The following is a 57,671-nucleotide window of genomic DNA, read 5'->3' as shown; positions in this document are numbered from 1 at the left end:
CGAAGGCGATCTTGTCGCACTTCTCTCGGCGACGGGCGCCCAGACTGAGACAATCCCGCCTAGCATCGTCTTGATTACAGTGGGATCCGCAACCGGGGTATCGATCGCCGCGCTGTTCACCGGCGGTCTTCTCCCCGGCCTTATTCTGGCGGTAACCCTTTGCTTCTTGGTGCGCTGGCGCTGCCGCAACGATGACCCGAGTCACGTCAAGAGGGCAAGTCGACGGCAGATCGGCAAGCTGCTCCTCGCTGCACTGCCTGCCCTTGCGCTTCCGTTCGTTATCCGTTCAGCCGTCATCGAAGGTGTCGCCACGGCGACAGAAGTTTCGACGATCGGCATTGCATACTCGGTTGTCGCGGGTCTGGTGTTCTATCGTCAGTTCGACTGGCGCCGGCTCAAGCCAATGCTTGTCGAGACGGCGAGCCTGTCCGGGTCTATCCTTTTGATTATCGGCGCGGCCACGGCGATGGCTTGGGGCCTGACGCAATCAGGCTTCTCGACAGCGCTGGCTCAAAACCTTTCAACGCTCCCGGGCGGTGCGGTGACGTTCATGATCGTCTCGATCGTCATATTCATCATCCTCGGCAGTGTGCTCGAGGGGATACCCGCAATCGTACTGTTCGCACCGTTGCTGTTCCCGGTTGCTCAGCAGTTGGGCATCCATCAGGTGCATTACGCCATGGTTGTCGTGTTGGCGATGGGTATCGGCCTCTTCGCTCCACCCTTCGGTGTTGGCTACTACGCTGCCTGTGCAATCAGCCGAGTCAGCCCCGACGCCGGCATGAAACCGATCGTCGGCTACATCGTCGCCATGGCCATTGGTCTTGCCGTGGTTGCTGCGGTTCCGTGGCTCTCGATCGGCTTCCTGTAGTCCGACCTCGACCAACCAAAATTACAGAGCTTATTTGGAGGAGAACGAAATGGTAAATCTGACAAGACGCGCATTCACGATGACGACGACGCTTGGTCTCAGCGCCACGGCGCTCGGGTTTTCGATGAAGCGAGCGGCCGCAGCCGAGTATTCCCTGAAGTTCGCGTTCAATCTGGCCGAGACCCATCCGATCACCACGCGCGCAAGGGAGGCGGCAGCACGCATCCAACACGAGACAAACGGGCGGGTGGAACTGCAGGTCTACCCGAACAACCAGCTTGGTAGCGACACTGATATGCTGTCGCAGGTGAGAGCAGGCGGCATCGATCTGTTCCTGAACTCTGGTATCAATGTACTGTCCACGATGGTCCCGGCGGCCTCGATCTACGGTCTCGGCTTCATTTTCCCGGACTATGATACGGTTTGGAAGACGATGGATGGTGAACTCGGTGTCGCTCTGCATAAGCTCATCGAAAAGGTGAATCTCCTCCCGATGGAAAAGATGTGGGACAACGGGTTCCGGCACATCACCACCAGCACGCACTCAGTCAACTCGCCCGCAGATCTCGCCGGTATGAAAATCCGCGTTCCAGTCGGAGCGCTGTGGACCTCCATGTTCCAGACGTTTGGGGCAGCTCCGGCGTCTATCAATTTCAACGAACTCTATTCTGCACTTCAGACGAAGGTCGTCGATGGACAGGAAAATTCGCTGGCCAACATCAAGACCGCAAATATTGTCGAGGTCCAAAAATACTGCGCATTAACCCGGCACATGTGGGACGCGTTTTTCTGCGTTGCCAACAAGCGCAACTGGGCAAGCCTGCCGGCGGATGTGCAGGAGGTCGTGAGCCGCAACATCAACCAAGCCGCGCTTGATGAGCGCCAAGATATGGCCAAGTTGTCGGAGTCCCTCAAAGACGTCCTGGCCAAACAGGGCCTTGTATTTAATCAGCCCGACACTGAGGCGTTCAGGCAGAAACTTCGCGACGGCGGCTTCTACACCGGCTGGCGCGAAAAATATGGCGAGGAATTGTGGGCAATTCTCGAGAAGACGGTAGGGAAACTCACGTAGGCCCCTAGAAGGTATATGTTCTCCCAGAGGCCGGCTGTCCGGCCGACTTCCGGGTCTCGTGAGAACATCACGAGACCCGGCTTTTTTCGTGACTTTGTGGCAATCGCGTGCAGCGGGTGGCGCCGGCGGATCACACTCGGGCGCCTTGAAGAGATCGGAACCAACAACCCCGCGATTTCAACAACCCGTCGAGCAGCCAATCTAATGAAAATTCCGGCTCTTGATCTTCAGCGTATCGATATGAAGATCCGGCGTGAACATGTCCCTCGCCCGAAGCCGCGGAGGTGCTTTTTCGCGTGAATCGGGACTGCCCGGCGAACCATGGGCGAACTCGTCACCGCGCCCGGTGGTGGCACGAAACGTGCCGTCACGCCCGGCAAGCCCTGACAGATCTGCCGAAAGATCGAACAGCTGCTGCGCGACCAGGTGAACCACCTCACCTTCGCGCTGGATCCTGCCATTGATCGCCATCATGCTGGCGCCGAGCACCACGCGGCGCGAGCGCTCGAACAGCTTCGGCCAGACGACGACATTGGCAATGCCCGTCTCGTCCTCGATGGTGATGAACATCACGCCCTTGGCCGAACCCGGACGCTGGCGCACCAGCACCAGCCCGGCCGCCATCAGCCACTGGCCGTCGCGCGCCGTCATCGCCTCGGCACAGGTGACGATCCGGCGCTTGGCGAGATCGGCCCGCAGGAACCTCAAGGGGTGCTCACGGAGCGTCAGCCCGACGTGACTGTAATCCTCGACGACGTTATGACCGTCGGTCATCTGCCTAAGCTCGACGTCCGGCTCCTGCTGCTCGGCGATCGCCCGCGCCTCGCGTTCGGCCGCGGCTGTGAACAGAGGCAGCGGCTCGTCGCGCAGCGCCTTGATCGCCCAGAGCGCATCGCGTCGTTCAAGCCGTAATGACGGCAGGAAGGCGTCGGCTTCGGCGAGCTCGACGAGCGAGGCAACTGGCACGCCCGACCGTCGCCACATGTCGTCCACCGATGCGAAGGGCTCGTCGGCGCGCGCGGCGACGATGCGCGCGGCGTCGGCGGTTGCCAATCCGCGCACCAGCCGCATGCCGAGCCGCACCGCATGCCGGTCAGTGCCCTCCACCTCCTCGAGCGTGCAGTCCCAACGTGAGCGGTTAGCGCAGACCGGCCGAACTTCAACGCCGTGTTTCCTCGCATCGATGACGATCTGGGCCGGGGCATAAAAACCCATCGGCTGCGAGTTCAGGAGCGCAGCGCAGAAGACATCCGGGCAATGGCATTTGATGTAGCTGCTGGCATAGGCGATCAACGCGAAACTGGCAGCATGACTTTCGGGGAAACCATAGGATCCGAAGCCTTCCAATTGGCCGAAGGTGCGTTTGGCAAACTCCGGTGAATAGCCGTTGCGGATCATGCCGGAAACGAGCTTGTCCTCGAACCGGCTGACGCCGCCGGTGAACTTAAACGTCGCCATGGATTTCCGAAGCTGGTCGGCTTCGCCGCCGGTGAAACCGGCACAGACCATCGCGATCTTCATCGCCGACTCCTGAAACAGAGGCACGCCCAGTGTCCTGTGCAAGACCGCTTCCAGTTCGGGCGTCGGATACTCGACCTTTTCCTTGCCCTCGCGGCGGCGCAGATACGGATGGACCATGTCACCCTGGATCGGTCCGGGCCGGACGATCGCCACCTGGATGACGAGGTCATAGAAGGTCTGCGGCTTCATCCGTGGGAGCATCGACATCTGCGCCCGGCTCTCGATCTGGAAAGTGCCGAGGGTGTCGGCCTTGCAGATCATCGCATAGGTGGCCGGGTCTTCCTGGGGGATGGTGGCGAGGTCGAGATCCTGGTGCTTGTGCTCGCCGATGAGGGCGAAGGCCTTCGCCATGCAGGTCAACATGCCGAGCGCCAACACGTCGACCTTCATCATTTTCAGCGCCTCGACGTCATCCTTGTCCCATTCGATCACCTGGCGGTCGACCATCGCCGCCGGCTCGATCGGCACAAGATGATCGAGCCTGTCGTGGGTCAGGACAAATCCGCCCGGGTGCTGGCCGAGATGGCGCGGTGCTCCCATCAGCTGCTGGGCAAGCCGCAGCGTCAAGGCGAGACGCCGATCCTCCGGATTGAGGCCGAGGGCCCGCACTTGGCTCTCGCCGACGGTTTCCGACCAAGACCAGATGCTGGCGGAAAGCGCCTTGATCAGGTCCTCGGGCAGGCCCAGCGCCTTGCCGACATCGCGAATGGCGCCCTTGGCGCGATAGCGGGTTACCGTGGAGCACAGGGCCGCCTTGTCGTGGCCGTAGGTCTTGTAGATCCATTGGATCACCTCCTCCCGCCGCTCATGCTCGAAATCGACGTCGATGTCGGGCGGCTCGTCGCGCTCCTGGCTGACGAAGCGTTCGAAGAGGAGGTCGTTTGTCTCCGGGTCGATCGAGGTGACGCCGAGCACATAGCAGACGGCGGAATTCGCCGCCGACCCCCTGCCCTGACAGAGAATGCCCCGAGATCGGGCATAGCGGACGATCGAGAAGACCGTCAGGAAATACGGGGCATATTTCATCGTCTCGATCAGGGACAGCTCATGCCGGATCGTCTTCTCGACATGCGTTGGCAGCCCTTCGGGATAACGCGTCTTCACGCCTTCCCAGGTATAGTGTTCCAGCGACTGCTGCGCCGTCATGCCCGGGATCAACGCCTCCTCGGGGTATTGATAGACGAGCTCTTCCAATGAAAACCTGCAACGTTCGACGATTTCCACCGTGCGTGCCAAGGCTTCCGGATAACGGGGAAACAGTCGCGCCATTTCTTCCGGCGGCTTCAGGTAGCGGTCGGCGTGCCGCTCGCGCTCGAAGCCGACGTCATCGATGGTCGTGCCAGTGCGAATGCAAGTGACGACATCCTGCAGCTGCCGCCGGCCGGGCTCATGAAACAGCACGTCATTGGTGACGACCGTCTTCACCCGGTGCTGCGCCGCCAGGTTCGACAGCTCGTGCAGCCGCAGCTGATCGTTCGGACGCCGGCGCAGGCAGAGCGAGACGTAGGCGCGGTCGCCGAAAATCTCGGCCATCTTCCTCAGCTGCACGGCGCAGCCATCGTCCGCCATATCCGGGACGAGGACGCCGATCAGGCCTTTGCAATAGTGCGCCACATCATCGAGATGCAGGATGCAGTTGGCTTTGCCGCCGCGGCCCTTGCCCAAGGTCAAAAGCCGCGTCAGCCGCGAATAGGCGGCGCGATCGGTGGGATAGACGAGGATCGACATGCGGTCCTGGAGATCGAGCCGGCAACCCACGACGAGCCGCAGGCCGGTGGCGCGCGAGGCTTCGAGCGCCCGAACAATGCCGGCCAGGCTGTTGCGGTCGACAATGCCGAGCGCTTCGATGCCCATGAGCTTGGCGGTCGCAAACAGTTCTTCCGCCGAGCTTGCGCCGCGGAGGAAAGAAAAATGCGTGGTGACCTGCAGTTCGGCGTAGCGCATCAGGCAAACACCCCATGCAGGAACCATTTGCGCGATCCGGTGTCGGCATCCACGCCATCGCCGGAACGGAAAATCCAGAAGCGCTCGCCGGCTTCATCCTCGACAACGAAATAGTCGCGAACCGCGACCCATTCGGCGCTGCGCTGCCACCATTCTCCGAAGATCCGCTCCGGGCCGTCGGCGCGCTTTACCCGGCGGCGCTTGCCGCGCCAGGTAAAGGAAACCGGCGGATGATCGGGCAAGAGCGCAATCACCTCGATAGCTTCCGGGTGCGGCAAAAGCCGGGATGGCCGCTGCCAATGCAGCGGCCAGGTGGCGCCGACCTCGTCCGCCGTCGGTGCGATCCGTTGAACGCTGCGCTCCGGCACGTCGCTCGCCACCGGCGCGACACGGAAAATCCGCTGGCCGCCACGATTGCCGAGCACGTCGATCAGCGGCGTCACATCGGTGATCTGCTCTTCGATCAGCGAGGAAGCCGACTGCGCCTCGACGAGCGGTTCGGCGACGATGGCAGCGAGGCCCAGCTTCTCGATGCCGAAGCCCGGCTCGATCTTCTCGATCCGGTCGCGGAAGAGTTTCGTCAGCCAGCCGATGTCACGAACCGGCTTGGCCGTGCCGGCCCGAAGCGACTGGATTGTGTTGTCGACGCGGTGGACGATCAGATCGGCGCGCCGCACGCCAAGTCCTCGTTTCTCCAGCTCCAGACAGAGCTGCCGCACCAGGCGGCCCACGTATTTCTCGATGGTCTCCGCAGCCCCGATCGGTTCGGCAAAGGATTTTTGGACCTCGACGAGATCCGCCGGCCGGATCGGATCGATGGGCTCGGCGAGCCGGCCGAACATCTGGTGGAGGCGGCGCCCGACCTCCGGCCCGAACCGCAGCGTCAGCGGCGCCCGCGGCGCGACTGCCAGATCACCGACGGTGGCGAAGCCGAGGGTTCTGAGGCTCCCGACGATCTCGGCCGGCAGCCGCAACGAGGACAGCGGCAACCGGCTTACCGCTTTGGCGGTCTCGCCGCGCGAGATGATAACCGTCTCGCGATCCGTGGACCGGGCGAGCGCATGTGCCGCACCCCAGGTGTCGGCGATCGCCGCTCGTGCCGCAAGACCCCGGCCGCGGAAGCGGTTGACAAGACCGGAGAGCATCAGGTCCTCGCCGCCCTGCAGGTGATCGGCGCCGTCGGTATCCATGACGATACCATCAGGGGGATCCATGGCGACAACGGGAGAATATTGCGACAAGGCCCAAAGCGTCAGCCGTTCAAGTGTCGCGAGGTCGGCCGCCGGATCGGCATCCACCATCGTCAATCCCTGAACCAGCGCCTGCGCCTTGGCGGCCGGCATGCCGACGCGCAAGCCCAGTTTGGCAGCTGCCCGGTCGACCGCCGCCACCCATCGCTTCGACCCTCTCCTGGCGATCACCACCAGCGGTGCGTCAGGATTGAGCGAAGGATCGGCGCGCCTGATCCGGTCCGTCGGCAGTGTCGGAAGAAAGACAGATACGACCCTGGCCATCACATGCTCCGATAATGAATTGTCCTCCCTCGCCTGACCTGACCCGCATGAGCTCGGCCAGCCACCGTGCGCGGCCGACGCCCGGCACGGGAAGCGGCTCGGACGGCAGCACCGAGATCCGCCAGCGGGTCACAGCTGCCGTCGGCATCCCGAAATCGGAGGCTTCCGTCTGGCGCCGCCATCGGCGGATCACCAGGCCTAACGTGCCCGACTTTTCCGCCGCAAGCTGCAGCCGGCGCGAGGCCGTCATCGGCAGGCGCACCAGCTCGGCGACGACGGCGCCGAGGCCGCCATAGCGCAAGGCTTCTTCGAAGCTCGCGAGCACCGTCTCTTCCTTGTCGCTTTCGACGAAGATGACGCGGTCGGGGTGAAGTCCGGCCTGGGCAAGTGCTGGAAAGAACAGATCGAAGCGGGTGAGGCACCAGACCACCTTGCCGGTGGTCCGCGCCGCGATGCCGCCGATGAAGAGTGCGGCGGCCGCGCCGTCGATCGCACCGTTCCCGCCGCCGGCCACTTCATGCAGGGCACCAAAGGCCAGGCCACCTCCCGGCAGCTGCGCGTCGATCTCGCTCACCCCGAATGGCAGGACGCTGCGACGGCGCATACCCGCACCTTCGAGGCTGGCGATTTTCTCGCGCAACTCGTCGAGGACGGTATTCGAAGTGGCGATGGCTGTGGTCATGATCTCCTTAACGGCACCGTTTTTGACTTGAGAAAACGCGGTATGTTCTTTATTTGTTCTCAAAGCGAAAACGAGTCAATGCGCACTCGACGCGTTCAAGTTGAGCGCGGGTGCGGGCCTGACGGATTCCATAAAGGGATTCAACTCGATGGCCGTATTGGGAATTTTTTCACATGGCCCGCCCAGACCGGCTGAGTGATCTGAGACTGAAGGATTATCGTGACCCGGTTATTGAATTCAGCTGCCCGCGATGTGACCGCCATGGCGCGATCGAGCGAAAGCTGTTGGTGAAAGCTTTTGGCGCCGATGTGAGCTTCGCGGTACTCCGTCGGCGGATGGCCATGGGCTGCGAGCGCATGCAAACGCCGGAGGGTGACAAATGCGGCGCGCACTTCCCATGTCTGGCGGACGTAGATGGTCCTGATGGAAGCCAGTCATGACAAAAGATGAAGGCCACGAGCGGCCGCGCAAGATCGTCCATGTCGACATGGACGCCTTTTATGCGTCGGTCGAGCAGCGCGATAATCCGGAATTGCGCGGCAAACCAATTGCCGTCGGCGGATCGGCCTCTCGCGGCGTGGTGGCGGCGGCGAGCTACGAGGCGCGCGCCTATGGTGTCCACTCCGCGATGCCGTCTGTGACCGCCAAGCGGAAATGCCCGGACCTCATCTTCGTGCCGCCGCGCTTCGACGTCTACAAGGCGGTGTCGCAGCAGATCCGTGAGATCTTCGCCGAATACACGGCCGTCATCGAGCCGCTTTCTCTCGATGAAGCCTATCTCGACGTTACCCATAATCTCAAGGGCATGGAAATCGCCACGGAGATCGCACTGGAGATCCGTGCCAAAATCAAGCAGGCCACTGGGCTCAATGCATCGGCGGGGATTTCCTACAACAAGTTCCTCGCCAAGATGGCGAGCGACCTCAACAAGCCGAATGGCCAGGCCGTCATCACCCCGAAGAACGGTCCGGCCTTCGTCGAGGCCCTCCCTGTCAAAAAATTTCATGGCGTCGGCCCGGCAACGGCCGACAAGATGCACCGGCTGGGGATTGAAACCGGTGCCGATCTGAAGGGGAAGACGCTGGAATTCCTGGTGGATCATTTCGCTAAGTCCGGTCCTTATTTTTACGGCATTGCCCGCGGCATCGACGAGCGCCAGGTCAAGCCGAACCGGGTGCGCAAATCCGTCGGCGCCGAAGATACATTTTCGCATGATCTACACGCCTATGGACCGGCCCGCGAAGGGCTTCAGCCGCTGATCGAAAAGGTGTGGGGCTACTGCGAGGCCAATGGGATCAGCGCCAAGACGGTGACGCTCAAGGCCAAATATGCCGATTTCAACCAGATCACCCGCAGCAAGACGCTTCCGGCACCTCTGCCAGCGATCACAGATCTGGAGGACATCGTCGGCCTGCTGCTGGCGCCGATCTTTCCGCCCCGAAAAGGCATCCGCCTACTCGGCGTCACCTTGTCATCCCTGGAGCCACGCGCGGTTATCACGGAACCGCAGTTGCGCCTGGCGCTTTAGATCGCCAGCGTTGGCTGGGCAGAGGCACCCACGTGTCGCTTGACCCGGAATGTCCCCGCCGGCAATGGCCGCAGTATTTCCTCTTCGGGAACAAGATCGTCAAGCCAGACCATGCGTTGGTCTCGTGTCAGCACCGCCATCTGCCGGTCGTGGTAGGGCACGATATCAGCATTCGCTTCGATGGTCAGGATGGCATAGGCCTCCGGCCAATCCTCAGCCGCCGGCCGCCAGATCCCCGCGAAATAGAACCAGTCGCCGTTGGCCAGCGAGAAGCTGAAGCTCTTGTGGCGAAACTCCGAAGCCGGCACCAGACAGCGGTAGCTCGGGAATGTCCGCCCTTCCGATCGGACGACGTTAACGGCGCGCGGGCCGCCGTCGCGTGGTCGCAGCCCCCATGGCAGCTCCACCATCTCCACATCGCCATCATGGCGCCTGACGATGACACGGCGCTCGTCCAGCGGGGCATCGGACTGGAAAGCGGTCGCGTTCATAATGGACGGAACATATCAGGAACACGCACATTAGACAAGGCCGATGGATAATCCTGTGCGGTTCGCTGAAAACTGCTAAACTCCGGGGATGCGCGCCGGTGAGACCGAACTTCAGATGGTCATGCGACACGTACGAGATGGCGCCGCCATCGTCGCGCGGCAAACTTTACTTATCAAAAGACTGGTCGCGCTCCGCCTGCCGACGAAGGATGCCGAGGAACTCCTCATCCTGCTGGAACGCGTACAATCCGAGCATATATTGCACCTGCAGCGCCTCGGTGGTGCGGTAATGGGACCACCCTCGAAGGGAAGAGCAATGTGCAATGACTATCGGCTGATGGTGGATGTTGCCTCGGTTGTCGAGGATTTCGCTGACCTCAAGATCAAGATCCGTTTTGGTGAAGGCACTCCGAACCTCGAAGCGCGCGAGGACATCAAGATTACCGATATCGGCCCGATCGTCAGAACGATCGACGGAACCCGTGACGAGGGAGAGCTCGTGCAGCGGCGCTGGAGCTGGCCGGGACCGAACAAGCGGCCGGTCTATAATTTCCGCTCGGAGGGACGGGAGTTCACCTCCAATCGCTGTCTGATCATTTCCGATGGCTTTTACGAGTTCACCGATCCGAAGGACCCGAAAAAGAAGCGCAAGGACAAGTGGCTGTTCACCAAAAAGGACGAGCCGATCTTCTGCATTGCCGGCATCTGGCGCGACACGCCGGACGTCGGTCAGGCCTTCACCATGCTGACGATGGAACCGGGTCCGGACATCGCGCCCTACCACGACCGGCAGATCGTGATCCTGGAACGCGACGCCTGGGCCGACTGGCTCGATCCATCTGTTTCCGCGAAGTCGCTGATCAGGCCGCTTTCCGCGGGCACCCTCGCTGTAGAACAGGTCGGGTAATCCCGGCGCGGCAGCAATATTGCCTCGCTCCATCTCGCAGCAAAACGGTTTGCTTGCCGTTTTCACAACGTCCCTAGAGAGACCAAGTCCTGGCACCATCGAGATGAGTCGTCGCACCGGCATCGCTGAGTAATCCCTGCGATCACTCGACTGAAGGACTCGACTCTTCAGATCCACTCTGATGCACTGCCAGCATGACCAGGCCACCAGGAAAGAAGACGCAACCGCTGTTGGGCACCGCCGAAGCGGCGCTTCGAAGCCGCGCACGAAAACCGCGGGACCCAAAGCAGCCGGTATTGCCGTTCGATCCGATGCCAGCTCGTGTCGAGCCATGCCTGGCGCTCCTCGTTTCGAAACCACCCAAAGGCCCGCAATGGATCTACGAGGTGAAATGGGATGGGTATCGTCTCGCGATCCACGTCGAGCCAACGCGAGTCCGTGTCATCACTCGGGGTGGCCACGATTGGACACATCGCTTCCCCTTCATCGCACAGGCAGCGTCCTGGCTTGGCGGAACGATGATCCTCGATGGCGAGGCCGTCGTGCTTGATGAACAGGGCCGCTCCGATTTCGGCGCCTTGCAACAGGCGCTTGGCGGCCGCGGCGGCAAACGAAGTGCCGATGAAGCGATATTCTTCGCCTTCGACATCATGTACCTCGACGGGCATGATCTCCGGCGAATGGCGTTCTTCGAGCGTCGACAGATGCTCGAGCGCATCGTCCCGGCGGACAGTTTCGGCGCCGTCCGGCTTTCCGAAGCGATCGAGGCCGATGGTGACGAGCTGTTCGAGTCAGCCTGTGAGCACGGGCTTGAGGGGGTTATTGCCAAGAAGCTCGATGCGCCCTATCGGTCGGGCCGCCTCGGTGACTGGCTCAAGATCAAATGCGTCCACAGCGACAGCTTTTTTATCATCGGCTATGAACCTTCCGCGGCGGCGCTGGGCGGTATTGGCCGATTGCTGCTCGCCGCTTATCGCGACCACGATCTCGTCTATGTCGGCGGCGTGGGCACCGGTTTCAAAGAACGAGAGACAATCCGTCTCCGGCAGGATCTCGATAGGATCAAGACGGCGAAGCCGCCTGTGGAGATCAAGCGAAAAGGCGCGATCTGGGTTCAGCCGACCCTAATCGCTGAAATCGAGTATCGGGCCTGGACGCAGGACGGAAAGCTCCGGCATCCCTCATACAAAGGCCTGCGTGAAAGACAGGATAATGCGGCAGTCTATCGGATTGGCAGGGATTCGACATGAAGGGCATTTTCGAAAACAGCAGTGATCCGGATAGCGCCGAAGAAGCTGCGGTCGCGTTGTTTGGCGCCGAAGCCGCGACCGCTGTCGCCTATTGCTCCCTTCCCCTAAGGCGGCCAATTTGAGGTTGTCCGCGATCGAAACGACACCTACCGCTCGATCGTCAGCTGCCGGCGGAGAATGCCCGCGACCCAGCTAGCTAGATCTTCGGTATTCCTTAATATGGTCGATGAACGCTCGTAGTTTCGGATGAACCTGGGAACGTTGAGGGTAGTAGAGATACACGCCGGTACTGGTGGCCGCGTACCAGTCCAACACGATCTCAAGCTCGCCATTTCCAACTTTGTCGATGATAGCATTCTCATGGGCGTAAAGCAGTCCCATGCCGCCCAGTGCCGCATCCAGCGCGAGGGTCGCGTCATTGGTGATGAGCGAGCTTTTCACCTGCACTGCGAACTCCCTGCCCTCGCTTGCAAACTCCCAGCGGTCGTAGACGCGCTCTCCTGAGCCGACACAGACGCAGTTGTGGGCCAGCAGATCCTTGGGATGCTCAGGGCGGCCGACCCTATCAAGGTAGTCGGGCGCACCCGCGACCACCCAGCGCACCGGACTCATCAGCATCAGGGCCACCATGTCCTGGGCCAGGATATCGGAGACCCGGATCCCGGCATCGAACCCGCGCTCGAAGATGTTGGTAGCGGCGTTCTCGAAATATAGCTCGACCGTGACCTCCGGGTACTTCTCGATAAAGCTCGCCACCACCGGCTTGAGGAAATTCGGGTAGATCATCTGCGGCACGTTGAGCCGCAGCCGACCCACCGGCTTGTCAGCCGCCGTCCCCGCTTCCTGCATCGCCCCCACGATCGCCTCAAGCGCCGGCCCGACCTGCGCCAGGAACTTCTCCCCTGCCTCCGTCAAGCTTGTGGCGCGGGTGGTTCTCGTGAGCAGTGTGACGCCCAGGCGCACCTCCAGCTGCCGGATCATTTTGCTGATCGCTGGCGGCGAGACGCGCAGCGTGTCGGCCGCTGCGCTGAAATTCCGCTTCTCGGCGACGAGGGCGAAGGCCACCAGCCCATCCAGCTGATCCTTGTCCATTATGAACCTCAAGTTAATGACACATCAACGAGAATGCCATTTTTGGAAATGATCGGCCAGGGTAATCTCCTCGCAGTCAGACAAGTTGATGGGTTACCCCTTCAGCGGACCGGCCGACCCCTGGCGATCGATGACGACCGGACACGGTGCCTGCCATCCTCGCCGACCCGTTCGCTGAGCCCCTGCCCCTGACGCTCAACCAAAGGAGATTATCCCATGAAGAAGCTATTTGCCGCCGCCGTGACCGTGCTTGCGCTTACCGCCGGCCCGGCCGCATTCGCCGAGGATGCCACGACCCCCGCCTACATGATCGGCAGCTATGACATCCGCGACGAGGCGGGGTTCCAGAAGTACATTGAGGCCGCCTCCCCGCTGGTCAAGCAGTATGGCGGGCGGGTGATCGTCTAAAATCCGGGTCCGAAGCCAGTCGTCGAAGGCCAGCCGCGCTCCGTGATCGCCGTGGCTGAGTTCCCGAGCCTGGCGGACGCGGAGCGCTACTACAACTCGCCGGAATACACCGCCGCCCGCAAGTTCTTTACGGACTCGACCGAAGGCTGGCGCCTGATCACCGAAGGCGCGGGCCTTCCCACGAAGTAACGCCGCCGGTTCGGCATCGTGGCGCGGATGTTCCGCGATGCCGCCCACCACCAATCAATGAGGAGGATACACCCATGACCCCCACCAACCGCGTTGCCGTGATTACCGGCGCCTCCTCCGGCATCGGCGAGGCCCTGACCCGAGAACTGGTGTCGGAAGGATACCGGGTCGCCCTGCTGGCGCGCCGGCTTGAGCGGATTGCCGCACTCGCCGAGGACCTTGGCGAGGCCGCCCTGGCGATCCAGGCGGACGTAATGGACCGCGCGTCCATCGTCGCGGCTGCCGAGCGCGTCCAGCAGGACCTGGGCGCAGCCGACGTCGTCATCAACAATGCCGGCGTCATGCTGACGGCGCCGTTTGGCTCTGACCAGCGCGCTGAGCACCGGCAGATGGTCGAAACCAACCTCCTCGGCGCTATGACCGTGACCGAGGTGTTCCTGGATCAGCTGCGCGCCAGGAAAGGCGACCTGGTGAACATTTCATCGGTCGCCGGGCGTGTCGCTCCGGCCGGATTCGCCGCCTATTCCGCCACCAAATGGACGATCAACGGCTGGTCGGAAGCGCTCCGGGTCGAGCTGCAGCCGGACATTCGCGTGATCGTCATCGAACCGGGTGCGGTAGCGACCGAGCTTTCCAATCACATCACTCACGAGGAAAGCCAGCAGGCCGCGCTGGACTACCGCGACAACGTCGCCATGCCGGCCAAGGATATCGCCGAGGTGATCGCGTTCGCGCTGAGCCGTCCCAAGCGGATCACGCTGAACGAGATCCTCGTGCGCCCCACCGTCCAGGCGATGTGAGGACCCTCCTCCGCTTGCGCGTGCGGCGCCGAACAAGTCACAGAAACAAGAAAGGAAACTGAAAATGAGCAACAAAGTGTGGTTTATCACCGGCGCCGGCCGGGGTATGGGCCTCGACATCACCAAAGCGGCCTTGGCCGCAGGCTACAAGGTGGTCGCGACCGGCCGTGATCCCGAGAAGGTCGCCAAAGCCATCGGCGCTTCCGAGAATCTGCTCGTCGTCAAGCTCGATGTCACCAGCGCCGCGGACGCCGAAGAGGCCGCCAAGGCCACTTTGGAGCGCTTCGGACGCATCGACGTGCTGGTCAACAACGCAGCCAGCTTCTACGCCGGGTATTTCGAGGAGCTGTCGCCCGAGCAGATGCAGTTGCAGTTGAGTACCAGCCTGAATGGCCCGATGACCGTGACCCGCGCCCTCCTTCCGGCGATGCGTCGGCAGCGATCCGGCCGCATCATTTCGATATCCTCGACCGCAGGGCTGATAGGATTTGAGTTCTGCACAGCCTACTCGGCTTCGAAGTTTGGCATCGACGGTTGGATGGAGGCGCTGCAGACTGAAGTCGGTCCGTTCGGCATCGAAACGATGATCGTCAACCCCGGCTTTTTCCGCACGGAGCTGCTGACCCAGGATTCCACGCAATTTGCCGACCTGAAAATCGATGACTACAGTGAGCGGAGGGCGGCGCAGGAAGCGTTCTGGATAGGGGCCAATGGCACGCAGCCCGGCGATCCCGCCAAGCTCGCACAGGCGCTGATCACGCTTACGAACCTCGATGAGCTGCCACGTCGCTTCCTGGCCGGCGCTGACGCGATCCAGGCCGCCGAGCAGAAGATTGCACTCCTGCAACAGCAGATCGCAGCTCATCGCGACCTGTCGAGTTCTCTGGCAATCGACTAACCCGCGAGAACGTCGCCAGCATCTCCGGAACACGTGCGTAGCGCCTTGATGGGATCCGAACCAACGACCCTGTTGTTAACAGACGCCGTTCATCTCACATGCTCCATTGGCTGACGTCACCCCCGCCGAGGAGGAATGATCGATCTGGGGCCGATTGACGACGGGCAGGTTTCAGCGAGAAGCTTAGGATAACTATCGTTGTGATCGCAGCGCGTTATGTGGTGTTGACATTTTCGATGGCCTGCACCGAGCTTCTCTTCTAGTCTTCTGAAGCGGGGAGGAATCATGGCCGTTTCACTGTCGGAGGCAACAAACAGACTGCTCTCAGGTGAGCCCCTCAGCTGGAAGAGCTTCGGGGAGATCAAGGCCGGCCAGATTCAGCTGTCCACGCCTGCAGCAAGGCGCCTTTTTCATTTTCTCCTGTCTTCCGACAAAACCAAGGTTGCGACGGGCAGCGAAGATTTGTTTGAGGGCCTTATTGCTGCTTGGAATAACTCATCGTTCGACCCTGCTTCTCAGCAGTCTTCCGCCACACCGGCTGAGGGCAGAGCATGCTGGCGACTTACAAGGGTGGAGGCCGTAGGCTTCGGGGGCCTGAACCTTCTGGATGGCCCTCCGTTCATGCTGTCGGCAAACAGGGAAAACTGGTGCCTCGAAGGCCAGAACGGTTCCGGCAAAACGTCGATCGCCAGTGCGATAATCTGGGCGCTGACGGGCTATCGCTGTCGCGACCAGGACGGTCTTGTGAAGGATGACGGGCGGCGTATGCCCGTTTTCAACGACTCGGGCGTGCAGATCGGCGACTGGCCGCCGACGGTCGCCTTTCCTCCCAACGCGCTGAAACTGGCCGGTACAGCAGAGGCGTGGGTCCGACTTTCATTTCAGGATGATGACGGCAACACAGTTGAAGCGTTCCGGCGGCTAACTGCGGCACCGGTGGGCGAACCACAGTTTGAAAGCAGGATCGACCCCGCCCTCAGAACAGCGCCACATCTCATCGAAACCGGATTGCTGATGCCGGCGCGTCTTGCGAGGATAGGTTTCGGCGAGAAGAGTCATTCGATTTATGAGGCCGTCAAGCTACTCACGGGCCTAGACCAGCTCGCCGATATCGGTGAAGGCGCGGCCGCTTTTTCTCACAAAGCCAAGCGGTTTCTAAAATACGGTTCCGACAAAGGTATCCAGGGTATCGAAATGAAACTGGAAACGGCGCTCGACCGAGCGACCGAGGAAGCGCGCAAGGCCGGTTTCGCACTGACGATTGCCGATGACCGTGAGAACAGGACTTATACGCAGGGCCTTCGCGATCTCGCGGATGGTGCTGCCGCCCTCGCGGCAACACACTCGCGCGCGCTCCAGGCGGAGGTCGCTTCGGACATAGACACGGCGAACCCTGATCATCGCGCCCGGATTAGGAGCGCGGTCAGCGGCGCGCGCGGCGTCCTGCAACAGAATGTAAAAGGCATCCCGCTCTTCGAAGCTTGGGCCGCCCTGAAGGCCGCGCATTCCGATTCCCTCTTCGACGCGCTCTCGCCGATATTGACGACGGCCCGCTCGCAAATCGGGCAGGCTATCGCATGGGACAAACGACAAGGTGAAGATTCGCGTCTTCGCCTGAAAGCATTGGCGGCCCAGTACTTCACACCCGCAGGCCACGAGCATGAAGACGCCGATTGCCCATTGTGCAAAGGCAAGCTCTCGCTTCCCGATCAAAAGGCCTTGGCGGCCGAACTTGATGACCTGAAAGTTGCAGCCGACGCGGCGCAGCGCAAACTCGTTGACGCATGCGCGGCAATAGAAAAAGATGTCCGGGACGCGATCCCGGCGGCGCTTGTACCGCACTTCGCATCGCTCGCGGACATGCAGCCCCGCACTGCCTTTGTCAGCGCCGTGAGGGAAAGGTTTGTGGAGGAAGCGCCCTTCTCCACGGTCCTGACGGGGATGGCGGAGTTCGCTGCAAACACTGCCGCCGGGCTCTCGGAAAAATTGCCCGCTTTCAACTACGTCAGCCGCGCCGTTTCCGGCGACGTCCCTAACGCAGCACAGAGTCTCCTCGCATATCTGTCCCGGGCTGAGCGCGTGTCGGCTCTGGTCGAATGGTGGGCTGTGGAACGGCCGTCGTTCGTGGATGCGTGGAGCGCGCTCAAAGGCATTGCCGACGAAAACAGCCTGTTTCCGGCGTCCAGTCTGGAAGGTCGGCTCGCTTCACTCGAAGAAGCCCTTGAGAAGGTTGCCCCACTTGACGATCTGGCAAAGGCGCTCCGCGACGCGGCGAAGCACGCCGAGGACTGGCTAATAATCCAGACCGGTCAGCGCACCCGGGAAGCGATCGCTGAGGCCCTTGAACCTCTTAAAGACCTGCGCGGCCTCGTCACGGCGGAAACCGCCAGTTCCATCTCGGCGTTGTCAGGCCGCATGAAGTCGGTGCTTGACCGTATTCAATTCAGAGAGCGCCTTTCGTTCGAGGATGCTGCGCTTGGCAAGAAATCGGTTCAGGTTTTAGGGAGCTTTGACCATGGCATCCGAATCGATGCCTCCACCGTTGCCAATAGTTCCTGGCTTCGTGCCATTCTCTGGGCTTTCACATTGGCGATGCGCGAGCAGACCATTGAAGCACTCGGCAAAAATCCATTTCCCCTGATGCTTCTCGACGATCCCCAGGTGACGTTCGATCCGCGTAACAAAAGGAAATGGGCTCAGGAGCTGGCGCGAATTGCGAATGCGGATGCAGCTACGATCGAAGCGGCGCAGCTGGTTCTCATCACCCATGAGCGGCAGTTCTTCCAGCTTCTTGTCAACATCGAGAATCTTTCCGGACAGCAAGGTTTGCTTGCCCGCCTGAATGCTAGCAGCAAGGTCGCAACGGTCGTCAATGGTCATGCCCTAGCGGCCGCATATGCGGAAGCACAAAAGTCCTCGGACGACAGGCTCGCTTACGAATATATCGCTGATGTCCGTAGGTACTGCGAAGACCTGCTGAAGATCATGTTACGCGCGGAAGAACCTACGGTATGCGACATGACGATCGGTGATCTCGCGAAGCTGCTTAAAGAACGGCGCGATGCCAGCGTAGCGCCGTTCAGCCATGTCGCGTTCGACAAGCTCTACAAGACGCTATCGGGCGGCGGCGGCAAGCAGATGAAGATCATCAATGAATCGCACCATGTTTTCGATGGCACGATCGGTCTGGCCGAAGCGGGCGACGTAAAGATATTCTGGGAGACGACTCTTCAGAACCAGATTCATACGGGCTTCAAGGTGTACGCCGAGTATGAAGCTTACGCGGGGGAACCGCGCCTATTTCCCTGGATGGACAATGTCGTTTCCTTCCCCAACGGAAATGCAGCAGATCTCAGGAAACTGAAACTTGTGCATACGGGCATAGCCGCCGCCGCGCGCACAGACGGCCGCGCGGGCGATGGACTGATCGCGATGGAAGACCTCGCTCAAACCGTCGACATCACGCTCCACAATCATGATGCTTATCAGCTGGCGGCGGGCACGCTCGATCCGGTCGCGGGGGTTGGCGACGTGATCATCACGAGCAACTACGCGAAGATCAATGAGCGCAATCTGGTTACGGCTGCATTCGGTGACAAGCTTCTTGCCCGGCGTTACAATGAAACAGATGCTCACCCTAATATCGCGGTCCTTACCGGCCAGAGCGTCGACCCTTACGTGCTGGCGCAGCCCATCATCGCGCCGCGCGAGAGGCTTTCCTGCCGCAAGATTGTAGGGACGCTGTTTGCAGGACGAGAGCTCCCTGTGCCGCCTGTTAACGCGAATGCCGAATTTATCGCCCTTTCCGACTTTGGCGTCATCGCGAAGCTGCTGGAGAAAGCCAGGCTTTTCGCAGTGAGCGGCCGCAGCGCAGAGCCGATTGCTCTTGACGGACAGTACTTGATAGCCCGCGACGCGCTGACGACGCCTGAAGCTTTTAGCCGTCTCGACGGACGTCTCGTGGTCGCCGTTGATGAATCGGGGGCGCGCTATTTCAAGCGCATGCGGCAGCTAGGCATGATTATTGTGCTGGAAAGCCTTAACCCAGATGGCATATCGCCAAGCGTGCTGTTGAGCCTATCCGGCGGCGGCGGATTGCCACGTCTGACGCAAATCCTAGAAGTTGTCGGCGTACTTTTCGATGAGCCTGCTTAGATTTTTGCAGCGATCGAGGTCCAGCATCTCTCCCTAGCTTTGATGTGCCTTCGATTATCTCGGCTGCGAGAGGAGGTCCGCCCGGCGGCTTTGGCCGCCGGGCGGACATTATGAGATCAACCTTTGGAACGCAACGCTAAACCCTTCGATTATAGGGCCGATCGTCGGGTCGCGGAGCTAGTTCGGAAGGAACCGAAGCCCACTCATATGCCACCGCTTTGACACGTCGCACCTCAGAACGGTCCCCAACGAATCCAAACTTCTCCGGGTAGAAGACGCAGATATTGCTACCCGTCGACACTGAGCTGCGGTAACGAACTCCATCGAAGCCGTGTCGGAGAAGGACCTCTGCCAGAAGCTGGGTCAGCAGATAAGGCGTTCGTTCATCGGGCGTGACCGGCATGCTCATCAGACGATCGAATGCCTGAACCTTGGCGTATAACGATAGACGTTCATCGCTAGTCGCGAAAATCCCGATGTCGGGGCTGAAGTCAGCTAAGCGAATTGGCTGTAGGCTATTGAAGCCGCCGATGGAAATATGATGGCCCGGATGGGGTCTTATCTCCGCCACCGCCGTGTATGGATCGGAGGCGAGATACATCACCGAGACGCCAGCACGATTCAAGCGGCCGAAACCTGCCTTCGGCGGGGGCGGAGCCCCGATGGCTTCGTTCTGCCAAGGAATCCGGATTATCTTTGATTCCCATCCTGCTAGAGGAAACCGCCGATATATTGCGGCTTCTCCTAACCGGGCCCTAAACCAGACCTCGCCTTGCGGAAGTTGGATTTCAATGTCGTTCAGAAATGGGGCGATGAACGCTTCTAGGTCGGGTTCGACTTGAAAAAAGTTTTCCGTCAGCAAGCGGCTCTGTAAATCGACGAACTCGCCCGGATTGGTGCGCGATATTGCGAAATTCATACCTCGCCCACCTTCGTCGTGCCCCGCAAAAACCGCGATGCCCTTATCCCAGTCCGGATACGGCGGCCAATTCAACCACTCATCGAAATCGTCGACGTACAGGTTGGATTTCGGTGGTTCGAGGATCGGATTGTCCGCTTTATAGAATAGCGACATGACGCTGTCGCCACCCCAGTGCGGGTTGTACTCGTGCTCGTCGTAGTGAAAACGGATCAGGGCTCTGATAACCATCACCAGCGGTTCGAGGTTATCGGGGTTTCGCACGTCCACATCGTCGCGGGCGCAGACCGCACACCGGCCCTTCGTGCAGTCTTGAACGATAATCTTTTTTACACTGGTGTGGCGAGCGCAATCGAGGCAGAGGCTCGTCCTGATTTCTTCGTCCGAGTCGATTTCGACCATGATCTCCCCACGCTTACCCTGACTCACTCAAGGTGATTTCTGTGTTGCCGTAGAACAGTAGCTTCAGTTATTCAAGCACAACCGGTAGTAATAGAGGTGGCTCGAAAACGTCGGGGAGAACGGCCCGCTGAGGTGATTATGACGACCGAAAAGCTAATCCGCGAGACAACCAGGAAGCTTCAAGAAAGGCTGATTTCTCGGATTGCTGAGGAAAAGGCCTATGATGTGCCCGCCTTCTGTGTCGCTATCGGGTTGATGAACGGTACGAAGCCGAAAAGGCAATCGATGCGGCCATGAAATTGCGTGCGGCGGCAAACCAGCTTGTCCTGGAGCCTGCGCAGGTCGCGGGTTTGAATACGGCGATGGCGACGATTGTCGCGAACTATGTATCGCACTGGAACACAGGCCAGGCTCAGCCCTTTATGGCCAGATCACTTCTGGGGGTGATTGCAGCAATAGACAGCTTTGCTGATTGTTTCGGGTCGCCCCCACCCCGGTGCCTCTCTGCAATAATACGCCGCCTCAAACTGAAAGACGTGAAGCTGTCCCGTGCGTCCGGTTACCGGATTGCGAGTTGCGCGATTACCCCGCCGGGCAGCTTGAATACCGGCGACGACCACGCTTTGCGCCATTTTGATCCCAGCGACAGCTGATGGGCGTGAAAGGGACCCTGCAGATTGAGCGTCCGCCAACGCTTGGATTTACGGGAATAGCCGCCTGCAGACTGCTCTTCGCCACCTTCGCTGTACCAGGACGTGGATTCGACATGGATCAGGTGGTCGGTGAATGAACCTCGCCAAAGAGTCTTGTCGTCCGGATCGAGATACCACAGTTCCTTGAAGGCAAGAGCCTGCGCCCATTTCTCCCAGGGCCGGATGGTGTATTGGCGGATCGTCAGACCGTCTGGGACGGATTGTGCGTCGTCCTTCATTTTCTTGCTCAATATGCCCATCCACAAAACGGGTATGCCGGCAGCGCAATATGCAGTGGTGCGCTTCTCGATCGCATCGAACAATATCGGGGTATGTTGAACTTCTATCGCCCAACGTGCCAAGCCATCTGGCGAGGTGACCAGAACGTCAGCACGGCGGTCGCCACCGGTTGATAAAACCTCTACCTCGTAGTCTGCACAGTAACCAAGTGCGCGGAAGCTGTCGCGCAACACCGTTTTAGCTTCCATGTGAGCCTGTGTTTCACCCGACGCCCAAGTGCAATCCGTCGGCGGTTTATGGGCGAAATGGGCAATTTTGATCTGCCCTTTTTTCAGCGTCACCTGACGGCCGCATTTCGGGCATTCGAACAGAAGCCCTTTCGAAGATGAGGCTGCGTCAACCCTGTATCCATTGCAATTCGCCGTTAGCATGACCGCTTGCCACCTCTCATATGTCCGCGTTGGTCAAATGGGTAGAAACGGCTCATTCATCCACATCCCGAAAAAGGCTGTGAAGAACTGCACTCTGCGGCGTGGATGAGGCGACCGGCGCAGACGTCGACGATTGCGGTTCGTAATCCTCTTCCATCCGATCCACAGCCCGGCGCACCTCATGTCGCAAAAGTGCCATCGGGTCAGGGCGTAGGACGTCTGGCTGTGCCCGAGCGACAGCTTCGTTGATAGAGCGGATTGCTGATTCCAGCGTGTCGAAATGATCGTCAGGAGGATAGTCTTTCGACCAGCCTGACCGCACCTCGCTGACATAATGCGGGATGTTGGTGAGCACCTTATCCCGCGCGAGAACCACCGCTCGTTCCTTCTCGTCTTCCGTGAGTATCGTATCGACGTAAGTCAGTTCGAAGACGCTCGGATCGGCTTCGGCGACCAACGCCTCCAGCAGTTTGGTTGCGAGATGGTCACGCCAATTGCCAGGCAAAACCTTTTGCCGATGCAGGCTGACGAGAAGACTTGCGTCGGCATCCTCGTGGATCGGCGATCCGAAACTTCGGGCACTGTCGAGAATATCTGGCCTGCGCGTCAGAACCATCTGAGAGAACGACGCGTTCGAGCGATAGGACACGAAGGTCGCCAGGAGGTTTCCTCCAAGTTTGCCGATCCGCTCGAGCAGAAGTTCGTTCAAACTGGTGGGAATAACCATGGGTGCGCCCTGGATCGTCACTCCAGCACAGACGACAGCGTAGAGGATCGTTTCCGGCTTGGCTCCGCGAAGGTAGAGTTCGACAAGCTCTGGCGTCTGGGCAAGGTAGCGTGCAAATGCGTCGCTCACGGTGGGATGCTTGTAGGTCCAGTAAGGGCCTTGTTCGTCTTGCGCCAATAACAGAAGGCTGCCGTTGAGGGTTTGCAGTTCGTGCCGCGTCGCGGCTTCGGTACTACCGAATGCGCTCACAGCGGTCGCCATGATCGAGGACGTCACGGGTGAGCGAACGACTCCGCCATTGAGAAAGATCGTCGCTGTCGCCGCTTTGCAGTCATTCGAGAGATTGGAAATGGTATCGAGCAGGAATTGCTCCGGTCTTGCGAAAAATCTGACAATGTCGGCCTCCTTAACCTTTAGATCGCCTGCAAAGAAGGATGAACCGATCCGGCGCGCAGTCTCGGGGAGGAAGTCCCGCCCCTCAACGATAGCCGGCAGAAACTCCTTGATCGCCGACCGGAACGGCACAGGCTGATCGCCGAATTTAAGGTGGTTGTATAGTATTTGAGCCTTTTCGGCGCTACTGAGCTGCTGGACATCGATAACAACCTGGCTCGTCTTCATCACGGGAATGGCCTGGAGTTTGAGGTCTGCTTGCGCTGCCCTCCAGATGTAGTCTCGCGACGTGATTAGAAAGCGGGTGCCCCGCTTCATTGCACCCTGCATCAGTGGAAACACTTGGTTCCACGCCTCCGCCGTTTGCCGTTGATACTGGGTGTTACCCCAGGCATCGTCGATCCAGAAAAACTGAGGAACGTCCGGACTCAAATGCCGCTGTACATCTTCTGGAGAAGTGGCTCGAATGGTCGAACTACGCCATATATCGGCCGCGCCGATGGCGATGCTCGCACCGATGGTTGATTTCCCTGCCGCCGGCGGGCCGAGCAAGAGCACGACGTTGTGCTGACTGATCGCCCTTACACTTCGGCGATGAGCCTCGGTAACGACAAGCCGTTGTAAATCTTCACCCATGGCGCTGAGGATTAACTGGGCCTGCCCATATGCCCGCGCATCAAGAACGTCGTTCAGATCGCCAAGCCCATACAGGCGTGGGGCCATCATTCGGAGGCGTGAAGAGGTGCGAATCTGCCGGTTGATAAAATCACTACCGAAAATGCGGCATCGACCAACCCCAACGCCTTGGAATGCGGCACGAATAGCGAGCTCGCTTTCCCCGGTGATCGTATGGTTCGTCAGAATGATATAGTCGTGGGCCAGCCCTTTTTTGGCGAGCCGTTCAGCCTTTGCGATTTCATCCGTCAGCATCGAAAGGCTAAGATTGTTGGCTTTCTTAGATGTAAACTTACACTGGATGGTCGATTCACCCGCAGCGGGATCGTCACCGTCCCAGCGGCCAACAAACGCACCGTCTCGCCCGGCATCGTTGCCGGGCAAGAAATTCTGGACCGGCCTGCGAAGACATTCCTCAGCTACTCCGACGCACAGGTCTTGGAATGCCTTCCACCCCAACTTGTGAAGGGGGTAATCGCCCGCTACAGCCAGCAGCGTTGGTGCACCATTCATTTCGGGCAGCGCGGTCGCAGGTTCGCCTGCCATCAGCGAAATGCCTCCATCTGCTGGAGCGACGATTGGATGCTGCGGGCGTAACTGGCGCTCATTCCCAGACCGATGTAGAGCTCGAAAACCCCTCCAGCTGCCGCTTTGGGTTCAAGCCGGTTTGTGCGTACAAGCTGCCCGATGGTGCCGCTCAGCGGCGCCAGCCCGCTTGAGCTGAAGGGGTCGCATTCTTTTGCTGCCTTGCTAAAAGCCGTCTCGATAGGCGGGAGCAGACATCCTCCGTAGGTAGAAGAATGGTCCAGGTCGTGTGCAAGATCGACGTTCTCACCGAGCCCCTGATACTCACCACGAAATACGGGTGGTTTGAAAGCCAGTGCGTTAGCAATGGCGTTTTTGTCCGAGGTCAGCGCTCTGGTTAAGGTGCTCATTTCCATACAGGGAAGCTACTTCATCGCTACGACAAAATGAAGCAAAACAAGAATGAAATAGTTCGCTAAGACACGGCAATACGATGCGTGCCGGCATGCGTAGCCGCCGAGCAAGACGACAACGATGGTTTGCCATCATTTGAAATCGGCCGCAGCACCGCTGAACGCGCCCACAGACCCGCTTCGGCGGCTCTACTTTCCGACGTTCTCCGGTATGCTCATGTGTGCCGCATGCTGCCTCCGCGCCGCATTCGCAATCTAGGCTAGCGCATGACGTCTTCGATCGGCGGGCCGATGATCGAGGCAACATCCATGGCCGGATCGGTTCATGGCCAAGCGATCGCAGCGCCGCCCGGCAGCTCGACAGAATGCCGGGCTCAAATGCGATCAACGTTCCATCGAGATCGAGCAGAAATGCGGAAAGATCCGATTCCATCTGGACGGTTCTCCATTGACGTGCCGAGATCGCAATAGGCGACGCGCGACCGAATTGTATCCCGTGACCTCGGTCGTGGCCGAACCGCTTGCCGGGGTTACCGGTCGCTCACCCCGGCTTTCGACCGTCGCTAGGCTGACGCTCCTCCCCTGCCGTCAATCCGGTCTCGCGGAAGAGATAAAATGCGGTTGAAATTAATGGAACGTAGCTGCCAAACGATGTACTTTCGATTGCATGTATCCTTGCGAATGTTATGACTAAGATCTTATTCGACCTACCATTTTGCTTCGAGCACAAGGCTGAAATGCAGGCTACTCTGATGTCGTTACAGGATGCGGTGAAAGACCTGCCGTCAGCAAGAATCCTTCTGGCAAGCGATTTCGAGAACGGGCCAAAGATTGACCCTCTCAAGATCATCCAGATTTATGAAGCCAGCGAATGGGAAACGTTCATTGACGAATGGGTCCATTCGCTCAAAACCACCTATGTCAGCGTTATGCGGCCGACCGGTGCCGGAGACAAAGGGATCGATATTGCTGGCTTCTGCGACGCCGACCAGCTGCTCGGCATCTGGGACAATCACCAGTGCAAGCACTACACCTCACCCTTGAGTTTCGGCGTGGTCGCACCTGAGATCGGGAAGATGCTCTGGTACTCTTTCTCCGGAGAGTACAAAGCCCCGAGAGCATGCCGGTTCATCGCGCCGAAAGGCGCTTCGACATCGTTGTCGTTGTTGCTCTCCAATGCGAACAAGCTGAAAGCGAAGGTGCTTGCGGAATGGGACAAAGCCATCTCCGGAAAAATCACCTCGACGGGGCCGGTCACTCTGGAAGGAAAATTCCTCGACTACGTTAGGGATTTCGACTTTCGAATCTTTTCGGCCGAGCAGCCTCGAACGATCATCGAAGCCCATTCCAGAACGCCCTATCACATCGGCCGCTTCGGTGGCGGATTGCCCTCTCGTCCGCGGCCCGACTCTGTCCCTGTCGAGATCGGAGAGACAGAGGCGACCTATACAAGCAAGCTGCTCGATGCCTATGCGGAGCACAAGGGCGAGACAATCGTCGCGGTCTCGCATCTCGATAAGTGGGCGAGCTTGAAATCCCATTTTCATCGCTCCCGCGAGGCCTTCTATCATGCTGAGTCCCTGCGGGTGTTCGTGCGCGAGAAAGTGGAGCCTGGTACTTTCGAGGGGTTGCAGACCGAGATACTGGACGGGGTCCTGGACACTCACGACGGCGAACACTCGGACGGATATGCGCGCGTCGTCGCCGTAACCGAGAAAGCGCAGTCCTTGGTTCTTGACGCTCATCCTCTGAACAAAAGCGCTTTTCCCACCGACCGTCGGGGCATTTGTCATCAGCTTGCGAATGATGGGAAGCTGACATGGCGCCGCTAATGCCTACGGCCTCGGCTTTCAACGGCTCGCTCGAAACGGGCGTGAGGGCCGTCTTCGTTCTGCACGCGCATTTTCCCCAGGCGGTGGATCTAAACCGACTGACCGCGATGGATTATCTTGTCGTGCGGACCAGTGTCCTCGATGGACCAGCGGACCTGCATCCCCCGACACCGATCATGTCACCTGTCACGCAGGTCCGAAGAAAGTCCGTTCAATCTGCCGTAGCCCTGATGATGTCCCGAGGGCTAGTCGAGCAGGTTGTCGATGAAAGCGGGATCCTGTTCCAGGCCGGAGACAATGCGGAGTTTTTTGTCACCGCGCTTCAGACGCCATATCTCCGACAATTGTACGAGCGCGCCGAATGGCTCGCAGGTTATTTCCAGAACTACAATGATGAGGCTTTTGACGATCTAATGCGCAATCTTCTCACCAACTGGGTCTCTGAATTTCAAGACGAAGCGTCTGGACCGGCATAATGGCATATTCAGGCTTCCAGGTCCGTCACCTCTCCTTTCACGGTTCAGAGAAAGAACCGGCGATTGTTTCGTTTCAGTCCGGCCTTAACGTCATCTACGGTGCTTCCGACACCGGGAAGTCCTATATTGTCGAAGCGATCGATTTTATGCTTGGCGGCAAGGGCCCTCTGCCCGATATCCCGCAGGCTAAGGGCTATGATCGCGTATTGCTTGCGATTGCTTTCGACGACGGATCGGAAACGACATTGCTCAGAAGCATGGCCGGTGGACAGTTTCAGGCATTCGAGGGCCTGCATACGTCGATCCCGGATGCGGAGGGCAGTCCCCTTAGTGAAATTCACAACGAGCGCGATGAGACGAACCTCTCGTCGTTTCTTCTCTCCAAGATCGGCCTTTCAGGCAAGCGGATCAAAAAGAACGCAAAGGATGAAACGCAGGCGTTGAGCTTCCGCAACATTGCGCGACTGGCGATCGTCAACGAGGAGGAGATCATCCAGAAGCGTTCGCCCTTGTCCGATGGGAACTACACGGCAAATACAGCGAACACATCCGTCTTCACGATGCTGTTGACCGGTGTCGATGACACAGCGCTCCTGTCACGCAAAAGCACGTCCGCCGAAGAGCAGAAACGCCTGGCGCAAATCGATCTTCTCGATCAGCTGATCACAGACGCTCAGAAACGCATCACGTCAATATCCGGCTCACGTGACGAACTGTCTGCTCAAGAAGAGCGACTCACGAGAGCGATGGACAATCGCGCCGAGCAGCTCGCCTTCACCGAGGAAAAGTTCAAGGCAATCTCGACCAGAAGGCGGGCCATCATCCAGAAGCTTGAGACAACCGCCGATCGATACACGGAAATTGCCACTCTGCTTGACCGCTTCAATCTTCTACGAGACCACTATGTTTCGGACTATGAGCGTCTCTTGGGCATCCGGGAGGCAGGAAGCTTCTTCTCGGTCCTCGAACAGGAGGTTTGCCCCACCTGCGGTGCCTTGCCTGACCATCATGATTCCAGCGCAGTCTGCCACGGCGATGTCGCTGTGACAGTCCTCGCCGCTGAAGCAGAGATGCAAAAGATAGAATCTCGTCAATCGGAACTGATGACGACGATAGCCGCGTTGCGTGCGGAGGCGCAATCCATTCAGAAGTCGCTTCCCAACTTGAGGAATTCGCTGAGCGAACTCTCGGTTGAAATCGAGACCGTCGTATCACCTGACTTGCGCAAACAACGCGCAACTTACAAAGAGCTGGCTGACAAGGGCGCGAATGTACGCGAGGCGCTCGGGCTGTTTTCCAGTCTGAGTGATCTGACCAGTCGTAAGGCAGCCTTGGAACGACAGAACGAGGGGGGCTCGGGCGATACCGCTTCGAACAATCGCCTTACCAACACGATCGTGGCACCGTTCGCAAAACGTGTTGAGAGCGTGCTCAAACAATGGGGTTTCCCAGATCTTGATCATGTGCATTTTGATACGAGCGCGAAAGATCTGATTGTGTCCGGGAAAGCCAGGACGTCCTACGGAAAGGGATTGAGGGCAATCACGCAGTCGGCTTTCACGATCTCACTACTGCAATATTGCGCCGACAACGATCTGGCACATCCGGGGATCGTTGTGCTCGATTCCCCGTTGCTGTCCTACCGTGAACCGGACGGGGCCGACGACGATCTAAGCCATACGAACCTTAACGGAAACTTTTACAGATATCTTCTCGGCCTCCAAGCTGACCGACAAGCGATCATCGTTGAGAATATGGATCCCCCGTCAGATGTGGAACTCGGTGATCGAGTAATTCATTTTTCTGGAATGGTTGATGAAGGTCGCTTCGGCCTTTTCCCTCGCTAGTAAATGATCCGCATTCATCCATGGAGATTTGTCTGCCATAGACAACAACATGATCTAGATGATTCCCCACGCCCGAAACCTCCCCCTCCCCGTCATCTCCCTGAGCCCCAGTTCACCAACAATCCTCAGCGCCGCCCGCGGCGTCACCTTCAGCGTCTCGGCAACCATGCCGGCCGAGACCAGCGGCCGCGCCATCACCAGCTCGATCAAGCCCGGCAGATTTGACGACGACCGCCGGCCGACCAGGCGCCGCTCCATCATCTGTTTTGCCAGCGCCAGCCGGTCATGCTCCTTCAGCCCGAACTCGGCCGCCGCAATGATCCCGTTGACGATCGCCAGCAGCCTTGTGTCGCGAGCCCGATGCCGGCGGCGCTCGACGGCAATGGATTTGAGGCCGAGATTGACGGCGACCAGATGCGCCGTCGTCAGGTCCGCTTGTCGCAGCGTCTCGGCGGCCAGCAGCCGGCCGAGCCATGGCGCATGCTGCAAAACCTGCAGGTCGTTCCAGGCATCGAGCAACAGCGCGGCGCGCAACACCGGCGGAAGTCCTTCGGTCTCGCTCAACACGGCCCGCCATTCACCGAGCCGCTCGTCTTCGTCCCAATCGAGATCGTAGACCAGCGGATCTTTCTCGCGCTCGCCGGCGCGGCCGGGTTTCTTGGCTTCTGCGATCGCGACGCCGGAACGGGCGAGCACGGCGTCGATCGCCGCCAGTTCCGCGGCCAGCGGATCGGACGCGTCGGACTCTTCCCCCTCTCCTTCCCTGACACCCTCTGCAAAGGTTGTAGCCGGCGGCGTGGCGTGGACTGCGTCCTCATGAGCCGTGTCGTCAGCGCTGGTGCTTTCGGCGCCGGCGCCGCGGAGCGTGCGCAGGCCTTCATTGCTCAGCGCCCAGCCGGGCGGCTGCGCCGCAATCCGCCGGCGCGTCTTCAAAACGTCACGGGCGATGGCTAACTCATGGGTCGGGGCGCGGACATCGAGCCGGGCGTCGTGCAGCACCAGGTCCTCGAGGTGAACGAGTTCGCCGTCGATCCACAGCGAGGCGCAGGCATCGGAAAAATGCATGCGCTCGATCCAGCCCGCACCGACCGGGGAACGGGCAATGCGTTCGTCGAGACGGGTCAACGCAGAAGTCGCGCCCGAAATCGGCCGCAGCAGGGTCTGGAGAGTCTGGAGAGGCAAGTTCGATAAATCATAACGCATTGAAAACATGGTAAATGATTTGCTAAACGGACGCTATCTCCGATTTAATGTCCGTCACTGCCTAGATTGCTCCAGGCCATGTATCACATCCGATAAGTATCGCTTATCGAAAATGATTGCGGAAAGGCCGCAAATCAGCGAAACGGTATCAATGGAGGGCCAATGCGGCCGTGCTACACCCGGTTTTCGCGCCTCAGGAGACATTTTGGACATTCTTGCTGCGAACACGGCACCGGACGCAATCGCCCGGCGTGCCGAAACCCTCGACACGATTGCCGCGGTGCTGCCGATCGATCGGCGCGACAAGCTCGCCGAGATTCTTTCCGACCAGGACGTCGAGACGCTGCGGCACCTAGTCAACGAAGGCATGGGCGACAACACGCTACGGGCACTGACGTCCGACCTCGGCTATCTCGAAGCCTGGTGCCTGGCGGCGACCGGCAGCGCCCTGCCCTGGCCGGCGCCGGAGGCGCTGCTGCTCAAATTCGTCGCCCATCATCTCTGGGATCCGGCGCGACGCGAAACCGATCCCGAGCACGGCATGCCGGCCGAGGTCGACCGAGCATTGAGGGACGGCGGCTTTCTCCGTTCGATCGGGCCGCACGCGCCGGACACGGTGCGCCGACGGCTCGCCAACTGGTCGACGCTGACCAGATGGCGCGGTTTTGACGGGGCCTTCGCCTCCCCTGCCCTCAAATCAGCCATTCGGCTGGCGATCCGAGCTGCGCCAAGACAACGTCTTCGCAAGAGCGCCAAGGCGGTCACCGGTGACGTGCTGGCAAAACTGCTGGCGACCTGCGGCGGCGACAATTTGCGCGATCTCCGCGATCGGGCGATCCTGATGGTCGCCTTTGCCTCCGGTGGCCGCCGGCGCAGCGAGATCGCCGGGCTGCGCCGCGAGCAGCTGACCGTCGAGCCGCCGATCCAGATCGAGAATGGCGCCCCCCTCCCCTCTCTCGCCATCCATCTCGGCCGCACCAAGAATTCCGGCGCCGGCCAGGACGAGGTCGTCTATCTGACCGGCCGGCCGGTGGAGGCGCTCAATGCCTGGCTGGCGGCCGCGAAGATTGGGAGCGGCAGTGTGTTCCGGGCGATCGATCGCTGGGGCAATGTCTCCCGCCGGGCGCTCGATCCGAAGGCGGTCAACGATATCGTCAAGCAGCGCGTGAAGATGGCTGGGTTGGAGGTTGGGGAGTTTTCGGCGCACGGGCTGAGGTCCGGCTATCTCACCGAGGCGGCCAATCGCGGCATCCCTCTTCCCGAGGCGATGGAGCAATCCAGGCATCGGTCAGTGCAGCAGGCTTCGAGCTACTATAACAACACAACCCGGCGAAGCGGTCGGGCGGCGAGACTGCTTTGATCTCAATATAGAGTTGAACGCGTAGGATCCGCTTGAATCGCTAACAATGCGGGAGACCAGTCAGACGATCGACGCCGGAACCGTCAATTATCCTGGGTGTTCAGGCTAACAGTTTCTTAGTAGCAATGGATATACCGAACTGCCTTTGCTTAAAGGGAAGCGGAATGCCTTACGCAGTGGACTTCGACCAACACGGGAATGAGATCTATGTTCCTGCCATTACGTTCCTGATGATCCGCCGCCAGGTCGCATAGATGCCAGTTCACTTCGACCTGGTGACATACTCGTATGGTACTCTGCTGACCCAGATCAGTTACACACCACGATCCGCGAACTTACAAACGGCGCATATTCGCACGCTGCGATTTATATCGGACAGGGCCAAGCAATCGACGCCGGCCTAAACGGTATCGAAGAAAGCTCTGTCAAAGGCCTCATGAATGATTTCGAGGTTGCCAACGTCTTGCGATGGGAGGGCGAACATGACATTGCAATAGCGGTCGCCCATGCCAAATCCATGCGGGGCCAGAAATATGCCAGGCTAGATGCTGCTTTGCTTCCCTTACGTCGACGAGCGGTCAAGAGACGCGGCAAGCTACGCTTCTTCAGCAAGAAGGATTGGCTCGCGCGGCTAGCCCTATTCGCGAGGCGGCACAGCCTCCGTCGCAATTCGACCTTTTGCTCGCAACTCATTGTCGAATGCTATGCCGCTTGCGGCGTCTATCATGACCGTGACGTTGTCGAGGCCGCGGTGTCGCCGAACGACCTGGTGACTGAAGGCCACTTCGTATACAAAGGCTACCTTTCCAAAGAAACAGAACCCGTCTTCCATCTTCTTGACGTCAACGCTCCCCTCAGCAGGAGAAAGAGCCTTACATGGCGGCCCTCCCCTCGTCCCAGCCTTCTTAGGGTTGTCGCAAGTGCTATCTGGGGCCAGAAGCGATAGCCCTCGAGATCATAGACATGGCGCGCTATAGCCAACTGTCTGCAAGAAGAGACCCCTTCGGGCTGTCAGCGTTCTTTAAGAACGCGCAGGCCGGTTTCATACGCTGACTGGTAATCCCGTTCCGTTCGTGACCTGACGCGCGGATCGCAGATCACGTTTGACAGATGCGCTGGGTGAACCCGCGGCTGCTCATGTGTGAGGTAAAGCAGCGCATGGTTATCCTCGACGACATCGACCTCGGAGCCCGAACGCGACCGGGTCTCGATCCCCCGGATTTCCTCGGCGACCACGGCCTCGGCCGCGAACTCGCTTTCAACCAAGGCAAGCGCCGACTGGGCTGGCGGCTTGATCGATATCTGCGAGTAATGGCCCAGGTCTTCGTCACGACCGAGTACGGCAAACCCGTCGGGAAAGATCGCGCCTCCGGAACGTTTCGCGGTTTCAACAAGATCTACTGGAAACTCGGGAAGCTCTCCCAAGAGGTCGAGTGCCTCGTCACCATCCTCGATCGCAGCAAAGACACGTTGTGCGATTTCCAGATCCAGCGCCATGCCATTCATGATCCGCACCGAGCTCGGTGTGAAAATCAGGTGCTCTGGGGGAGTGATCACCAGAGGCTCCCACTCCGCGTCTTCTCCGACAATCCACGTCCGGCCGAGCCATTCAACAGTGGTGAAGTTCTGCTCGGACGGTCTCCAGCTGCGAGCGCGTGCCGCCTCTCCAATGTCAGGTCCAAACAGGAGAGTAAGTACGCCGCAGTAGCTACCGAATCGCACCCCCCGCGGATCAGACCGATCGAAAGGATCCCCCGCCTGACCTGTGGGCGGACTCGGGCTCGCCGTATGATTTATGAATATCTCGGCCTTCTTCACCGACTTCATCCAGCTGCCGACGGCATAGCCGTGCGAGGCAACCCAGGAACCGATCTTGCGGCCCAGATAGGGTTCGACCTGCTCCTTGTAGCCATCCCTGACAGTCTTTGTAAAAGCAGCCCTGGACGCCCCCTTAGTCGCCTTGGACTCCGCCAGGGCAACGAACAGATCCTCGCTGCGGCTGAAAACGTAATCCGGAGACCGTGTGGTCGGGGGCTTGCCATGCACGGTGTGATTTTCGAAATGATCCACCCAACGGTAGCCATCACGGACCATGTGGAGATAGGCGATACCGTCTCCGACAAGCCCCGTCATGGCTTTTCCGACGTAGTCTTTCAGGGTCCGGGCCGTCTCCAGCAAAGCAAAACGATCATTCTTGTCGTCGACGTGCCGCGCGATGAGATGGCGGCACATCTGAACCTGAGCCCTCGCCGCACGCTGGTCCATCTTTGCCCTGCTGGAGCATTGCGCCATTGCGCCGTAGAGTTCGGCGGGCGTGAACAGCATTTCGGTGTTCTCAGGCGCACGACCGATGATCAGGGGATGGGGTTTCGCGATATGACCATTGATCTGCTCGACCGCCAGCTGTTTCTGCTTTGCCTTCCACATTGTTGCAGGTCCTCGCAGGAATTCGATGGTCAACGCTGATAACTACCTGTATTACCATAGCAAATCACTTAAAAAAACGGCTGACAAGTTTTGATGCGCCAGCGCCACAAGCCGATCGCGTTTTGCCCGTCGTTAATGGTGCAGTCCCGTGTCAGGCCGACCTTCGATGTCCGCCGTCATTTGCCTTTATGAGCGCCATCAGCATCGGCCCGAGCGAAAACTCCCCGCGCTCCGAGCGTCTGGTCAAATCCCGCAGATATCCGCCGGCAGATGTTATGAAATTCGACCGCTCCAGAATGCAGGCCACCGCAACTGCCGCATTCTCCGGCCCCATGGCATTGCAGGCCTCCTCGTAGGCTGAGGGGCTGACGCCGAGCATTGATCGCACGACGACGGCCGCTTTCATGAGCTCGCGCCAGTGCTCGATGCGCCCGCCAGGGCCGTAATCGGCGATCTGCGGGCAGGCACGCAGGACCATTCCGAGTGGGAATGCCTTGATCGGCTCAGGTTTCGTCTTCGGTCGTTCGTTCGGCTCATTCTTGGTCAGAGGTCCATCCGCCAAGCCATCGCCCTGCTCTTTTTCAGAGCTAGGTTCAAGTTCATTTATGGATTCGGTATTTGAATTCTGTATGTGGCAGGCATTGTGAATGGCATTGCCATGCATATCTTCAGTTTTTAGCTGTGTTTCCAGAATGTTGAGAACCTCTTCCCGCAAGAGCTCCATCTCGTCGAGAGTAATCTCGACCTGTGCGTGGTTCGGATAGCGCGGGAGGCGGGCGAGAATACTGACATACTCAGATTCCACGCGTTCCCAGTTCCCTGTAGCGCCCTCTTCCACGGCAGCCGAGATCAGCTTGCGCACATCGCGACGGCAGATCGTGAGGGCTTCCTTTGCGCGGCGGAAACGAGCGCGTTCGGCGGCGACGTCCTGCGCCATCAGGGCGAGCTCCATGGCACGAGCTAGCAGCGGTCTCAGGTCAAACCCGTAAGCCTGCTCGACCTCGCCATCGCGGTTGCGGTGCGCATAGCGTTTACCGTTCGGACTATCGCGCCGCAGAATAAGGCCGGCATCGACAAGTGCTGCGAGTTGTCGGCGCAGTGTCGTCTCGGTGATTCCGTGGGCCCGCACGGACAGCTGGGCGTTGGATGGGAAAACGACCAACCCCTGGCTCGGATCGAGCTCCGCGTGAGGGTGAAAGGTCAGGAGGGCATCAAGGACGGCAAGTGCCCGGTCCTGGATTCCCAGGCGTTCCCGTGCCTCGCACACGTCACGAAACACTTTCCACTTTTCGATACGCGTGTCTGGCTGCGGATTGTCGACCGCCATCTGGCCTCTGACCAGGGCAAGCGATATCGGCCGCCGCCCAAAGGGCGTCGTCACATGTCCCGTCTGCATTTTTCATTCACCTTGCTTCAGGCAAAGGAAATCCGCTCACCAAATCGGCGCCAAGACTCTTGACTGTGATTCCGGGAAATGCGATTCTCGATCCTGCTAGAGATGACGAGAGAGGCTTCCACGGTTCGCCGTTTGGGGGCCTTTTTCTTTTGCGGTTCAGTCTCCGTTTGTTTCAGTTTTCGATCCTTTGTACTCCTCGTACAAACGACCCATGTGGGAAGACAGCCATTCGCTGAAAGGCCTGGCTTCAACATTCGTAAGCTCGATGGCAACTTTCTTTGCCTTCGAATTCATCACCACGTTTAGTGCGCGATCGGTAGAGGTCCAGTCCCGGACGGGGACGTTTGCCTTCGGCTTCTTTGCAGCTGACTTGGCCTTGTATCGCTTCAGGTAGTCATGTAGCTCATCGAACCGCTCACCTTCAGGAAGCTCTTGAAAGTCAGCAGACCCCGTATGCTCTACTGCAACCTTGGACAGGGCAGGGGCAAGAACCAGTTGCCGAAGGCTGAGCCATTTGTCGCGCCCGATCTTCTTAGATGCACCCAGAGCCTGGACCACTGACGCGGGCACCGCCTGGACAACTGCAAGCATCTTGGAGAGCATTGCCTCATCGACGGCGAGTGACGAACGAACCGTTTCCTTTGTCATTCCTGACGCAATCAGGTTCTGAGCGAAGAACGCGCGCTCTATAAAAGACAGGTTTGAACGGGCCGCGTTCTCCTGTCCTTGCACAATGGCGGAGGTAATGTCGTCGAGCTTCTTAACGATTGCCTTGACCGGCACTCCAAGCTCGCGAGCGACTTTCAGGCGACGATGGCCGAACACGACCATATATCGTTTGGCATCTGTCGAGCTCGGGCGAACAAGAATAGGCGTTGTCTGACCCGACTCCTTGATAGCATGGAGCAGTTCCTGGAACTCCTCGCCGTCATCTGACAGTCGGTCGGCGACGAAGGACACGTCGATCAATCGCGGATCCAGGTCCACGATTACCTCACCCTCCATAAGCTTCTTGGTATTCTCCGCCATGTCCTCGATGGAGCGAACAACTGTCTTCGCAGCTCCGGTCATGCCGTAGCCTGGCTTTGTCGGCGTTTGGTTTGCCGAGATCGAAGCCATATCTAGTTTGGCGAACGGATTTTCACGGGACATGAGTTCCCTCCCAACCTGCAGTCAACACCGACAAGCCACTGATGACGTTGAGCAAAACGTTGAAAAAAACGGCTGACAATCCTCTCATTTTCTCCCCCAGACGCCGTGGATGAGCTCGACAATCTCCGCGTTGGCTGCGTTCAGGCTCTCCATTGCCCGGTCGTATGTCGCCCGGACGAATTCAACCCGCTCGACCTCGTACAAAGTCTGCTTCTTGATCGACGCATCGGAAATCGCGGTCGACTTCAACACGTGGTTTCTCAGCATCTGCTGTGCAAACATCGACTGCATGAACCCGACCATCTGAGCCTGCGGGATGTCCGTGGGTTCAAATCGCGTGATGAGGTACCGGAACCACTGAACACGCATTTCGGCGCCGGCCTCGGCGACGGGCCCCATGATCCCGCCCAGCATCATCAGAAACTGGCTCATCGACATGATGTCCAGCATCTGAGGATGAATGGTGATGAGGATCCCGGTCGACGCCATGAGCGCGGTAATGGTCAGATAACCGAGCTGAGGAGGGCAATCGATGACGACCACGTCGTACTTGTCATCGACCTGCTTCAGAGCGCTGGCGATCCGCATGTAGAACAGTCGGCCGTCCTCACCTTTCTTGGAAGAGATCGCCAGCGGCACGTCATACTCGTATTCCTGAAGAACCAGGTTTGCTGGCACGACATCCAGTCCGGGAATATTGGTCGGCTGGATGACGTCGGCGATCGACTTGCGCTCGTCGTCAAAGCGAAGAGCCTCATAAAGAGACGCCGTATCATCAAGCTCCGGCTGGATCCCGAAGAGGGAGGTCAGGGATGCCTGGGGATCGAGGTCGACCGCGAGCACCCGATGCCCGGTGAGGGCGAGATATTGTGCAAGATGTGCGGCCGTTGTGGTCTTGCCGCTTCCGCCCTTGAAGTTGACGACCGACACAATCTGCATCGGCTCGCCCTCTCTGCGCTTAGGAACATAGTATCTCTTGTCGGATTTCTTGTTGGCCTCAAGATAATCACGAAGCTCAAGCATCTGATCGGCGGTATAATAGCGGCGTCCGCCAACCGATTCAATTTCAGGCCCCTTGCCATCGGCATGGATCTGCCGGAGATGAGTCTGGGTTACGCCCATGAAGTCGGCAACCTCCGCAAGCTGAAACTTGCGCAGTCCCTTGCGGGCGTCCGGCGGATACTGCTGGCTGCGCAACATGTGCAACGCACTTGAGATCTTCGCCCCTTGTTGGGCGATCTCAATATCAAATCTGTTGGGCAACATACTGGTCATTTCGCGAACTATTTCCCCGGAGCACTACACTTTCGAAAAAATGGCTGGAATGCCATCATTTGCGAAACTATCTCCCGATTCCCACCGAGCCGCAAGACATTTAAGGTTAACAAGAGGTTAACGCCATCGCGCGGGACAATTCGATCTCACCCGATTTTCTTTTAATAATCGTGAGTTAACAAGCCAGTGGTTCTACTGCGTTCTCTATCTGTTTATCTGTGAATCCTGCAAAACTTGCCCGACGGCTTTAGGCGTCGGCGCATGATTTCCGCAAACAAGGCGATCATCATGGAGCGACTCACTCGCCAAATCATTGCAGGATCCTCCAACTACCGCTAAATTCCGTTCCATGCTGACTTCTCCGCCGATTAACGACGACGGAGAAATTCATGCAGGTTTTCGCGCTCAACAAACCGCGGAATGTTCACGAAGCTCGGCTCATCCAGCAACATCACCAGCTACGCGCTCGCGTCTTCTCGGAGCGGCTGGGCTGGGAGGTCAACGTCATAGATGGTGAGGAATCGGACGGCTTCGATTCTCTTGACCCCACCTACATTCTGGCCGTGTCCGACCTCGGCAAGGTTAGCGGTTGCGCCCGGCTCCTGCCGGCCACTGGCTCGACCATGGTGACCAACGTCTTTCCGTCGCTTCTACCGGAGGACGGGCTGCACGCACACCCCGCGATGGTGGAGAGCTCCCGCTTCTGCGTGGATACGACCCTTGAAGAGGGCAGGGGATCGGGATCGGTGCATGAGGCAACGCTGACCATGTTTGCGGGCATCATCGAGTGGTGCCTCGCAAACGCCATCACCGAGATCGTGACGGTGACCGACCTGCGGTTCGAACGCATTCTCGGTCGTGTCGGCTGGCCGCTTCAGCGCATCGGCGATCCGAGCCGTATCGGCGTGACTATAGCCGTCGCAGGGATGCTCCCGGCGAACGTGGAAACATTTCTGAGGCTCCGCCCGTCCAGCTATCGCTCGCAATTCAATGGTCCGCTGGGTCAGGCAGCATAAGGAGAAAACCGTGAACCAGCTTCGCTCTCATCCTCGACTCGTCCGCAAGCTTCAGGAGGCGCTCGGCGATCAGCTCTGCGTCGCGCTCGATGATTCGACCGTTGTCGAAATCATGCTCAACCCGGACGGCAAACTGTTCATCGAACGGCTGGGCCATGGCGTTGCACCCGCCGGAGAAATGTCGTCCGCGGCGGCGGAAATGGTGATCGGAACGGTGGCGCATGCGCTCCAATCCGAGGTCGATACCGAGCAACCAATCGTCTCCGGCGAACTGCCGATCGGCGGCCACCGCTTCGAAGGACTGTTGCCTCCGGTGGTCTCCAAGCCAGCGTTCACCATTCGCCGTCGTGCCTCGCGATTGATCCCCCTTGAAGACTATGTGCGCTCCGGCGTGATGAGCGAACAGCAAGCGTTGACGATCCGCAGCGCAATTTCGTCCCGGCTCAACATCATCATCTCGGGGGGAACCGGCTCCGGCAAGACGACGCTCGCGAACGCCGTCATCAACGAAATCGTCAAGTCGGCGCCGGACGACCGCCTCGTCATCCTCGAGGATACCGCAGAGATCCAATGCACAGCCGATAACGCCGTCCTTCTCCACACAAGCGATACTGTCGATATGGCGCGGCTCTTAAAGAGCACGATGCGGCTGCGTCCCGACCGGATCGTCGTCGGCGAAGTCCGCGACGGCGCTGCGCTCACTTTGCTTAAGGCCTGGAATACCGGCCACCCTGGTGGCGTCGCGACCATCCATTCCAACACTGCAATGTCGGCGCTCCGCCGCCTTGAGCAACTGACCGCCGAAGCCAGCCAACAGCCGATGCAGGAGGTGATCGGCGAGGCGGTCGATCTCATTATCTCGATCGAACGGACGGCAAGGGGCCGGCGTGTTCGCGATGTCATTCAGGTCGAGCGCTACGCACACGGCCAATACGAAATCGAGTCCGATGAGCTCACCGAAGAACAGGAGGCGCGTCATGTCGCGTAAGAACGCTACTATCGCCGTCGCGCTCCTTGCAGCGCCCATCGTCCTGGCGTCGGTTGCCCCTGCATTGGCGAGTTCGGGCGGCAGCCTCCCATGGGAAGGACCACTGCAACAAATCCAGGAATCGATCACCGGCCCGGTTGCCGGTGCCATCGCGCTTGCAGCAGTGGCGATCGCCGGCGGCATGCTGATCTTCGGGGGCGAACTCAACGATTTCGCGCGACGGCTCGTCTATGTGGTGCTTGTCGCCGGCATCCTGCTCGGCGCAACCAACATCGTCGGCCTTTTCGGCGCGACCGGCGCCACGATCGGAGTGCCGGACGAGCGCGCCACGACCATCGATCCAAGCGGAGCAGGGGAGGGGGGTCATGGCTGAGACCTTGTCCGGACTGCAACGCAACCGCATTCATCGTGCCCTGTCGCGCCCGAACCTGTTGATGGGCGCGGACCGGGAGTTGGTGCTGCTTACCGGGCTTGCTGCCGTCATTCTCATTTTCGTGGTGCTGACGGCATACTCCGCCCTGTTCGGCGTTGCCATTTGGATCGTCATCGTCGGCTTCTTGAGGATGATGGCAAAGGCAGACCCGCTGATGCGGCAGGTCTATGTCCGCCACATATCATACCGCCATTACTACAAGGCGACCTCCTCGCCGTGGCGTCGGTATTGAGGAGGAGACATGGTCGCGCTCAAACGCTTCCGGGCCACCGGCCCGTCCTTTGCTGATCTCGTTCCCTATGCCGGTCTGGTCGACAGTGGTGTGCTCCTGTTGAAAGATGGGAGCCTGATGGCCGGCTGGTACTTTGCCGGCCCGGATTCCGAAAGCGCCACCGACCTGGAGCGCAACGAACTCTCGCGCCAGATCAATACGATCCTGTCGCGGCTCGGGAGCGGCTGGATGATCCAGGTCGAAGCGGTCCGCATTCCGACATTCGACTATCCGACGGATGATCGTTGCTATTTCCCCGAACGTGTGACGCGCGCGATCGACGCCGAACGGCGGGCGCATTTCGCGCGCGAGCAGGGACATTTCGAAAGCAAGCACGCGCTCATCCTCACGTATCGACCGCTCGAATCCAAAAAGACGGCGCTCAGCAAATACATCTACTCGGACGAGGAGAGCCGCAAGAAGAGCTATGCGGACACGGTGCTGTTCGTCTTCAAGAACGCTGTCCGCGAGATCGAGCAGTATCTCGCCAACACCCTGTCTATACGCCGGATGGAAACCCGCGAGGTCGTCGAGAGGGGAGGGGAGCGGGTCGCGCGCTATGACGAACTGCTGCAATTCGTTCGCTTCTGCATCACCGGCGAGAACCATCCGATCCGACTGCCCGATGCACCGATGTATCTTGATTGGATCGCCACCGCCGAACTCGAGCATGGGCTGACGCCGAAGGTCGAAAGCCGTTTCCTCGGGGTCGTGGCGATCGACGGCCTGCCTGCCGAGAGCTGGCCGGGGATTCTCAATAGCCTCGACCTGATGCCGCTCACATATCGCTGGTCATCGCGCTTCATCTTTCTCGACGCGCAAGAGGCGCGGCAGAAACTCGAACGCACCCGCAAGAAGTGGCAGCAGAAGGTAAGGCCGTTCTTCGATCAGCTGTTCCAGACGCAGAGCCGTTCCATTGACCAGGATGCCATGAGCATGGTGGCCGAGACAGAGGACGCAATCGCCCAGGCTTCCTCGCAATTGGTGGCGTACGGCTACTATACGCCGGTCATTGTCCTTTTCGACAGTGGTCGAGAGGCACTGCAGGAAAAGGCCGAGGCTATCCGCCGACTCGTCCAGGCCGAAGGCTTCGGGGCGCGGATCGAGACGCTGAATGCCACAGACGCCTTTCTCGGCAGCCTGCCGGGCAACTGGTACTGTAATATCCGCGAACCGCTGATCAACACCAGCAACCTCGCCGATCTTATTCCGCTCAACTCTGTCTGGTCGGGCAGCCCTGTCGCACCGTGCCCATTCTACCCGACGAACTCTCCGCCGCTGATGCAGGTGGCCAGCGGCTCGACGCCGTTCCGCCTGAACCTTCATGTCGACGACGTTGGCCACACGCTTATTTTTGGGCCGACCGGTTCGGGCAAGTCGACGCTGCTGGCACTGATCGCAGCGCAGTTCCGGCGGTACGACCGCGCCCAGATCTTCGCCTTCGACAAGGGGAACTCGCTCCTGCCGTTGACGCTCGCCACAGGCGGCGATCACTACGAGATCGGCGGCGACGCTCATGAAGAGGGGAGGGCGCTGGCCTTCTGCCCACTCTCGGAGCTCGCGAGCGATGGTGATCGCGCATGGGCGACGGAATGGATCGAAATGCTGGTTGCGCTGCAGGGCGTTGCCATCACCCCAGATCACCGCAACGCTATCTCGCGTCAGATTGGTCTGATGGCCAGTGCAGCCGGTCGATCGCTGTCGGATTTTGTGAGCGGCGTTCAGATGCGCGAGATCAAGGACGCGCTCCATCATTACACAGTCGATGGACCGATGGGTCAGTTACTCGACGCCGAACAGGACGGCTTGACGCTGCGCGCCTTCCAGACCTTCGAGATCGAACAGCTGATGAATATGGGCGAGCGCAATCTCGTGCCCGTTCTCACCTATTTGTTCCGTCGGATCGAAAAGCGTCTCGACGGCTCACCGAGCCTGATTGTCCTCGATGAGGCCTGGTTGTTGCTCGGTCATCCAGTGTTTCGCGACAAAATCCGCGAATGGCTGAAAGTGCTGCGCAAGGCCAACTGCGCCGTCTTGCTCGCGACCCAGTCGATTTCGGACGCCGAGCGCTCCGGCATAATCGATGTCCTGAAGGAATCCTGCCCGACGAAGATCTGCCTGCCGAACGGCGCCGCCCGTGAGCCTGGGACGCGCGAGTTCTACGAGCGGATCGGCTTCAACGAGCGGCAGATCGAGATCGTCTCGAACGCCACCCCCAAGCGCGAATACTACGTGGTCACCCCCGAAGGCCGGCGGCTATTCGATATGGCACTCGGCCCTGTGGCGCTCAGTTTTGTCGGCGCATCGGGCAAGGAAGATTTGAAGCGTGTCCGCGCTCTGCGTTCCGAACATGGCCGCGACTGGCCGATCCACTGGCTTCAAACGAGAGGAGTTCACGATGCCGCATCGCTGCTCAACTTCGAATAGATTGCTTGCCGCCCTGGCGGCGGTCGCATTAACGATTGGTGCTGTCTCGCCGGCATCAGCGGGTACCGCAACCGGCGCTGCTACGGAGTGGACGCAGGTCCTGAACAACGGCGAACTGATATCCTTGGTCGGGAAGTCCGGCGAGCAAATTCAAAATCAACTCACCCAGATCAGCCAGCTGGCGCAACAGATCGAAACCCAACTCAATATCTACCAGAACCTGCTGCAGAACACTGCGACGCTTCCTTCGCACATGTGGGGGCAGGTCGAAAGCGATCTCAATCAACTGCGCAGCATTGTCGACCAGGGCCAGAGCATCTCGTTTTCGATGGGCAATGCCGATGATGTGCTGCAGCAGCGCTTCCAAAGCTATTCTAGCCTCAGGACCAACCTGCCGAACGCGACAAGTTTTTCCTCAAGCTATCAGACCTGGTCGGACACCAACCGCGACACGATCGCCAGCACGTTGAAGGCCGCGAGCCTGACGGCAGAGCAGTTCGACACCGAGGAAGGCACGATGTCTTCGCTGCGCTCTATGTCCGAGACCGCCGACGGGCAGATGAAAGCCTTGCAGGTCGGCCACGAGATCGCCGCACAGCAGGTCGCACAGATGCAGAAACTTCGCGGCCTCGTCTCCCAGCAAATGACGATGATGGGGACATGGCTTCAGACAGAGCAGATCGACAAGGACTTGGCGCAGGCCCGGCGCGAGAAGTTCTTCAACGCGGAGGTGAAGAGCATTCCCGAAGGTCAAAAGATGGAGCCCCGCTGGTGAGCCGCGCGGTTGTCATTGCCGTCCTTGTGCTTGTTGCAGCTGTTTCGTCAGCGGCGACGGTGCTGATCGTCAACTCCAGGGGATCCCGCAAACCTGCGCTCACTGAAGAACAACGCGCCGTCAGGGAGAGGTTCTTTGGCTCGAGCAAGGAGCTGCCGCCGATCAAGGACGGCCAGGAGATGCGCCCGAGATGGTGAAGCGTACCCTTGAACAATCGTTCCTGATCGCAGGCCTCCTTTGCCTCTTCTTTGCAGCTCCCGCCTTCGCGCAACAGGGACAAGTCCTGACCGAACTCGAAAATCAGGTCTCGACGGCCGCGAAAGGGTGGGAAACCACCATCATGGACGCAGCAAAATCCCTCTTCTGGATTCTCGCCACCATCGAGATCGGCATTGCCGCTGTCTGGCTCGCGATCCAAGCAGCATCGCTGGAAAGCTGGTTTGCCGAGCTTGTCCGGCGCATCATGTTCATCGGCTTTTTTGCGTTCGTCCTGACCCAAGGGCCCTCTTTTGCCCGAGCCGTTGTCGACAGTCTCTTCCAGATCGGCGCCGGTGGCGGATCGGCGTCGCCGGCCGAGGTGTTCGACGCCGGCATTCGGGTCGCTTCGCAAATGTCACAACAAGCACAGTTCGGCGTGTTTGAGGACAACGCGCTGGCTGTCGCAGCTGTGCTGGCGATGGCGATTGTCGTCATCTCCTTCTCTCTTGTGGCAGCGATTTTCGTATCGGTCATGGTCGAGATGTATGTCGGCCTGCTCGCCGGCATGATCATGCTCGGGCTGGGCGGTTCGTCCTATACCAAGGACTTCGCGATCCGATACCTGGTCTATGCCTTTGGAGTCGGGATGAAATTGATGGCGCTCGTGATGATCGCCAAGATCGGATCCCAAGTGCTCCAAGGCCTCGCGACTGCTCCGACTGCGTCCTCCGATCAATTCGTCACGACCTTGGCAATTGCCGGCATTTCGGTCGTGGTCTTTATCATCGCCATGTACGTGCCAAGCGTCATTCAAGGTGTTGTCCAAGGGGCATCCGTCTCGGGCGGCATGGAGGCGATCCGGCATGGTGGTCAGGCGGCATCCTTCGCCACGGGCGCCGGGTTCCTTGCGGCGGGCGCGGCAGGGGCAGGTTTTGCGGCTGCCCAGGTCGCCCGCGCCGCAGGTTCATCTGTCGCAGGTGCTGCCCTTCGTGGTTTCGGCGCGGGGATCGGGTCCGCGGGGAAGGCGGCCGGCTCAGCTGCCAAGGAGAAGGCCATCGGCTCCCCCGGCGCCTACGCCGGGTCTATCCTGGGTCTTGCCAACGCCAAGCTCGACCAGGCGCGCAGCGGGCACAGCGGACCAAAGCCACCTCCCGAACGCAAAGACTAACAGCAATCAGAAAGTGATCGATCGATGGCAGCGAACCGCGCCCCCGAAAACCCCTATCTTGCCGCGCGCCAGGAATGGAACGAGCGATACGGTTCCTATGTGCAGTCCGCGGCGGCATGGCGCATCGTCGGCATCCTCGGTTTGACCATGGCCGTAATCGGCTTCGCATATGCGATGTATCTCAGCACCCAGGTCAAGCTGGTTCCCTATATCGTCGAGGTCGACAAACTCGGGACCGCGGTGACATCAGGCTATCCTCAGCAGATCGAATATGCCGATGTTCGGGTGGTCCGCGCGACGCTCGGAAACTTCGTCACCAGCTTCCGCTCGATCACGCCGGATGCAGTTGTGCAGAAGCAATATATCGATCGAACCTACGCACTCCTTCGAACATCTGATCCATCGACCGAGAAGATCAATGCCTGGTTCCGCGGTAACTCGCCGTTTGAAAAGGCGAAGTCGTCGACGGTTGCCATCGAGGTCAACAATATCGTGGCACTGTCGAACCAGACCTATCAGATCGACTGGACCGAATATGAACGGGATCGGAAGGGCAAGGAAATCGGCACGCGCCGGTTTCGCGGGATCGCAACGGTGACGCTTACCGCACCGCAGGATGAGGCGACCATCCGCCTCAACCCGATCGGCCTCTATGTCCGGGATTTCGACTGGACAGCACAGCTTTAAGGGCAGGGGATTTCTCAATGCAGATAACAAAAATATTCGCGGCCGCCGGCTGCCTGGCCGCACTCGTCTTCGTGAGCGGTGCGCAAGCACAGAGCATGTCGAACAACGAGGTGAAGGGTACGAACATTTCCAGGAAATGGCGTGGCACATCGGGACTGGTGACAACCGGCCCCGATGGCAAGGTCATTTTCCTCTTCGGGGAGACGCAGCCGTCGGTCGTCTGCTCGCCGCTGCAGGTCTGCGATATCGAATTGCAAGGCGGCGAGATCGTTCGCGATGTTCTGGTTGGCGATACCGTTCGTTGGAAGGTGGAACCCGCGATCTCCGGTGCCACCGGCGGCCAGGCGATCCATCTGATCGTCAAGCCGTCGGAGGCGGGTCTCGTCACTTCCATGGTCGTCACGACCTCGCGGCGCACCTATCACATCCAGCTGAAATCGCATCCGAGCCAGTACATGGCCCGCGTCGGCTTCGAATATCCGGAGGATGTCTCGACCAAGCTTGCCGATATCAACTCACGGCTGGAGACCGGCGGCATTCCTGGAACCGCGCCCGACAAGCTGAACTTTTCTTACTCCATCAGTGGCAGCGCGCCCTGGAAACCGAAGCGGGTCTATTCGGACGGCGCCAAGACCTACATCCAATTCTCGAAATCATTCTCGAGCCAGGATGCCCCGGTGCTCTTCGTCGTCAGCGGCGGCCAGAACCGCATCGTCAATTATCGGATGAAGAACGATATGATGATCGTCGACTATGCGGTCGACAAAGCAATCCTCGTCTCCGGCGTCGGCTGGCGGCAGCAGAAGATCACCATCCGGCGGGGAGGCTGAACCATGCGCAAGCACCTCGCCATCATCATCACCGCCGCCGCCATGCTTTCCAGCTGCCAGACGGCCGAGGACGGTCTGACGACCAATTCGGCGCCCACCACTGTCACAGGTCCGGCCGCAAGTGCGATTGCCGGCGACATGGCAAGCCGGCTTGCCGAGCAGATCGGTCCCGCGGGCACGACGACCATCAAGATGGAGAAGGACGCTTCGGACTTCGCTACGGCACTCGAGGCGGCGCTGAAAGGGTGGGGCTATACGGTCATCACCGACGGCAAGGACGGGAAAGACGTCAAACCTGTCGAGCTTGCCTATTCGATTGATGGCGTCGATGGCCAGGTGCTTGCGAGGCTGTCGACGCCGTCCATCGCGCTGGGCAGGGCATATACGGCAACGGCCGCAGGTGCTGTGCCGGCAAGCCCGCTCTCCATCATGCAGCGCAATTGAAGGGGAGGCGAGCATGGTGCAATCTCTGCAGCTGGGCAGCTCGGGCCAGGCCGACGATCAGAAGGGTATGCGCCGTCTGAACCGTCTGCCAATCATCGTCGCCATCATCATCGTTGCGCTATTTGTCGGCGTCGTCGTCATCGGGCTTTCATGGCGCGGTCTCCCCTTCAATCGCAACAACGATCTCGACAGCGCCTCGAATGCTCCCGCAACCAACTTCGGCGACCAGCTCAAGCGTGGTGTCACCGACGGCATCATCGGCGATCCGGAACAACGCGAAGTGTTCCAGCCGACGCCCGCCGTCGAACAGAAAGTCGCGAAGGAAACCGCCGTTGTTGATCGCACACCCACCCAGCGAGAGGAGCGGCGCCCGAGACTTGAATCGGAAGCGGAATGGAAGGCACGCCTGAAACGGGAGCAGGACGAACAGTATATCCGTGAAGCGCAACGGCAGCGCATGGCCCGGCTCCAGGCGCGGGCGACAGCTTTGGACTCGCCGTTGAAGGTGGATATTTCCGACATCGACAAGGCAGCCAACATCTCCAGAGAGACCGACCGGCAGGCGACGACTGCCAATAGCGCCTCGGACCTTTACGCCGCTGCCATGAAGTCCGGTCTGATGGGGCAGAATGTCGATCCAAACGCTCAGACATCAAAGGAAGATTTCTTCAACCAGGACATCAAGGACCTTGGCTATTTGCCGAACCGGGTCGTGCCGCAGATGTCAGCCTATGAGCTCAAGCGCGGCTCGGTCATTCCCGCCACCTTGATCACGGGTCTCAACTCCGACCTTCCCGGCCGGATCACCGCGCAGGTCAGTCAGAACGTCTATGACAGCGCCACCGGTTACCGGCTTCTGATCCCGCAGGGGGCAAAACTGTTCGGCCGTTACGATTCCAAGGTCTCTTTCGGCCAGGAACGTGTCCTTGTCGTGTGGACCGACCTCATCTTCCCGAATGGGGCGACGCTGCAAATCGGCGGGATGGCCGGCACGGATGCCGAAGGATATGGTGGCTTCAAGGACAAGGTCGATCGCCATCTCTGGCGCACGTGGAGTTCTGCGGCACTCATCGCGCTGATCGGAACCGGGATCGACATGTCGATGCCGCAAAGCTCGACGCTCGCGACGCAGGAGACCGCATCGGATGCGGCCCGCCGCAACTTCGCGGAATCGTTTGGCAGGGTCGCCGAGCAGACCATCTCGAAGAACCTGAATGTGCAGCCGACCATCCAGATCCGCCCCGGCTACAAGTTCAATGTGCTGGTCGACCAGGATATTATATTTCCGTCGACCTACAGCAGAAACTGACGAACATCGTCCGACGCCATTTCAGCCGCTGGCATGCCGCGCATGCCGGTGCAACATTGCAATCCCGCAATAACTTTCCTGTCTTTGTCATCTTTTTAGTTCAAGGGGACTTGAAACTTGTCTTATCGCAGGTAGTGCTAGACCTGCACGGCTAGAGGTACTGCTCCGCGCTACGCGGGCACCGTGGGTTGCGTCGAGATGCCTGTGGCTGATTATGGCTATGGCTTGGCCGCCGGGCGGCGAGGCTCGTTCGAGTGTCTCGATGTGCCAGATCATGACCGACCTACAGGTCGATAAGACAGGAGAAACGCTGGTGGATGGAGAATTTCGCTCGCTCGTCGACATGTTGGAAGCTGCGCAGGACGAGCTTACGATCAAAGGTGCCATGAAGCGCTTCGCAGAGGCCTGCGGCTACGAGCGATTTGCGTATCTTCAAAAGGAAGGCGCCCAGATCAAGACCTTCAACACCTATCCAAAGCCATGGGAACGCACCTATCTCTCGGCCGATTACTCCAATATTGATCCCGTGGTGACGCAGGCCAAACGGAAGGGCGATATTTTCTTCTGGACGGCGGACGATTGGAGACCGCGCGGCTCATCTGAGCTCAGAAAGTTTCGCAACGAGTCGATCGAGCACGGAATCCGTTGTGGCATGACCATTCCCGTGGAAGGCAGCTACGGAACATCGATGATGCTGACCTTCGCATCCTCCGAAAGGAATGTGGAACTGCCGGTCGCTTTTGACCCGAAACGGGCAGTGCAATTGGTGATGATGATCCATTATCGCTTGAAGATGATCGGCGGCAAGACCACCCTCAATCCAAAGCAGGCGCTGTCGCCGCGTGAAATGGACTGCTTGATCTGGGCGGCAAAAGGAAAGAGTACGCTTACAACGGCCAATCTGGTCGGCATCGCTTTCCGGACTGTGCAGCACCATCTCGATAAGGCGCGTGGCAAGCTCGGCGCCGAGTCGGTGCCGCATCTTGTGGCGATCGCCAAGGATCGGGGTTTGCTGCCTCCCAGCTAGCTTAACTAACGTCATCATCGGTGGGCACCGCGGGCACGAAGCCGAGTGCGTCAAGCATATCCGAAAGCTCATCCTGCTGAGCTGCGGCCCTTTTCTGGCGCGCAAAATGCTCTTCCTGAAGGGTCTCCAAAACCGAGCTGGCGATTGTAGGATCCTCGCTTGCGCGTATCCACTCTTCGTAGACAGCCTGGTCGGCGGCAAGGAGACGGCGATGTTCGCGAATGGCGGCCACTGTCAGCGTCTCCAATTCCGCCTTGTCCATCAAATCGTATCGAGGTTTCCTCTGGTCTCCTCCGGCTTGCGAGGAACCCGCATCTTGCATTTCTTTTCCTTCCCAGATCGATGGATTGGCACGACTGCGCCGTATTCGCGCACGCCTCTCGGCTCCTATGTCAGACGATCCTCTTGGAAGAGTAAACATCTGATCACCCGGCAATATCACAGGCTTTGTTGAATCGGAACTATAGTTCCTAGAACAATAGTTCCGATTCTGTTTCCGCTGATGTCATGGATCTCAACGAGGTCATGGCGAGGAATTTGCGTCGTATCCGCCATGGCCAGAAACTGACGCAGGAAGAATTGGCCCATCGCACAGGCCTGAGTGCGCGCCATATCGGTGCCATTGAGCGTGCAGAGATGTCTGCAACGCTCACGGTCCTTGGCCAGATTTCCAAAGCACTGGCTGTCGATCCAAGAGAATTCCTGACGGAGACAAATCCGGGCTGACAGTATCACGCGAAAGTCAGATTCGGGATCGCCAAGCCGTCGTGAAGTTCAGGGCCGTCATCATTTCGAAGCTGTTGCACCACCTGACACCGAGATCCTTGCAGACATCGGGGATGCGGCGATTTGCGCGCTTTGCGCTTGGCTTCGAAGCCTCGACCGTCACCACGATTCGATCGGCGGGCAGCGCCACCGCATAGGCGATCAGGAACGGATCCCGCCCGATCTCGATGACTTCCGCGTCGTTCAGATCGGGAGCGTATTTCTCGATAACAGCCTGCACCAAGGCCGGGTCGACATCTTCATCCAGCCGCAGAACACTGTAGTTGTCAGCTTCGCTCAGCCAGCGACCGATCTCCGAACCCTCGGTGATTTCTTCGAGGATCTCCACGGGAATTTTGATCTCGCCGGCCTCGCCCATATGGACCAACCAATCCCAGAATTCCGGAAACCGGTCGATCGGGTAGTACAAATTGTGGGCGGTGATCAGAACATTTGCGTCGAGGAGATGCACGGCTTCTCCTTACGCCGCACTATCGGTAAGGAAGTAGACGTTGCTGGCTTTGACACCGAGGATCGCGGCGGCCTTCGAAGGCGACAAGGCCCCCTCAGCCAGCATTCGCCTGGAGAGTTCGACGAGCCGATTGCCGAGCTTATGTCGTTTGACCGTATAGTAACTTGGCCCGCCCTCGTTTTCCCGGGCACGATCGCGTTGCGCGGCTCGATTTCTCAGCCACTGTTGGCGGAACACCGTCGTCACCGCGGACCATGTTTCCTGGTCGATGATTCCTTCGCGGTAGAGCTTGTAGGCCACCATGGAGTGGCTGACCTGCCGAGCGTCCGCGATTGCGGAAATCCGGGCTATCACCTGCTCCTGCGGCGCGCCAACGAGCGAAGGCTCCTGGGCGATCTCTGCCGTGGGCAGCAGGATGCGCCCGGCAACATCATTGCAGAACGTCTCGATCGCGCTCGCCGGCCGTCCCCCGCTGACGCCGGTCTGACCCAACCAGATATGCGCAAGCTCGTGCAGAAGCGTGAATGACCACGCCTGCTCGCTGTCCTGATCGTTGATCACGACGAAAGGCGCGACGGGATCGGCGAAGGCGAAGCCCCTGAAGAGTTCGACATTCAGGGCGCTGTGATGACTGCCAAGGTTGCCGATAAGCAGCACGAAAATGCCGGCCGCCTCGGCCCGCTCGCGAAGATAGGCGAAACCCTTGGGCGTTCCGCGGCCGCTTCCATGCCGGTACGTCTTCAATTCGAACACAAGGCGCGTCCGAATAGCCGTTGCCAATGCCTCGGCGCCCTGGCTTTGATCAAACGATGCGACGAAATCAAGCGGGGTGGCCTCGTCCTCGGTTTCGAGCACGGCTCGAACCATTTCCTGCCGCGCGCGGACTTCACGCAGCAGCGTGTCGACCAACGCCGCATCGCGCTTTGCGAACTCAGCCGGCAGGGTCCGAAAGTCTTCACCGCGCGCGGCCACCGCCGGTGGCTCAGCCAAATAGAACGTCAAAAGGGGCCGGCGATATTGCGCCGCCATTTTCAAGAGCATCGGCCGTGTCGGCTCGCTATCCCCGGTTTCGAGCATGGCTAGGCGATCGCTGCCCGTTACTCCGCGAGCCTCGCCAAGACCAACTTTTTCAGCGGCATCCTCGAGAGTGAGCCCCGCGGTTTCGCGAGCCCAACGCAGGATCGATGGATTAACCTTGGGCACCGTTTTCCTCTGTTCGAAGCAGGCGATACGCCATTTGATATGATCATGCAATCGTTAGGAAAGATATAGGAAGGGCAGAGCCGGTGGGCGAGCGTGAAGCATTTTTCCCGGTCGCCGACTGGCTTTCGATAGATCCGCAACGCCAGGCATCGATCGCGCCGATCGCCCTGGACGAAGGCGGGCAGCTACTTTTGCCCACCGATACGCGAAAGATCGATCCGCATCCCCGCTGCGCCAACTTGCCTCTCATCTTGAGGTTCGGCGTCGGTCGGCTGGGAAGCGTCGTGTGGTGCGTCATCAGTTCCCCCGCTGTCGATCGGCTCACGCTGATTGACGACCGAGCCCCCTGGATCGGGCGCCTGGAAAACGCCCACTCCCTCGAATTCCCCGGTCTTCCAGGCATAGACAGCGTCCTCGAAGATTTGCGGGAAAACCTCATCGCTCTTCGGATTACCATACCATTTGGCGACGATGCGCAAGACTTTCGCGAACATCGCCGTCCCCTTGCGAAGGTTTTCGCAACTGTCGACCAGGTCGGGCTTCAGATCGGCGACATCCTTGATGCCGACGCCCGCCGGAAACTGCGTCAGGCCGACGCGGACCACCGCCTGGCCGACATACTGCCGGACGATCGCCATCGCCTCGTCAGGGGACGTCGCCTTGGGAATGAGGATCAAGCGGCCACCGGATTTGACGGTGACGGACAATGGATCGTTCGAGCCGGCGGCACTCACGAATTGTCCGACGATCGCAGGTTTCAAAGAAGGGTCGGCGCATGTCTGGATCAGGGCCGCGTCGAGCATGACGTCTCCTTGGGCAATCAGGTGTTGAAGGAAAAGACAATTGGCTTGGCGAAGAGCCGCGCCCAGGCCTGAGCGCTGGCGCGCTGAATGGCGACGATGGATGTCCCTTTCGTCCACCAGCCATTGCCGACAGCGACAATGAGGTCGGGATCCTCGAGCATGGAGTGCAGGACCGGCCAGACGATCAGTTGCTCATAGCAGATCAGTGGCGCCATCCGATGGCCGGCCGCCGTCACGACCGGATTTTCGAAGACATGTGCCCGCGCACCGCCGCTCTGAGAGAGCAACGCGCGCCACGGCTGCCACATCGAACCTGGCACCGGCATGCGTTCGCGATAGAGGGTCCGCGCGCCCTCACTAGAGATGGCGACCAGAACATTATCGTATCCGCCCGCATCGATGACGGCTGCGCCGGCGATGACGATGGCGTCAGTTCCTCTCAAAGCTCGCACCCAGAACCGTTCGACAGTCGGCGTCCAGAAGCCCAGGGAGCTTTCAGGAAGAACAATCGTGCGTGCGCCGCCCAGCACCCTATCCTTCACCGTGACAATCAAATCACGGTGACGATTAAAGCTGGCGTCACGGCCCAGCGATGCGCCCAGTTCGAGGTCGACCCCCTGCCAGGATTTCGGTAGTTTCGGTTCGTCCCAGGTTGCGGCGGACCAGATCCAAAAGCCTGCCAGGACAATCGCGACAGCTGGCCACATGCGGGTTACGAGGCCCATGAGGCCGGCTGTCGCGGCAACCAGTCCCCACCATCCCCATCCCGGAAAGAGCACGGCCGCCGCGGTGATCGGATGCGCCCAGCCGGTGATGCCGAATGGCGGGATGGCCATCAGAACCGCTGCCAAGAGATAGCGACACGGACGGGCACCCGTCTTCTTTGTCCAGAGGACGGTATTCACGATGACAAAGCCGACGGACGCACAGAGCCAAAGCAGTAGTCCCGGCCAGAAGTCCGAGGAATAGAAGGTGGCAACACCCTGTGGCAGACCGCGTGACGCAGCGAGGAAATAGCCGGCAGAGACAAACGCGGCGGTCAGTCTCGTTCGCGCCAGCCCCCAGAGAACCGGAAACGTAAACGCGACCGGAAGAAGCAGGACGTGGCCACTCCATCCCACCACCCCGGCGACGACTGAAACAGCAATCAATGCTGTTTGCGGGAGCTGCTCACGGCGCATAGGTGAGCACCGGTTGCGCCAGGCCGAGGATCCCTGAGGCGGGCAGGGGGCCGAAATAACGGGAGTCATAGGACCCCCTGAACGGTGAATGGAGAAAGACGCTTTCGTCAGGCACGACGCCGCCTGAAAACGGTGTCATCGGCCGGCCATTGCCGTCCCGCACTGCCAAATCGGAGGAGGGGACCGGTCGCCCATCGATCGTCACGCCGGCGCCGATCTCAACATGCTGACCGGCGACGGCGATGACGGTCTTGATGAGCGGCGCGACGCCGCCAGGGCAGGTTCCGGCACGGAGAAAACCACGCTCTCTCGCCTCCCGCATTGCTGTCGTTTGCGGAGGGCAAACGAAAACGAGATCCCCGCGATCTGCCGGGCGATCGAGCGGCACGATACGCCAGAGACCGAGAGGTTCACTGGGTGTCATGTTGATGCGAAAGCCGCCGACGGTTGCGGCAGCAACACCGCCGCCAACGATGGATGCCGCCAGGGCCAAGAGCACGACTGCGTTCGTCCTCTGAGCGCGTCGTGTCCCGAACGCAAACACGGTTATCTTCATTTGAGCGACAGCCCCTGGCTCTTCGTCTGACGCAGGGCCTCGGCTTGCTTCAGCGCCTCGGTCGTGCGCTCATGCGCGGCGAGCTGCTGCACCGTCCGCATCATATTCCACGCCGATTGCACCTCGGCCTTCTGTCCGGCCGTCATTCCCGCGGTCGCGGCATTGAAGGTCTGTCCATTGGGGTCCTTCGCGGCAAGCGACAGGAAGGTCCGCTCGCCGAAACGCTCCGATACCGCCTTGGCGAAACCGTCCAGTTCAGCCTTCACCATTTTGTCGGCGAGCGCATATTCGAGGCCGGCGGGCAGGTCGTTTCGGTCGATCGCATCGCGAACGCGTTCCAATGTCTGTTTTGCGTTTGGCGACAGCGCGGGAATATCGATCGAGACCTTCAGACGGACAGCCCGTTCTTCGACCTCGAACTTGCGTTCCGCTTCAGCCCGCTGGCGCAGATAGCGCTCCAAATTGCGGACCAGCGCCGGCGCATTCGTTTGTGCCTTTTCCCGCTCCTCTCTGTCGGCGCGGCTGGCGAGGATCCCGGTCTTGCCCTTCAGCGCGCCGAAGTGTTCGGGCTTCGATCCGATCGTCGCCAACGTGGATTTTGCGACGCCCTCGTCCTTCAGCATCGCATCGACATTGACTGCCTTGAACGCGCTTTCCGGCTGGGCATAGACGAGGTGGAAGCGGGTCGAGACCTCCTCCCATTGCTTCTTCAATCCTGGATCGGCGGCGACCTTGTCCTCGATCGCCTGGTCGACCGATTTGGCGAAGGTTGTGATGCCCGAGACCATCGGCTTTGCCTCCTTGGTACTGCTTTGGGTTGGGGACTGCGCGGCGCCGCGGACGAGCCCAAGCCTGCCGGCAACGGCGGCAAGGCGGACACAGAGATTGGCAAGTTTTTGCTTCTGACTGACGAGCCATTCCAGCCGGTCGCGAACCAGGGTGCGCGCGACGTTGACGAGATGCAGACCGCGGGCTTCGGCAAAACGGAGCGCCTGGCGGTAGAAGTCACTTTTCTCGTAATCGAGAGTCGTTTCCTTCGCGTTCCTTCGCGACAGAATCGGGATCAACCCACCGTTCTTGGCGAAGGATCTACGACCGTAGTAGACGGCCAGGTCCTCACGATGACGGGTCATGGCGACATAGGTGAGATGGCGGTCGAGCGAGAGCGACGCGAGCACCTTGACCTGGTCGACCGTCGCGCCCTGGCTCTTGTGGATGGTCGTGGCATAGCCGTGGTCGAGGTTGTTGTAGAAGCGCTGTTCCACCAGCACCTGGCGGCCATTCTTCCCATCGCCGATCAGCGCCGTGATGCGTCCCTGTTTCGCCTCAACGACCTTGGCCAGCATGCCGTTCTTGACCCCGAGCGATCCCTCGTTCTTGAGGAACACGATCTGGTCGCCGACGGCGAAGTTGCGTTCGCCATCGGCGGTCTTGAACATGGTTCCCTGGTCGAGAACCCCGCGTTCGATAAGCTTGATGCGCGCCATCTGGTTGAGCATGCGCACGTCGCGGCGCAGATGAGCCAGGATAAGCGACGTCTTTGCCGGATCGTAATCGCGGTCCCAGGCGGCGATGAGGTTGTCGACCGCGTCGGCCTTGAGATCCGATCCAATCACCTTGCCGTTGGCGCGGTAAGCATCGACCGCCTTGCCGACCTTGCCGCGTGCAAGATCAAGCGAGGCGTCACGCATCCATTGCTGGCGCTGGCGGTAGATGGTTTCGAGCTCGGCATAGCCGATGCGATCGGCAATGGCGCGGAAGGCGGCACCTGCCTCGATCGGTTGAAGCTGCTCGGGATCGCCGACGAGAACGAGCTTGGCGCCGGCCTTCGTCACCGCTTCGACGAACAGCGCCATCTGCCGAGATGACACCATGCCCGCCTCGTCGAGAACGAAAACCGTCTTGCTATCGAGCTGATCGCGGCCTTGGTTCCAGCGGAGCTCCCATGACGCAAGCGTGCGCGAGATGATGCCCGCTTCCTTCTCCAGGCCCTCGGCCGCCTTGCCGGCAAGCGCGCCGCCGACGACGCGATAGCCGGCCGCTTCCCATGCCTCGCATGCGGCCTTCATCATCGTCGTCTTGCCGGCGCCGGCGCGGCCGATCACGGCCGCGATCCGCTCGGCGCCCGCCACATGCTCGATCGCGGTCTTCTGCTCGTCCGACAGACGCTCATGACGCGCAAGTGTCGCCGCCAGCACGACGTCGCGAACGCCATGCGACGACCGCTGAGACAGCCAGACGGCGCGATTGGCCATCTCGGCTTCCAGACGGATCATCTCCCGCGTCGTGTACTTGGCCGGCACTCGGATGCCGCTGGCAAGATCGATCCGCTCGCGCTCGATGCGGAAGGTTTCGGGGGAGAGCAGGATCCGCACCATCAGGCTTTGGAACAGCACCGCGTCATCCACGTAGCGGTGCAGGATCTTTGCGACGTCCCGTTCGTCAAAGACGCTCTTCTCGCGCATGATCAGGGCAAGAACGAGCTCAGGATTCCTGTCGATCCGCCTGACGTTTTCGCTCCGCCTCGCCTCCTGCAGTTCGAGCCGTTCGAGCTCGACCGGCTCGGACGTGCCTTCTGATTTCCGCTCGATCGCCTTCGTGCCGACTCCGAGATGAATGGTCGGCTCAAGATCGATCCCTTGCTTCTCGAAGGACCGCCCATCGACGCGGATGTCGAGACCGGCAAGCGCCAGGTGCCGGTTCTGACAGGCAAACCAACCGTCCCGAAACGCGTTGAAATCGTTGATGCTTCCGGCCCAGAGTTCATAAACGATCTTGCCGGCGTCGTTGCGGATCGGATTGCCGTCCGGTCCTGTCACCGCGATCTTCTTGGCGCCAAAACCGTCCGCCGTCAGTGGCCGCAAGGTTGTCATCAGATGGACATGTGGATTGCCCGGTGCGTCGTGATAGACCCAGTCCGCCACCCTCCCCTTAGCCGTGATGTGTCGCTCGACGAAATCCCGCACCAGCGCGATATTCTGCTCGGGCGTCAGTTCGAGCGGCAAAGCAATCGTCACATCCTTGGCGAGCTGCGCGTCGGGCCGTTTCTCGAAGTCTTCGACCTTGTTCCAGAAGGCCTCGGAGGCGCCGGCCACCGATCGGTCCGCCATCATCGAGCGCAGCCATTCCGGCGCATCGGCCGGGATGACGAACTCTTCGTGGAGCAAGCCCTGCTTGCGGGTGTAGTCGATCGTGCGGGCTTCCCGCTCGTAGTCCATCTTGGCGCAGTGCCGGTAGGCCGCCGACAGCACTGCGCTGCGGCCGGAGCCGCGGGCGACAACGCTGACGGAGAAATGGGGGACGGCCACGGCGGAATTCTTTCCCGGTTGCGAACGAAATCAATGGGTTCGTGGGGAGCGGCAGGCCCGCCACGGGCCTCAAGCAAGGGCGTCGCGCCAGCGACGTATAATT

Annotated in this window: 48 protein-coding genes and 1 pseudogene (1 of these 49 running past the window's edge); 28 read left to right on the top strand and 21 right to left on the bottom strand. The window is 59.8% G+C overall.

Going from position 1 to position 57,671, the window contains the following annotated elements; genetic code table 11:
- Positions 1-871, top strand: the 3' portion of a protein-coding gene (locus ACZ9DP_RS00245) for a TRAP transporter large permease (RefSeq protein WP_476199644.1). Its footprint begins 1,001 nt before the window's first position; 871 of the gene's 1,872 nt are visible here — the last part of the coding sequence; its start codon lies beyond the left edge, outside the window; it ends in the stop codon at positions 869-871.
- Between the two features lie 79 nt (positions 872-950).
- The gene (locus ACZ9DP_RS00240; RefSeq protein WP_476199643.1) at positions 951-1,943 is read left to right on the top strand and encodes a TRAP transporter substrate-binding protein; all 993 of its coding nucleotides are present in this window, start codon (positions 951-953) and stop codon (positions 1,941-1,943) included.
- A gap of 201 nt (positions 1,944-2,144) precedes the next feature.
- On the opposite strand, the gene ACZ9DP_RS00235 is transcribed toward ACZ9DP_RS00240, so the two are convergent.
- Genes ACZ9DP_RS00235 through ACZ9DP_RS00225 form a run of 3 tightly spaced genes read right to left on the bottom strand, consistent with a single transcriptional unit; the run spans position 2,145 to position 7,604 of the window.
- Positions 2,145-5,408: an error-prone DNA polymerase gene (locus ACZ9DP_RS00235; protein ID WP_476199725.1), complete on the bottom strand. Its 3,264-nt coding sequence runs from the start codon at positions 5,406-5,408 to the stop codon at positions 2,145-2,147.
- Positions 5,408-6,922 carry a Y-family DNA polymerase gene (locus ACZ9DP_RS00230; RefSeq protein WP_476199641.1) on the bottom strand — a complete coding sequence of 505 codons (1,515 nt, stop codon included), beginning with the start codon at positions 6,920-6,922 and terminating at the stop codon, positions 5,408-5,410. The genes ACZ9DP_RS00235 and ACZ9DP_RS00230 overlap by 1 nt, the downstream gene beginning before the upstream one ends.
- Positions 6,843-7,604 carry an ImuA family protein gene (locus tag ACZ9DP_RS00225; RefSeq protein ID WP_476199640.1) on the bottom strand — a complete coding sequence of 254 codons (762 nt, stop codon included), beginning with the start codon at positions 7,602-7,604 and terminating at the stop codon, positions 6,843-6,845. Before ACZ9DP_RS00225 ends, ACZ9DP_RS00230 begins: the two co-directional genes overlap by 80 nt.
- Before the next feature lie 173 nt (positions 7,605-7,777).
- Between ACZ9DP_RS00225 and ACZ9DP_RS00220 the strand changes: the two genes are divergently transcribed.
- Together ACZ9DP_RS00220 and dinB are read left to right on the top strand one after the other, a co-directional pair.
- Positions 7,778-8,044: a hypothetical protein gene (locus ACZ9DP_RS00220; protein ID WP_476199638.1), complete on the top strand. Its 267-nt coding sequence runs from the start codon at positions 7,778-7,780 to the stop codon at positions 8,042-8,044.
- Positions 8,041-9,132, top strand: coding sequence for a DNA polymerase IV (gene dinB / locus ACZ9DP_RS00215; RefSeq protein ID WP_476199636.1), 1,092 nt, complete (start codon positions 8,041-8,043; stop codon positions 9,130-9,132). Before ACZ9DP_RS00220 ends, dinB begins: the two co-directional genes overlap by 4 nt.
- Here the strand turns inward: dinB and ACZ9DP_RS00210 are convergent.
- On the bottom strand, positions 9,129-9,626 hold the full coding sequence (locus ACZ9DP_RS00210) for an SOS response-associated peptidase family protein (protein WP_476199724.1): 498 nt from the start codon (positions 9,624-9,626) through the stop codon (positions 9,129-9,131). The genes dinB and ACZ9DP_RS00210 overlap by 4 nt on opposite strands.
- Before the next feature lie 313 nt (positions 9,627-9,939).
- Here ACZ9DP_RS00210 and ACZ9DP_RS00205 point away from each other — a divergent pair, with 313 nt between their 5' ends.
- Together ACZ9DP_RS00205 and ligD are read left to right on the top strand one after the other, a co-directional pair.
- Positions 9,940-10,530 carry an SOS response-associated peptidase gene (locus ACZ9DP_RS00205; protein ID WP_476199723.1) on the top strand — a complete coding sequence of 197 codons (591 nt, stop codon included), beginning with the start codon at positions 9,940-9,942 and terminating at the stop codon, positions 10,528-10,530.
- 194 nt (positions 10,531-10,724) lie between these two features.
- Positions 10,725-11,780, top strand: a complete 1,056-nt coding sequence (ligD, locus tag ACZ9DP_RS00200) for a non-homologous end-joining DNA ligase (protein WP_476199635.1) — start codon at positions 10,725-10,727, stop codon at positions 11,778-11,780.
- Between the two features lie 192 nt (positions 11,781-11,972).
- Here ligD and ACZ9DP_RS00195 read toward each other — a convergent pair whose 3' ends face one another.
- Positions 11,973-12,872: a LysR family transcriptional regulator gene (locus ACZ9DP_RS00195; protein ID WP_476199633.1), complete on the bottom strand. Its 900-nt coding sequence runs from the start codon at positions 12,870-12,872 to the stop codon at positions 11,973-11,975.
- 216 nt (positions 12,873-13,088) lie between these two features.
- Between ACZ9DP_RS00195 and ACZ9DP_RS00190 the strand changes: the two are divergent.
- The 4 genes and pseudogenes from ACZ9DP_RS00190 to ACZ9DP_RS00175 all read left to right on the top strand — a co-directional run bounded on the left by ACZ9DP_RS00190 (position 13,089) and on the right by ACZ9DP_RS00175 (position 19,322).
- A pseudogene (locus tag ACZ9DP_RS00190) lies at positions 13,089-13,469 on the top strand (DUF1330 domain-containing protein).
- A gap of 74 nt (positions 13,470-13,543) precedes the next feature.
- Entirely contained in the window at positions 13,544-14,269 is a 726-nt protein-coding gene (locus ACZ9DP_RS00185; RefSeq protein WP_476199632.1) for an SDR family oxidoreductase, read from the top strand.
- 64 nt (positions 14,270-14,333) lie between these two features.
- Positions 14,334-15,167 carry an SDR family NAD(P)-dependent oxidoreductase gene (locus ACZ9DP_RS00180; RefSeq protein ID WP_476199630.1) on the top strand — a complete coding sequence of 278 codons (834 nt, stop codon included), beginning with the start codon at positions 14,334-14,336 and terminating at the stop codon, positions 15,165-15,167.
- A 285-nt stretch (positions 15,168-15,452) separates the two neighbouring features.
- On the top strand, positions 15,453-19,322 hold the full coding sequence (locus ACZ9DP_RS00175; RefSeq protein ID WP_476199628.1) for an AAA family ATPase: 3,870 nt from the start codon (positions 15,453-15,455) through the stop codon (positions 19,320-19,322).
- Positions 19,323-19,458: 136 nt separating this feature from the next.
- Here ACZ9DP_RS00175 and ACZ9DP_RS00170 read toward each other — a convergent pair whose 3' ends face one another.
- From ACZ9DP_RS00170 to ACZ9DP_RS00155, 4 genes are all read right to left on the bottom strand, one after another.
- Positions 19,459-20,643 carry an RES family NAD+ phosphorylase gene (locus ACZ9DP_RS00170; protein WP_476199626.1) on the bottom strand — a complete coding sequence of 395 codons (1,185 nt, stop codon included), beginning with the start codon at positions 20,641-20,643 and terminating at the stop codon, positions 19,459-19,461.
- Between the two features lie 559 nt (positions 20,644-21,202).
- Positions 21,203-22,006: a competence protein CoiA gene (locus ACZ9DP_RS00165; protein WP_476199624.1), complete on the bottom strand. Its 804-nt coding sequence runs from the start codon at positions 22,004-22,006 to the stop codon at positions 21,203-21,205.
- Positions 22,007-22,058: 52 nt separating this feature from the next.
- Positions 22,059-24,347, bottom strand: coding sequence for an nSTAND3 domain-containing NTPase (locus ACZ9DP_RS00160; protein WP_476199623.1), 2,289 nt, complete (start codon positions 24,345-24,347; stop codon positions 22,059-22,061).
- Positions 24,347-24,742: a hypothetical protein gene (locus ACZ9DP_RS00155; RefSeq protein ID WP_132411532.1), complete on the bottom strand. Its 396-nt coding sequence runs from the start codon at positions 24,740-24,742 to the stop codon at positions 24,347-24,349. The genes ACZ9DP_RS00160 and ACZ9DP_RS00155 overlap by 1 nt, the downstream gene beginning before the upstream one ends.
- Before the next feature lie 749 nt (positions 24,743-25,491).
- On the opposite strand from ACZ9DP_RS00155, the gene ACZ9DP_RS00150 reads away from it, so the two are divergent.
- From ACZ9DP_RS00150 to ACZ9DP_RS00140, 3 genes are all read left to right on the top strand, one after another.
- Positions 25,492-26,571 carry an ABC-three component system protein gene (locus ACZ9DP_RS00150; RefSeq protein WP_476199621.1) on the top strand — a complete coding sequence of 360 codons (1,080 nt, stop codon included), beginning with the start codon at positions 25,492-25,494 and terminating at the stop codon, positions 26,569-26,571.
- Positions 26,559-27,047 (top strand): ABC-three component system middle component 2, encoded by a 489-nt coding sequence (locus ACZ9DP_RS00145; RefSeq protein WP_476199619.1) that lies wholly within the window; start codon positions 26,559-26,561, stop codon positions 27,045-27,047. The genes ACZ9DP_RS00150 and ACZ9DP_RS00145 overlap by 13 nt, the downstream gene beginning before the upstream one ends.
- A gap of 440 nt (positions 27,048-27,487) precedes the next feature.
- Positions 27,488-28,894, top strand: a complete 1,407-nt coding sequence (locus tag ACZ9DP_RS00140; protein ID WP_476199617.1) for a hypothetical protein — start codon at positions 27,488-27,490, stop codon at positions 28,892-28,894.
- 54 nt (positions 28,895-28,948) lie between these two features.
- Here the strand turns inward: ACZ9DP_RS00140 and ACZ9DP_RS00135 are convergent, their stop codons facing one another.
- The gene (locus tag ACZ9DP_RS00135) at positions 28,949-30,106 is read right to left on the bottom strand and encodes an RHE_PE00001 family protein (RefSeq protein ID WP_476199615.1); all 1,158 of its coding nucleotides are present in this window, start codon (positions 30,104-30,106) and stop codon (positions 28,949-28,951) included.
- 196 nt (positions 30,107-30,302) lie between these two features.
- Here ACZ9DP_RS00135 and ACZ9DP_RS00130 point away from each other — a divergent pair, with 196 nt between their 5' ends.
- Positions 30,303-31,457, top strand: a complete 1,155-nt coding sequence (locus ACZ9DP_RS00130; protein WP_476199613.1) for a site-specific integrase — start codon at positions 30,303-30,305, stop codon at positions 31,455-31,457.
- Positions 31,458-32,468: 1,011 nt separating this feature from the next.
- Here the strand turns inward: ACZ9DP_RS00130 and ACZ9DP_RS00125 are convergent.
- From ACZ9DP_RS00125 to repA, 4 genes are all read right to left on the bottom strand, one after another.
- A complete protein-coding gene (locus ACZ9DP_RS00125; RefSeq protein WP_476199612.1) occupies positions 32,469-33,917 on the bottom strand; it encodes a hypothetical protein in 1,449 nt (482 codons plus the stop codon).
- Between the two features lie 118 nt (positions 33,918-34,035).
- Positions 34,036-35,280, bottom strand: coding sequence for a plasmid replication protein RepC (repC, locus tag ACZ9DP_RS00120; RefSeq protein WP_168318648.1), 1,245 nt, complete (start codon positions 35,278-35,280; stop codon positions 34,036-34,038).
- A gap of 156 nt (positions 35,281-35,436) precedes the next feature.
- Positions 35,437-36,432 (bottom strand): plasmid partitioning protein RepB, encoded by a 996-nt coding sequence (repB, locus tag ACZ9DP_RS00115; RefSeq protein ID WP_476199610.1) that lies wholly within the window; start codon positions 36,430-36,432, stop codon positions 35,437-35,439.
- Positions 36,433-36,516: 84 nt separating this feature from the next.
- Complete coding sequence (gene repA, locus ACZ9DP_RS00110; RefSeq protein WP_097607863.1) at positions 36,517-37,707, bottom strand: plasmid partitioning protein RepA; 1,191 nt, start codon at positions 37,705-37,707, stop codon at positions 36,517-36,519.
- A gap of 389 nt (positions 37,708-38,096) precedes the next feature.
- On the opposite strand from repA, the gene traI reads away from it, so the two are divergent.
- The 13 genes from traI (at position 38,097) to ACZ9DP_RS00045 (ending at position 49,280) form a co-directional block, all read left to right on the top strand.
- Positions 38,097-38,723 (top strand): acyl-homoserine-lactone synthase, encoded by a 627-nt coding sequence (traI, locus tag ACZ9DP_RS00105; protein ID WP_476199608.1) that lies wholly within the window; start codon positions 38,097-38,099, stop codon positions 38,721-38,723.
- Positions 38,724-38,733: 10 nt separating this feature from the next.
- The gene (gene trbB / locus ACZ9DP_RS00100) at positions 38,734-39,711 is read left to right on the top strand and encodes a P-type conjugative transfer ATPase TrbB (protein ID WP_168318645.1); all 978 of its coding nucleotides are present in this window, start codon (positions 38,734-38,736) and stop codon (positions 39,709-39,711) included.
- Positions 39,701-40,084: a TrbC/VirB2 family protein gene (locus ACZ9DP_RS00095; protein WP_168318644.1), complete on the top strand. Its 384-nt coding sequence runs from the start codon at positions 39,701-39,703 to the stop codon at positions 40,082-40,084. The genes trbB and ACZ9DP_RS00095 overlap by 11 nt, the downstream gene beginning before the upstream one ends.
- Positions 40,077-40,376, top strand: a complete 300-nt coding sequence (locus ACZ9DP_RS00090; RefSeq protein ID WP_168318643.1) for a conjugal transfer protein TrbD — start codon at positions 40,077-40,079, stop codon at positions 40,374-40,376. The genes ACZ9DP_RS00095 and ACZ9DP_RS00090 overlap by 8 nt, the downstream gene beginning before the upstream one ends.
- 9 nt (positions 40,377-40,385) lie before the next feature.
- A complete protein-coding gene (locus ACZ9DP_RS00085) occupies positions 40,386-42,842 on the top strand; it encodes a conjugal transfer protein TrbE (RefSeq protein ID WP_476199607.1) in 2,457 nt (818 codons plus the stop codon).
- Positions 42,814-43,617 (top strand): P-type conjugative transfer protein TrbJ, encoded by an 804-nt coding sequence (gene trbJ, locus ACZ9DP_RS00080; protein ID WP_476199605.1) that lies wholly within the window; start codon positions 42,814-42,816, stop codon positions 43,615-43,617. Before ACZ9DP_RS00085 ends, trbJ begins: the two co-directional genes overlap by 29 nt.
- Positions 43,614-43,814 carry an entry exclusion protein TrbK gene (trbK, locus tag ACZ9DP_RS00075; RefSeq protein ID WP_168318641.1) on the top strand — a complete coding sequence of 67 codons (201 nt, stop codon included), beginning with the start codon at positions 43,614-43,616 and terminating at the stop codon, positions 43,812-43,814. Before trbJ ends, trbK begins: the two co-directional genes overlap by 4 nt.
- A complete protein-coding gene (trbL, locus tag ACZ9DP_RS00070; protein WP_476199604.1) occupies positions 43,808-44,983 on the top strand; it encodes a P-type conjugative transfer protein TrbL in 1,176 nt (391 codons plus the stop codon). Before trbK ends, trbL begins: the two co-directional genes overlap by 7 nt.
- A gap of 24 nt (positions 44,984-45,007) precedes the next feature.
- Positions 45,008-45,670: a conjugal transfer protein TrbF gene (locus ACZ9DP_RS00065; protein ID WP_028753548.1), complete on the top strand. Its 663-nt coding sequence runs from the start codon at positions 45,008-45,010 to the stop codon at positions 45,668-45,670.
- Between the two features lie 17 nt (positions 45,671-45,687).
- Positions 45,688-46,500, top strand: coding sequence for a P-type conjugative transfer protein TrbG (gene trbG / locus ACZ9DP_RS00060; RefSeq protein WP_476199602.1), 813 nt, complete (start codon positions 45,688-45,690; stop codon positions 46,498-46,500).
- Positions 46,501-46,503: 3 nt separating this feature from the next.
- Complete coding sequence (gene trbH / locus ACZ9DP_RS00055) at positions 46,504-46,944, top strand: conjugal transfer protein TrbH (protein ID WP_168318638.1); 441 nt, start codon at positions 46,504-46,506, stop codon at positions 46,942-46,944.
- A 13-nt stretch (positions 46,945-46,957) separates the two neighbouring features.
- Complete coding sequence (gene trbI, locus ACZ9DP_RS00050; RefSeq protein ID WP_476199601.1) at positions 46,958-48,253, top strand: IncP-type conjugal transfer protein TrbI; 1,296 nt, start codon at positions 46,958-46,960, stop codon at positions 48,251-48,253.
- A 313-nt stretch (positions 48,254-48,566) separates the two neighbouring features.
- Positions 48,567-49,280: an autoinducer binding domain-containing protein gene (locus tag ACZ9DP_RS00045; protein ID WP_168318673.1), complete on the top strand. Its 714-nt coding sequence runs from the start codon at positions 48,567-48,569 to the stop codon at positions 49,278-49,280.
- A gap of 1 nt (position 49,281) precedes the next feature.
- Here the strand turns inward: ACZ9DP_RS00045 and ACZ9DP_RS00040 are convergent, their stop codons facing one another.
- Positions 49,282-49,602: a transcriptional repressor TraM gene (locus tag ACZ9DP_RS00040; protein WP_168318672.1), complete on the bottom strand. Its 321-nt coding sequence runs from the start codon at positions 49,600-49,602 to the stop codon at positions 49,282-49,284.
- Between the two features lie 185 nt (positions 49,603-49,787).
- Here ACZ9DP_RS00040 and ACZ9DP_RS00035 point away from each other — a divergent pair, with 185 nt between their 5' ends.
- Entirely contained in the window at positions 49,788-50,006 is a 219-nt protein-coding gene (locus tag ACZ9DP_RS00035) for a helix-turn-helix domain-containing protein (protein WP_097607850.1), read from the top strand.
- A gap of 16 nt (positions 50,007-50,022) precedes the next feature.
- Here the strand turns inward: ACZ9DP_RS00035 and ACZ9DP_RS00030 are convergent, their stop codons facing one another.
- From ACZ9DP_RS00030 to traA, 6 genes are all read right to left on the bottom strand, one after another.
- A complete protein-coding gene (locus ACZ9DP_RS00030; RefSeq protein WP_476199599.1) occupies positions 50,023-50,517 on the bottom strand; it encodes a DUF4411 family protein in 495 nt (164 codons plus the stop codon).
- A 9-nt stretch (positions 50,518-50,526) separates the two neighbouring features.
- Entirely contained in the window at positions 50,527-51,720 is a 1,194-nt protein-coding gene (locus ACZ9DP_RS00025; RefSeq protein ID WP_168318635.1) for an ImmA/IrrE family metallo-endopeptidase, read from the bottom strand.
- Positions 51,721-51,905: 185 nt separating this feature from the next.
- Positions 51,906-52,523 (bottom strand): TraH family protein, encoded by a 618-nt coding sequence (locus tag ACZ9DP_RS00020; protein ID WP_168318634.1) that lies wholly within the window; start codon positions 52,521-52,523, stop codon positions 51,906-51,908.
- A gap of 17 nt (positions 52,524-52,540) precedes the next feature.
- Positions 52,541-53,704, bottom strand: coding sequence for a conjugal transfer protein TraB (locus ACZ9DP_RS00015; RefSeq protein WP_476199597.1), 1,164 nt, complete (start codon positions 53,702-53,704; stop codon positions 52,541-52,543).
- Positions 53,694-54,260, bottom strand: coding sequence for a conjugative transfer signal peptidase TraF (traF, locus tag ACZ9DP_RS00010; RefSeq protein WP_167862602.1), 567 nt, complete (start codon positions 54,258-54,260; stop codon positions 53,694-53,696). Before traF ends, ACZ9DP_RS00015 begins: the two co-directional genes overlap by 11 nt.
- The gene (gene traA, locus ACZ9DP_RS00005) at positions 54,257-57,568 is read right to left on the bottom strand and encodes a Ti-type conjugative transfer relaxase TraA (protein ID WP_476199595.1); all 3,312 of its coding nucleotides are present in this window, start codon (positions 57,566-57,568) and stop codon (positions 54,257-54,259) included. The genes traF and traA overlap by 4 nt, the downstream gene beginning before the upstream one ends.
- Positions 57,569-57,671 lie beyond the last annotated feature (103 nt).

The sequence above is a fragment of the Rhizobium sp. USDA 4016 genome (assembly GCF_056279705.1).
This window is presented reverse-complemented; position numbering and strand designations above follow the sequence as displayed.

What these genes read in the sequence shown, in the direction of transcription:
- ACZ9DP_RS00240 (WP_476199643.1), top strand. Translation starts at nt 951, where the DNA reads ATGACGACGACGCTTGGTCTCAGCGCCACGGCGCTCGGGTTTTCGATG.
- ACZ9DP_RS00235 (WP_476199725.1), bottom strand. Translation starts at nt 5,408, where the DNA reads ATGCGCTACGCCGAACTGCAGGTCACCACGCATTTTTCTTTCCTCCGC.
- ACZ9DP_RS00230 (WP_476199641.1), bottom strand. Translation starts at nt 6,922, where the DNA reads ATGGCCAGGGTCGTATCTGTCTTTCTTCCGACACTGCCGACGGACCGG.
- ACZ9DP_RS00225 (WP_476199640.1), bottom strand. Translation starts at nt 7,604, where the DNA reads ATGACCACAGCCATCGCCACTTCGAATACCGTCCTCGACGAGTTGCGC.
- ACZ9DP_RS00220 (WP_476199638.1), top strand. Translation starts at nt 7,778, where the DNA reads ATGGCCCGCCCAGACCGGCTGAGTGATCTGAGACTGAAGGATTATCGT.
- dinB (WP_476199636.1), top strand. Translation starts at nt 8,041, where the DNA reads ATGACAAAAGATGAAGGCCACGAGCGGCCGCGCAAGATCGTCCATGTC.
- ACZ9DP_RS00205 (WP_476199723.1), top strand. Translation starts at nt 9,940, where the DNA reads ATGTGCAATGACTATCGGCTGATGGTGGATGTTGCCTCGGTTGTCGAG.
- ligD (WP_476199635.1), top strand. Translation starts at nt 10,725, where the DNA reads ATGACCAGGCCACCAGGAAAGAAGACGCAACCGCTGTTGGGCACCGCC.
- ACZ9DP_RS00195 (WP_476199633.1), bottom strand. Translation starts at nt 12,872, where the DNA reads ATGGACAAGGATCAGCTGGATGGGCTGGTGGCCTTCGCCCTCGTCGCC.
- ACZ9DP_RS00185 (WP_476199632.1), top strand. Translation starts at nt 13,544, where the DNA reads ATGACCCCCACCAACCGCGTTGCCGTGATTACCGGCGCCTCCTCCGGC.
- ACZ9DP_RS00180 (WP_476199630.1), top strand. Translation starts at nt 14,334, where the DNA reads ATGAGCAACAAAGTGTGGTTTATCACCGGCGCCGGCCGGGGTATGGGC.
- ACZ9DP_RS00175 (WP_476199628.1), top strand. Translation starts at nt 15,453, where the DNA reads ATGGCCGTTTCACTGTCGGAGGCAACAAACAGACTGCTCTCAGGTGAG.
- ACZ9DP_RS00170 (WP_476199626.1), bottom strand. Translation starts at nt 20,643, where the DNA reads ATGGTCGAAATCGACTCGGACGAAGAAATCAGGACGAGCCTCTGCCTC.
- ACZ9DP_RS00165 (WP_476199624.1), bottom strand. Translation starts at nt 22,006, where the DNA reads ATGCTAACGGCGAATTGCAATGGATACAGGGTTGACGCAGCCTCATCT.
- ACZ9DP_RS00160 (WP_476199623.1), bottom strand. Translation starts at nt 24,347, where the DNA reads ATGGCAGGCGAACCTGCGACCGCGCTGCCCGAAATGAATGGTGCACCA.
- ACZ9DP_RS00155 (WP_132411532.1), bottom strand. Translation starts at nt 24,742, where the DNA reads ATGGAAATGAGCACCTTAACCAGAGCGCTGACCTCGGACAAAAACGCC.
- ACZ9DP_RS00150 (WP_476199621.1), top strand. Translation starts at nt 25,492, where the DNA reads ATGTCGTTACAGGATGCGGTGAAAGACCTGCCGTCAGCAAGAATCCTT.
- ACZ9DP_RS00145 (WP_476199619.1), top strand. Translation starts at nt 26,559, where the DNA reads ATGGCGCCGCTAATGCCTACGGCCTCGGCTTTCAACGGCTCGCTCGAA.
- ACZ9DP_RS00135 (WP_476199615.1), bottom strand. Translation starts at nt 30,106, where the DNA reads ATGTTTTCAATGCGTTATGATTTATCGAACTTGCCTCTCCAGACTCTC.
- repC (WP_168318648.1), bottom strand. Translation starts at nt 35,280, where the DNA reads ATGCAGACGGGACATGTGACGACGCCCTTTGGGCGGCGGCCGATATCG.
- repB (WP_476199610.1), bottom strand. Translation starts at nt 36,432, where the DNA reads ATGTCCCGTGAAAATCCGTTCGCCAAACTAGATATGGCTTCGATCTCG.
- repA (WP_097607863.1), bottom strand. Translation starts at nt 37,707, where the DNA reads ATGACCAGTATGTTGCCCAACAGATTTGATATTGAGATCGCCCAACAA.
- traI (WP_476199608.1), top strand. Translation starts at nt 38,097, where the DNA reads ATGCAGGTTTTCGCGCTCAACAAACCGCGGAATGTTCACGAAGCTCGG.
- ACZ9DP_RS00095 (WP_168318644.1), top strand. Translation starts at nt 39,701, where the DNA reads ATGTCGCGTAAGAACGCTACTATCGCCGTCGCGCTCCTTGCAGCGCCC.
- ACZ9DP_RS00090 (WP_168318643.1), top strand. Translation starts at nt 40,077, where the DNA reads ATGGCTGAGACCTTGTCCGGACTGCAACGCAACCGCATTCATCGTGCC.
- ACZ9DP_RS00085 (WP_476199607.1), top strand. Translation starts at nt 40,386, where the DNA reads ATGGTCGCGCTCAAACGCTTCCGGGCCACCGGCCCGTCCTTTGCTGAT.
- trbJ (WP_476199605.1), top strand. Translation starts at nt 42,814, where the DNA reads ATGCCGCATCGCTGCTCAACTTCGAATAGATTGCTTGCCGCCCTGGCG.
- trbL (WP_476199604.1), top strand. Translation starts at nt 43,808, where the DNA reads ATGGTGAAGCGTACCCTTGAACAATCGTTCCTGATCGCAGGCCTCCTT.
- ACZ9DP_RS00065 (WP_028753548.1), top strand. Translation starts at nt 45,008, where the DNA reads ATGGCAGCGAACCGCGCCCCCGAAAACCCCTATCTTGCCGCGCGCCAG.
- trbG (WP_476199602.1), top strand. Translation starts at nt 45,688, where the DNA reads ATGCAGATAACAAAAATATTCGCGGCCGCCGGCTGCCTGGCCGCACTC.
- trbH (WP_168318638.1), top strand. Translation starts at nt 46,504, where the DNA reads ATGCGCAAGCACCTCGCCATCATCATCACCGCCGCCGCCATGCTTTCC.
- trbI (WP_476199601.1), top strand. Translation starts at nt 46,958, where the DNA reads ATGGTGCAATCTCTGCAGCTGGGCAGCTCGGGCCAGGCCGACGATCAG.
- ACZ9DP_RS00040 (WP_168318672.1), bottom strand. Translation starts at nt 49,602, where the DNA reads ATGCAAGATGCGGGTTCCTCGCAAGCCGGAGGAGACCAGAGGAAACCT.
- ACZ9DP_RS00035 (WP_097607850.1), top strand. Translation starts at nt 49,788, where the DNA reads ATGGATCTCAACGAGGTCATGGCGAGGAATTTGCGTCGTATCCGCCAT.
- ACZ9DP_RS00020 (WP_168318634.1), bottom strand. Translation starts at nt 52,523, where the DNA reads ATGCTCGACGCGGCCCTGATCCAGACATGCGCCGACCCTTCTTTGAAA.
- ACZ9DP_RS00015 (WP_476199597.1), bottom strand. Translation starts at nt 53,704, where the DNA reads ATGCGCCGTGAGCAGCTCCCGCAAACAGCATTGATTGCTGTTTCAGTC.
- traF (WP_167862602.1), bottom strand. Translation starts at nt 54,260, where the DNA reads ATGAAGATAACCGTGTTTGCGTTCGGGACACGACGCGCTCAGAGGACG.